Consider the following 41,795-nt stretch of genomic DNA (forward strand, 5'->3'; position numbering starts at 1 on the left):
CTTCGGGCTTCGGGCTTCGGGCTTCGGGCTTCGGGCTTCGGGCTTCGGGCTTCGGGCTTCGGGCTTCGGGCTTCGGGCTTCGGGCTTCGGCAGCATTTTAGCTCGCAGCTCGTAGCTCGCAGCTCGTAGCTCGTCGCCCGTTGCCCGAAGCTCGCGGCATGGCCGCGTCAGGCGACACTTTCACGCAGGGCGCTTTCCCAGCGTGTGTCACGTTGGCCGCAGACGAGGAAGAAGGGGTTCAAGACGCTCTCTTGCTGGTTGCAGCGCAGCGGTTGGAGCGTTTCGACATCGAGTACGTGCCCGCCGGCAGCGGTGACGACGGCTTGGGCGGCGGCGGTGTCCCATTCGCAGGTGGGCGCGAGGCGCGGGTAGAGATCGGCCTGGCCTTCGGCGACCAGGCATAGCTTCAACGAGCTGCCCATGGAGACACATTCATGCGTGGGCAGGCGCTGGCAGAAGGCGTCGAAGATGTCGGCGCCGTGGCGGCGGCTGCCGACGATTTTCCAGGGCTCGGCCTGGGGATCGGGCAAGGCGCGGGCGTGAATCGCTTGGTCTTCACCGCCGTTTTCGCGCTTGCAGGCGCCCTCCCCTTGCTGGCCCCACCAGGTCGCGGGACCGCTTTCCAGCGCCGGCGCGTGGACGATGCCGAACACCGGCACGCCGTCTTCCACCAGGGCGACGTTGAGCGTGAATTCGCCGTTGTGGCTGATGAATTCCTTGGTGCCGTCCAGCGGGTCGATCAGCCAGTAACGCTGCCACGTCTGACGGGTCTCGTAACGGATCTCGGCGGATTCTTCGGAGAGAATCGGCACCTTGGGGGTGAGCGCTTCCAGCAGCCCGACCAGGGCATGATGCGAGGCCATATCCGCCTCGGTGAGCGGACTGGCGTCACCCTTTTCTTCGATGGCGAAGTCGCGGCGGTAGATCGCCATGACTTCTTGCCCGGCGACGTGAACGCCCTCGATGAGGCGATTGCGCATGGAATCGGTAATAAAATCGGTCATGTTGATTCGGGTATCCGGAATATCGGGTTGAGACGGTTGCAGGTCGGCACGGTTACTGAGCAGCTCAGCTAGAAGCCCGCTTCTTTCTGTTGACGGATGGCCAACACCACTACAGTGTCAGCGTCGATACGGTACCGGGCGATATAGCCGCTATCACCGAAGTCAATCAGCCAATCCCGGTATACTTCTGACAGGTCGTCGATTGGGCGTCCGATATGGGGATGTTCTCCGAGTGCCTGGACGCCTTGGAGGATAGCCTGGGCAGCCCGCTCGGCCGCTGCGGGATTCTTCGGTTTCAAGAATCCACGCAGCCGCTCTAGGTCGTTAATCGCTGCCGAGGCGAAGATCACTCGTGGCATGTTGGAGCGGGCTCCTCATGATCCGTTCCCCAGCTATTCAGCCACTTCTCTACTTCGTCTGCAGTCGCGTGCAGACCCGTCGCCTGGTAGTCCTCCCAAGCCCGGAGCGCATCCTGCTTGAAGGCTTCCCGGTTTTCCTCACGCGCGACATACTGCTCGATGGCTTCACGCATGAGCCAGTGCGAGGAGCGTCGGCGCGCATCGGCCAAGTGCTGCACCCTTCCTTTCAGGTCATCGTCGAGCTTGATGGATGTCGGGGTCGCCATATCATCCTCCCTGGTTAAAGCTCGTAGTAAGAGGTATTACCTTTAAATACTATAGACCGCTTCGGCCTGGCTGTCGATGAAAGCAAAACGCCTAAAGGATGGATTGACAGTCTTCTTCGGGACTGGATAAATACTCGCTCCATTCTTAACCAAGAGTCTTCATGGTCCTCTTAGCGGCCTTTGCCCTGCTTTCCATCGGTTTTTCGTTTCTGTGTTCCATCCTCGAGGCGGCGTTGCTGTCACTGACGCCGAGCTATATCGCGCAGTTGAAGGATACTCGCCCGAAGCTGCATGCCTCGCTTTCCAAGCTGAAGGCCAACATCGACAGGCCACTGGCGGCGATCCTCACGCTCAATACCATCGCGCATACCGTGGGCGCGACGGGCGTGGGCGCGCAGGTGGCGGTGGTGTTCGGCGATGCGCACGTGGCGATTGCCTCGGCACTGATGACCCTGGCGATTCTGGTATTTTCCGAGATCATTCCCAAGACCATCGGCGCAAGCCATTGGCGAGCCCTCGCCCCGCTGCTGCCGCCGATTCTGCGGGTGATGATCGTGCTGCTGACACCGTTCATCTGGCTTTCCGAGCGGATCACCCATCGTATCGGCAGTACGCAGAACGATGTCGATATGCGCGGCGAGATCAAGGCGCTGGCGCGCATCGGTCTGGATGAGAAGGCGCTGGACAATGACGAAGCCCGCGCCATCGTCAATATCCTCAATCTGCATGAGATTCGGGTGAAGAGCGTGATGACACCGCGCACGGTGTGTGTGGCGGTGACGCCGGATCTCAGCGTGGCGGAATTCGATGCGCAGTACGGCAAGATGCAGTTCACGCGCTTTCCGGTGATGGACGGCGGCGAGCAGGCGATTGGCTACATCCACAAGGCGGATACTTATCACGCCGAGGATGAGCAGACCATGAAGGCGCTGATGCACCCCATCGAGGCGCTGCACGAGACGGATAACATTGAGCAGGTGTTCACCGCGATGCTCAAGGATCACGGGCATATGCGCGTGGTCTACGACGAGCACGGTACCTGGGTGGGCTTGATCACCATGGAAGACGTGATCGAGACGATTCTCGGCCAGGATATCGTCGACGAGACGGACAACGTCGAGAACCTGCGCAAATACGCCAAGCAGCGCTGGGTGAAGCGCCTCAAGCGTGATGGTGGCGGCGCCAACTGATCCGCGCCCCTTCGGCTACTCCGCCGTCAGTATGACTGCCGCCATGGCCTTCAGGGGCTGCGTCGTGCGGAAGTTGAAGCGTGCTGTATTCCTGTGACGAGATTCGGTGCTGTCTTCTTCGGGGATAGGTCTTCGGGGGAAGGTGCAGTCAATATACTGATCACCTTTGTGTCTTCTCACTTTCATCCAAACGTACGCCAAAATGGCGTACACATCGAGATAAGTTTCGTATTTTGCTAGGCTAAGTCGCCGATATCGCCAGAGAGGGCGTTATTGTTTACTAACCCATCACCCATAAGGAGAGCAAGGAATGCTCGAATGGCTTAACCATAATAGCGGCGCTCTGAGCGCGATCGCGAGTTTTTTCACCCTAATCGTGTGGCTATTCTACGCGCAGCTTCTTTACCTGAACTTTGCGCGACAACGGCGGCCACGCATCATCATCAACCGCGGGCGTAGCAAATCGCCGGACGGCATGTGCCTGATCAGCAATATGAGCTCAGAAGCGATCTTCGTCTCGAATGTCATGGGCGTACTGCATACGTCCAAAGGCGAATATACGTGCGATCTGACCGATTACACCCGATCGGAAAACAGAGAAGAAGAGAGTAACGAGGAGCACGCCACGCGCCAGGGGCCGCTGGATTCGGGCGATTATCATCAGGTTTGCTCATTCAGGGAGATCATCGATCACGCCGCCGAGGAGCATAAGCTCGATATCGATCGTAGTTCGCTCATACTCTCCGATGAAACGCTGAGAATGCTGGAAATCAGGCTGGTCGCGATCTACGGCAACGAGGACCGTCCCGTGGGTGCGTATCGGTGCTTCATGCTGGAAAGGAGCGATCTCGATCCCGACGAGAAGAATAACGATTGCTTGATCGTGCCCACTACGTTCGACACCCTCCGGATCTCACGTCGCTGGCACCAGAAGCGTATACGTCGGTGGCTGGATTCACTGCCGCGAGGCCGTTGATCGACCATTGCCCCAAACGCAACAAGGCCCGCCGAAGCGGGCCCTGTCATGCGAAGCCTATTGGCTTCAAATCATCAGGCGCGAAATCAATCGGCCTTGACGTTGGACGCCTGGAGGCCTTTCTTGCCCTGAGTGACGTCAAAAGAAACCTTTTGGCCGTCCTGCAGGGATTTGAAGCCTTCAGCCTGAATTTCGGAGAAGTGGACAAAGAGGTCATCGCCGCCGTCTTCAGGAGAGATGAAGCCGAAACCTTTAGCGTCGTTGAACCACTTAACTGTACCAGTTGCCATTTTCGATATCCTTTGCGCGTAGCGCTTTCTATTGCCGGGCATTTACCCGAGTTACAGTGGGTAAAACAAATTAGCGATACACCAGGCTCTCGAAGACATCGATTACTACTGACGGTATGCCACTTGCTAACCTACTTCTTGCAGCTTGGACCTTTGCGGGGACGCTGTCAATAGTTTCTCATCGTTCACTGCCACAGCGGCAGCCACGCCTCTCGAGCGAGGCTTTACCGCGACCCGCTTGATGAGTGACCTAGCTCGACGATGGTACGCATCAGCGTGGCGACGCTCTGGCTGGATTGGCTGTATTCCTGCATCAGCGCCTGGAGGCGCTCCTCGAACGGCGGCTCTTGGGGCGCGTCATCTTCATTGCTTGCCTCGCCACTATCGAGCTCCTGGAGAGCCGAGGCGAAGGCGTCATCGAGTTCACGAAACTTGCGGTGTTTTTCACGCTCATCCATGTGGCGTGACGAGGTTTGACGGTTATTTTTCATGGAAATATTGAAATCATGATGTAACGGTTCAAAAGTGTGATAATGCGGCTCCGGTAAGGTTCACGAAGACGCTCGACGTACGGCCACGAATCACGCTCAGGTAACGCAGAAAAACGGTCTTGGTTAATAGGGAGTCTGAATCAAGTAGCGTTGACTCGGCCCAACACTATAGATGATGCCAAATCTGCAAAGTTCAATCCCTGCGGCTGTATATGCGCCGCACTCACCGAATGGTCGTCCAAAGCCTAGCGCGTGTGCGCAGTGCGCGCTGGTGGCATTTCTTGGCGCTGTGACAACCGCCACAGGAAAGATTCGACGGGCCGGGGCCGCCCTAGTAGATAGCCCTGGCCAACAGGGCAACCCAGTCCCCCCAGGACATCCATCTGCTCCTGAGTTTCTATCCCTTCGGCGACGACAGTCAACCCTAATCCCCGCGCCAGGTCGATGATGCCTTTGACCAGCAATTGGCTGCGCTCGTCCTCGGCGATGGCATCGATATAGACCTTATCGAGTTTGACCTTGGTGAACGGCAACTCTTTGAGAAAACGCAGCGAGGTATAGCCGGCCCCGAAGTCGTCCAGTACCAGGCCGAAGCCGTGCAGACGCAAGATCCGCATGATTTGGCACACTTGAGAAAGGTCTTGCGTGGCGACGTGCTCGGTGACCTCGAGCTCGATACACTGCGGGGGAACGCCGTAATGCGTGCAGCGCTCCAGTAACCAGTCGGTGAATCGGTGGTCGTCGAAATGACGTATCGACAGATTGATCGCCCATACCAGGCTCTGCGTATTCGTCAGCTCGTGACGCGCCAACCAGGCGAGCATGGCGTCGAAGACTTTTTCGTCCAGCGGCACGATCTGGTGACTGGCTTCGGCGACGGGAATGAATTCACCGGGCGATATAGTGCCGAAGGTGTCGTGCTGCCAGCGAATCAAGGCTTCGGCGCCCATCAGTTGCCGAGTGGCGAGACGGTATTGGGGTTGCAGATAAAGCTCGAAGAACGGGGTTTCCTGCTCCATGGCATCGGCCAGCGTCTCCGCCAGGAAACGCCGCCGCTCAGCGGTCTTGAGCATATCAGGTTTGAATAGCTGCGGTTCCGTCCCGGCACTGGCCAGCACCTGGTCGGCGGCATCTTGCGCGGCTTGCAACAGCGCTACGGGTGTCTTGCCATGCTCAGGCGACACGGCAACCCCGATACGTGGCTCGACCCGATGTGGCACGCCATGAACCTCGATGGGCGCGTAAAGCATTTCCTGATAACGCGCGGCCATGGCGCTAGGATCGTGTGCACCGGAAGCCATGACCACGAAAACGTCGTCCGAGAGCCGCGCCGGATAACACACGCCGCCGCACGTATCGCGCAGACGCTCGGCAATGCTCTGTGCCGCTAGATCGGCGTATTGGACCCCAAACTGGGCGCGCAGGTGACGCAAGGCATCGAACGTCAAATAATAAAGCGAGACGGCGTAGGCATCGTCCATGAAACGTTGCAGATGCCGTTCAAGGGGCACGCGCCCCGGCAGATCGGTCACACGGTCGTTGCGCAGGGCCTGGCGCTTCAAACGTTGCTTGCGTTCGCGCCACCGCGCCAGCCAGATGGCGAGGCCCGCCATGACCAGTGCAGCCAACGCCAGGGCGAAGGCCCTCCAGGTCCATTGACGCTGGGAAACGACCGCGTCGGGCACTTCGAGCCAATTGATGCCCTCCCGCGCGGATTCTTCGAATTGGTCGCGAGCGCTGTACAATACGTCAGGAGTGGCAGAGATCAGACGTGCGCCACCCAGTGCCAGTCCATTTTCCAGTGCTCGTCCACCTTGCCCCCGCCCACCTTCGGGGGCGAGCAAGGCCTCGGTCAGCCTATCGGCCATATGCTCGGTCGCCGGGAAGACGCCGCCCAGACAGCCGTGATCGAGCCATTCGCGCTGGTAACACCAGAATTGCCAGCCCTGCTCTGCCAGCGCCTTGACGCGCACTAGATTCTCCTGCGTGACGGGCGCCGAGAGATAGGCTTGCAAGGGTTCTCCTTGTTGCTGGCGGCGCGCGCGAAAACGCGCCAGCACGTTCTCGTCGGGCGATTCCAACGCCAACCAGGCATCGCTGAGCCGGGGCGAACTCACCCGCCGCGCGCTGGCCACCAACGCATTCCGGCTCTCGCCCTGGGCGTACCACAGCGCCAGCGGGCCTTCCTCCGGGCGACGTGCTTCCAGAGCCCAGCGCAGGCCGCGCTCGGCATAGGTGTCGAGCCCGATATGCGCGATCTCTCGCGCTTGCAGCCACTCGCGAAGCTCGCCGTTATGCACGCCATAGGCCACCACCACGGTGTTTTCGGGCAAGGTGGGAGTGTGTTCGGGCGAGTTGGCAGTGTTCCTGGAAGCGTCCCTGAAAGAGTTAGAAAGGTGGCGATAGGCGCGCACGGCGGCGTCATGCATAAGCAACACGTAGCCAAGGTCGTCCTGGCGATGCGTCATGGTTTCACGCCAGCGACGCAGCATCGTCTGGCGGGGAAAACGATCGACACCCAGTACCTCCAGGCTAAGATTGCCCTCGCCCACGCGACGGGTGAGCGCATCGCATACATCGCTTAACAGGGCGTCGTCACTTTGCAGCGAAAGCTGGCTGGGCACCACGATCATGGCGCTGGACGCGGTCGCAGACGATACTGGAGCGTCATCCTCGGCCGCCCCCGCCCCATCCAGCGGCAGGATAGCCAACACAAGGAGATACCATAGCCAAAGCCCGGCCTTGTTGATGCCTTTCAGCATACGTGCGGCCTCCTGCCGTCGAGATGAAGCCCGTCATCCTTTATCCCGAGTTACCACTTAGCGTAGACGTCGGTGATGTCTCTGCTGCTCTTCAGTCGAGAAAAATGCTGGCAGTCGTTTTCAAGGGATCTGGCGTGCCCGGTATACTGATGCCAAATAGGTTCAAGATGGGCAAGGGGTAATCCGCGCCCAGGCAGACCACGAATTGAGCCTCATCTGTGCCAGGCGATGCCACATTGCAATTAGAGGGGTCAAGCTGACGTACATTGAAACGCTCTAACCACGAAGCATTGATCGTCGCGTTGATTCTTTCATCGATAAGGTCTTCGCGAGACTTATCCATTTCTTCAAATCGCATGGTATTAATTGCCACCACCTGCCGAGTCGACTCACTAGCAAGACTCTGCAATCCGCTTTGAATCAGAAACACGAAGGCGTAACCAATCAAGGCATAGAGCACCAGAAAGAACACCGGGAAGACGATGGCAAACTCGATGGCCGCGACGCCTTCTTGTTTTTTCTTTATCCACTTTTTTGAATGAATTTTCATCTCACCAGTTCCACCTTGGCCTGAGGAGCGTAAACTGACACCTGATACTCATTCACCCCTACCCCCAGAGAATCGAGCAACGGATCCAGAATGCCCTTAAGGAGTTCTCTTACTACAGGATCAACGACATTGCCTACCAAGGCTCTTACCGAATCGACTGTAAATTCAGTCACCCCTTCAAGCAAATCACCGACACCTTCAAGGACATCACATAAGAAAAAATCACACTGACTGTTACTCAATATATCTACATTAATATCCAAGTCAGCTAACAGCTCATCAACATCATCCAGCAAAACAGTCGTTCCCAAGTCAACTCTTTGAGTTTCCGGATACTCTCCTTTAAAAATCAAGCTCTCGACCTTAACCGGTTTATCGTCAACATCTTCGGCGGTTTCTAGTGTTATAGATGCCAACGAGGCATTGCCATCACCAATCAAGTCAAATGAAATAGGCTCCACCTCACCTGAGCCTTCACCTTCAATCGGATTTTTTAGACTGCCCAGCTTCAGCTTCAGAATCGATGGGCGCGAGCCAACTTGCACATCATATTGATTCAGCCCCCGGCGTTCGATTGACCTCAGCCATGCTTCAGCGCTACCCACTTCGGCCACCAGGCCAATATTGAAAGATGCCAAGGATGATACATTCAATCGGCTATTCAGCCATATCTGAATCTGAGCAGTGGTTACTTTTGTGCGTTCACCATCTTTACCAGGCGGCCCGAATGATATCTTGGCAGGGCTTTGAATTCGCACCCCAATGTCTACCAAATCAGGAATCAAGTCACTTTCCAAATCAAGATCAATCGCTCCTATACTAGCGTCCCTTTCAACCACTGGAGCGTCAACATTTGCTGCCGTTACCACTGCATTGAGTAGTGTTTCCAATGGAACAGTAAGATCAAGTAATGAATCCCGGCCACCCTGAAGCGCTGAAAGATCGAGAATATCCAGAACGTTGATAAGCTTTCCTTGAGATGCACTACCACTAACGACATCCCTGACGCCTGCCGCATCAGCTATTATCTGGATAAGTTCAGATTCAGAATACTCACCGTCCACAAAGCTATTTATATCGGACTCCTGCGATGCCTTAAAAAGCTCACCCAGTGTTATCGATGCGACCTGAGACGAGTCCAGTACCGATACAGCGGCATCATACCCCACCAATCTCGATACTAATGGAGCTAAGATAGGAGATTCGGATGAATCCAGAGACAACAAAGAATTGCCAACACTGAGACCGGCCGTCGGCAACCTACGCGCCACAGCCGAGGCGCTGAGCGTACTTTGCTCTTCGTAATCGGTCTCGGAATTAGAGAACAGCCGTTGGAGATTGACGATCAAGCTGGTCGGCAACGTCTCGCTAACCTCCACCCGAACGGCGTTTTTGACGACATTGCTCGGAGCTTCGTCACTAGCGTCACAGTCGGTAATCTTGGCTAAGGCATTGAACCCGTCTTCCACATCAAACGTACCGAGATGCAGCTTCAGGGAGTTCTCTTCAGCATCCGACCCACGTGTCAAATTGGCGCTAGCGGCCTGTTTGGCGGCTCGGCACGCTTGTTCATTGTCCTGAGTGCGCATCAGCGCCGACGCGGCTTCCATGGCGGCGGTGTCGGCCTGCTTCTGAAGCTTGGCCTGTTCGTAATAAAGCCGCCCCACATCCAGCGCCAGCACCAGGCACAGGATTACCAGCCCCAGCACGCCCATGGCGAGCAGGCCGATGGCGCCACGTTGGGCGCTCAAAGGCGCGGACGAGCCACCACGCAACATGTTCACTTATTCCCGAATTCCTGATTCTCGATATAGCGCTCGGGAATCTCGTGTTCGAAGCTTTCTACATAGCGCTGCCAGATGGCCGATTGCACCGGCCCCGCGAGCTCCTGGCGATGGGACGATGCGCCGCGTCCACTGCGCTGCCATTCGAGCAAGCGCTGCGTTGCCTGGCCAGGATGTCCCGAAAGATCGTTCTGCTTGCGCGTTGTCTCGACACCTTGAGTATCCTGCTGGGCCTGGGCGTGCTGGCCGTTCGCCATCATCACCAGTGCCAAGCTGCCGAGCGCGACCATGGCGAGACGCACGAGATGCTTATTGGCAGGGTCAGCGTGGCCGGTATCTTGATCGAGGCTTCGTGCGGCTGGGGTCATGAATGTTGTGTATGTCGTGGGCATGTGAGTCTCCTGCATGTAAGTCTGCTATCGATCGACGTGGCCGAGAAATGCGCTGTTATTGGCGGATGATCTCGAGCGCGCCGGGCTCGGTTGGCCTCTCGGTGGCGGTATGGGTAATCGACGCGCCCGAACCGCTCGGCGTCGAGGCCGAGGCATTGGAAACGGTGCTTGAAGCGGTAGCGGTCTGTTCGGCCTTGGCCAGTCGGGTCTGGCGCAACAACGCCACTTCTTCCTGATCGATCCCGTAACGTTGGGCGACGCCTTCCGCCTGCCGGTCATTATTCTGGGCATACAGCGCCATCACCAGGTTGCGCGCGGCACGCGCATAATCGGGACTGAGTTCCAGAGCGGTGAGGAATTCGTTTTCCGCTTGCCGGGGCTGGCCTTGCAGTAAGCGCAGGTAGCCCAGGTCATTGCGAATGGCGGCGTCGATGGGTCGCGCCTCGCGCGCACGCTGCATGGAGTCCAATGCGGTCTCGAGCTTTCCTCGCGCGGCCTGGTTGCGGGCGATGCCGCGCCAGGCATCGGCGGCCAGGCAGGTCTCGGTGAGCGTCTCGTAGACGGCGTCGGCCTTGTCACGCTGGCCCGTATCGCGCAGCGCTTCGCCGCGCAGCAAGCGCGGCTCGGCTAGTGCGTCTCGGTCCGTATCAAGCGACAGATCGTCAAGGTGCGCCAGGGCGGCTCGCGGCTTGTCGTCGTTGAGCATCTGACGGATCAGCGAGATCTGCATGCCGGCGGTGGCCGTCATTTCCGCGCCGCAGGCACCGCGCCGGGTATCGCCCTCTTCTTCTTCGGGCGCCGCCAGGCGACTGGATGCGCTCTGTGCACCTTGCGGCTGAGTCCAGGCGGTATCGGGCGTCGACGAACTGGCACATCCCGCCAGCGCGATCAGGCAGACGATGCCGGCGGCGGCATGCCAGGGCCGAGACGAAGTTGCATGCGACATCATTAACCTCCCAGGGTCGCCAGCGCACCGGCGAGATTGAGTACCGCGGGCCCAGCCAGAACGATCAGCAAGGCGGGAAACAGAAATATCATCATGACCAGCGACATTTTGCCCGAGAGCCGGGTGACGGCTTCTTGCAAGCGTGTACGACGCCGGTCGCGCAACAATTCACTCAGTGCACTCAACGAATCGCGCGCCCCGCCCCCATTGGAAGAGACTTGCGCCAGCAATTTGAGCAAGTCACTCAGCCCTTCACTGGCCTGCACGTCGGCGACTTCTTCGAGGGCGTCTTCGCGGACCTGGCCGGCTTCGATCTTGTGGGTCACGCTGCGCAGTTCGCGCACGCTTTCCGGGGCGGTACCTTTCAGGTTGTGGATCAGCCCTTGCAGCACGCTTTCCAGCGTCATGCCGGCCTCCCAGAGCATCCGCGTCACCTGCAGTACCAGGGCGATTTCCTCGTCCAGTGCGTGGGTTCGCCGGCGGCGGCGATTCTTGATCCACGCCCAGCACAGCACGCCGGTCAGCGCGCTCGCGGCGACGCCCAATAGCAGGCTACCCAGTACGCCTCGTCCCTGTTCCCATCCCCAAGCGGTGCCCACCAGCCAGGCGCAGGCCGCCAGCGTGCCAAGCACTCCCAACAAGTAAGCTTGGGCACGCGAGCCGATGAACCCCGCCTGGCGCAAGACGATGGCCAGCTCGGCGCTACGTGCATGTCGCCGCCGATGCACGCGCCATGCACTGCCGCTTCGCAGCAACAGCGACTCAGCCTGGCGCCAGGCGTCCGGGGACCTAGGAGGCTGGCGTTCCAGGCTACGCTGCGCCACTACCCAGCACGTCCCGGCAGCGATCATCAACACCACGCCACTGGCGAGTAACAACACCACTGCTAGCATGCGCCCTCCTCAAATCGCCCTGAGCATTCGCCACATCACGAAACAGCCGCTCAATTCCAGCGCCAACGCCAGCCATAGCGCCGCGCGACCATCCGCGCTGTGCCACATGGTGCTCAGGAAATCGGGATTGGTGATCAGGATGTAACCGCCGATCAATATCGGGATGACGGCCAGTACCATGGCGGTGAAACGCGTTTCGCCGGTGAGTGCCTTGAGCTCGCGGCGTCCGCGCTCTTGCTGGCGCAAGAGCGTGACAAAGCTGCTCAGGATGTCGCGCAGGCTGCCACCATGGCGTTGATTGACTTCAAACGCAGTGGCCAGCAGTGCCAATTCGTTGAGCTTGAGCAGCGTGCTTTCTCGCACCAGGCCTTCATGCAGCTCCATCCCCAATTCGCGACGTACCCAGACCCGTTCGAGCATGTTGCGAAGCGGCGGTGCGCTGCGTGCGATCTGGCGCCTGAAGGCATTTTCCGGGCTGGTGCCGACGGAAAGCTCGCGCATCAGTTGCTCGAGATAGCCCGGCAATTGTGCCCGCAGCCGCGAGCGCAGCCGCCGCGCGCGCCATTGCAACAGCAGGTTGCCACCTACCAGTACGCTCATCAGTAGATACAGGGTCCAGCGTTGATCGAGCAGTACCAGCATTACCGCAAGCACACCCAGCACCAGGGCGACGGCGATCACCAACCGACGCGGTGTGAGTTGGATACCGGCACGCAATAGATAGTCGAGCGACCAGTCGAGCAACGACTCGCTGGGCGCGATGCGCCGCCGTTGGCGGCGTGGCGCGCCCGCCTCGCGCGGCATCGACGCTGCCCGCGCACTGGTCCATACCAGCCCCGCCGCGGCCAGCAGCAAGACCATCGCGCCCCACCACCACGTCATGCTTGTACCCTCGCGCTAGCGAGCTGGGTCCAGGGCGCCTCTTGTCGGTGATAGAGCGTCTCGAGCTGGATGATGTCGCTATCGAATCCAACCACGCGTTGGACCTCGAGGACGTGGCGATGCCCCTCCACGTCACGGGTGACGTGCACCACCAGATCCAACGCCGTGGCGATGATGCGATTGATCAGGGTGTCCGAGCCCTGGAAGCCCGACAGGCGTACCATCATCTGCAGGCGCACCAGAGCATCCGCCGCCGCGTTGGCGTGCACCGTGCTCATCGAGCCCAGGTGACCGGTGTTCATGGCCTGCAGCACATCGAGGACTTCATCGCCGCGACTTTCGCCGAGAATCACGCGGTCGGGGCGCATGCGCAACGAGTTGCGCACCAGTTGCCGCGCGGTGATTTCACCTTCGCCCTCGCTGTTGGCCGGGCGTGTTTCGAGACGCACGACATGGCTGTTGCGCAATTGCAGTTCGGCGGCATCCTCGATGGTGACGACACGCTCGTGCGGCGGAATAGACTGACTCAGGGCGTTGAGCAAGGTGGTCTTGCCCGAGCCGGTGGCGCCACTGATGAGAATATTGCGACGCCGCTCCACGGCTTGCTCCAGCTCGCTGAGCAGCGCGGCGGGCAAGGCGTCGCGCTCGACCAGCGCCAGTGCGCTCATGGCGTCATGACGAAACTTGCGGATCGACACGCAAGGACCGTCCAGCGCCAGCGGGGGAATGATGGCATTGACGCGGGAGCCGTCCTCCAGTCGGGCATCCACCATGGGGCTGGCTTCATCGAGCCTCCGGCCCAGTGGGGCCAGCATGCGGCGCACCACGCGCAGCACATGGGCATCGTTGAGAAACTGCTGGGAGACGCGCTCGAGCTTGCCCTCACGTTCGGCGAAGACGTGGCGCGGCCCGTTGATGAGTATGTCGGTGATGCCATCATCACGCAGCAGCGGTTGCAGCGGGCCGTAGCCGGTCATTTCGTGATACAGCGATTGCAGTACCGCTTGCATGGCATCGTCGGGGATGAACTCGCCGCGTTCGGCCAGCCAATCGCGTACGCTATCCTCCAGCCGCGTGAACAACACGCTGGGTTCGGCGTCGAGTTCCATGCCTTCGTCTTCGAAGCGCTCGATGACGCTGCGGTGCAGTTCCGACTTGAAGGCCGGGTCGTCGGGGTCGGCGACGACGTTCAAGTGTCGTTGTCCAAAACGTGGCAGTGCCATGGTGTTCCTCCACTCAATCGCCGAAGCCGACGTTCCCCAGGCGCTCGAGACTTTCGGCGTCCTGCGGGTCGAACAGCAGTTCCAGATACGAGGGGTCGTAGCGGCGCAGCGCCTCGCCCGGCAATTGCGGACGCGGCGCATCCGCCGCCATCGGCGAGACGAGGTGCGGCGTGACGACCATCACCAGTTCCTTGTTCTGGGTCTCGAAACGCGTGGAGCGGAAAAACGCCCCGATGATCGGCAGGTCACCCAGGCCGGGAAACTTATCCACGGTCTGCATGGTACTGTTGCTGACCAGGCCGCTAATGATCAGGCTCTCGCCGTCGCCGAGCTGTACACTGGTGTCGGTGCGCCGCACGTTGAGCGCGGGCACGGCGACGCCGCTGGCTTGCACGCCTTGCGTGAAGTCGAGCTCGCTTACCTCGGGAGCGACTTTGAGCATGATGCTGTCGTTATCCAGCACCGTGGGCGTGAGTTGCAGTCTCACCCCGAATTGCTTGAAGTCGATGCGCACGTCGCCATCGTCGTTGCTGATCGGGAAGGGAAATTCGCCACCGGCGAGGAACGAGGCACTTTGCCCCGAGAGCGTGACCAGGCTGGGTTCCGCCAGGGTGTAGGCGAAGCCGTTGCTGCGCAGGGCGCTGATTACGCCAAGCATGCTGTCGTCGGCGTTACCGGCCACAATGTTGTAGCCACCGTCGCCGGTCTGAAAGCCGGATCCTGTGAGGAAGGAAAAGCCTTCGCTGAAGTTATCGCCGACGGCCTCGGCACCGCCCAGCGCACCGCTGGTGCCGACACCTGCCAGGGTGTTGCCGCCGTTGTTCTTGCCGAAGAAGAAGCCAGCGGATTGCAGTTTGCTACGGTTGACCTCGACCACGCGGATATCGGTCTGCACCTGAACCGGGCCGCTTTGGCGCGTGGCATCGACCGTGTTCTGATCGCCGAGCCGACTGCGCGCCTGGTCATGACGCGACAGGGACTCGCTCTCGCCCGAGAGGGTCGGCGTATCGGTACCGTCGGCCAGGGTGTATTCGGACTCCATACCCCGAGCGCCACGCGGGCGCACCGTCACGCGATAGTCTCGGGGTTCGTCATCGCCATTGCGCCATACGCTCAGCGAAGTCGTCCCCGCCGCCAACCCGGTAACCATGAGTTGGCGTGCATCCAGCACTTGGGCGCTGGCGATATCGCCATCCCCCAGGGCCGTGCGTTCCACGGGGCGGTCGAACGTCAGGCGCTTCTGACCACCGGTATCTAAACGCAGCGTGCGCCCTTCTTGCGCGTCATCCTGCTGGGCCATCGTCACGGCGGAGAAGGACAGCGCCAATAAGCACAACAGCCCATACACAGCGCGCTGCCCCACGGCGATGACGGTCGACGTCGGTAGGTCTTGCATCATTTTTTCCTTCTTCCCTGCATTGGCGCGACATCTGGCATCGGCATGAGGTATCGCGCTTGTCGTTATCGTGCCGACGGCTTTAAAGGCCGTTTTTTAACGCTGCGTGTCGGTCACCCGACGCTCGCCCCCGACGAATTGCACGACGCGATGGCCGCTGGTTTCGTTGTCTGCGCGATTCGGTGCAGCGGGCTGTTGGTTATCGTCGTCGGCTGCGGCGATATCGGCATAGGTAACGGTCGGCGCCAGTTCGTCGTCGTTCCGCGCGCTTTTCTCGCGTGACGTTTCACCACCGCTGGCGTCGGACAGGCCCAGCACCATATCGTCGCCCTGCCCGTCAGGCGCGGTGACGAGATTGGCCATCAAGGCATCGACGCGCTCACGACTACCCACCACGGCTAGCCGCAGGCGACCGGTACTCTCGGCCAGCAGCAATTTGGGGGCCTGCGATTCGTCGACGGCAACCACAGCGGTACGTGCCCCACGCCGGCCGTTGTTCTCGCCGTCGTTATCGGTACCGCCCTGCAGGTGTTGGCCATAACCGAGCACCAGCACATCGTCCAGCAAACGACGCGCCAGGGTCTGGCGACTATCACCGGATGCGGCGGCACGCGCCTGAAACAGCACATCGACGCGGTCACCGGGTTCAATGAAGCCACCCCCGCCGACGACATCGTCGACGCCGATGGCCAGGGCGCGGTAACCGGCGGGCACCTGGCTGGCCAACACACTGCCCAGGGCGAAATCCCCTTCGCGGATCACCTCACCGGCCTTGACCGGGCGCGTCAGCACGCGTCCTTCCACGGCTTCGCGCTTGGCGAAGCTGCTTGGCAAGGCATTGGGGAAATCCACCACCGCCAGCATCGGCGATCCCGTGGCGTCATCCACCGCATCGTCGACCGCCAGTTCCGTGCCTTCGCTGAGATCCCGCCTGGCTACCACTGCAGGATGCCGCATGGCCGGCGTCTCGGTGACCGACTCGACGGCAGACTCGGTCACCGATGGCGGCGCGGCCTGCTGGGTCAAACGCCAACCGGTGAAACCCAACCCCAGCGCCAAGGCCACCAGCAACACCGCCACGATCTTCAGGGTCTTGGGGGACATATTTACATTTCCACTATTTTTATTGATTTAGCTTAGCTTTTATATCAGTAAATATGTTGTCAAATATTTGCCCAAGGCCCGACGAATCGTCCGTACCAAAAACAGCAAAAATTATGATTGCAATAGTTCCAGCGATAATCGCGTACTCGATCGCCGTAGCACCTTGCTGACGCTTGAATCGTGCCTGATTGACGGCCTTGGTCGCATGACCCTGCGCCGCAATGCGTTGGGTCAGGGTTGTGAACTTATCGATCAGTGAAATACGCATGATGGTTTCCCCGCGTTATGTGATAAGTGTTGTCTTACTACTTACCTCTTCTTCCCTCTCCTTTCTTACTGCTTCCCTCTTCCTCGACGGCTTCAGCCGCCATCGAACTGCCAAGAGACGCGCGCGTTGATGCGCCCGTCGCGGTTATCGGTATCCAGGTCTTCCTCGGCGATGGGGCGGGCGTATTCAACGCCTAGCCGGTAGTAGCGGCTGTCGGTGAATTCGAGGCCGAAGGCCGCCGAGGCGAGGTTGTATTCGATATCGTTGTCGTGAAAACGCGTGCGTGCGCCGTCGACGACCAGGTAGGGCTCGACCTGGCTGACCCAGCCCCAGGGCACGGCTTGCAGAAAGCGCAATTCGACTTCGCCGGCATAGCCGTAATCCCCTTCGGCTTGGCCATCTGGATAACCGCGCCCGAAGCGTGTACCGCCGTAGTTGCCGCGTTCGGGCACGGGCAGGCTGTCCTCCGACCAGAAGCCATCCGCGCGGGTGGTGAGACGCCAACGCTCGCCCAGCGCTTCTACCCAGCGCCCCTGAAGCCCCAGGCGGGTGTAACGCAGCGGGTCATCATTGCTCTGGGAAATACCGGTCGTCTCGATGGTCAGCTCGTTCTTGCTGCCGCCAACCTCGAGCCCTTGGCGCACGTCGCCGCTGATTTCCCAGAGGCGAGCATCGCTGACCTGACGATAACGCGTATTGAGCTCGGCGGTGCCGTAGCGCAAGGCTTCATTGGCACGAATCTCGCCATTTTCGCTGGTGTAGCGATATTGGGTGTCTTCATCGAGATATTCGACGGCGCCACCGACTTCCCAGAGCGTCTCGCGGGATAATTCGATGGGGTATTCGAGCCCGGCACGATAACGATAGCGTTCCTTGTCTTCCCGCGCTTCGATGGTCACACCGCGCAACTGGGTGTCGGTAGCATCGTCGCCGTCAAAGTGCGTCGCCGAAAGCTTGAGTCGCAGGCCGTCGCTGCCCAGTGCCTGGCTGTATTCGGCGGCGAGATAGTCGTCGTCGTCTTCCACGGGCAGCAAGCCGGCCAGCGAGAGACGCTCGGCATGCCGCGTATTGCCCTGGGTGGCGATATTGGCCAACGCCTGGGTGTCGTCCTCGTCGTCGTAATCGAGGGAGAGGCCGGCATCGACGCGCTTTATATCGCGGGCCTCGACACGCACGGTGGTGGCGCCATTGATAGTGCGCGGCAGCGGCACGTTTACCGAGAGGCTGGCACCGGGGATACGTTCGATCAGGGCGGTGTAGCGCTCGAAACGCTCACGCCGGAGCGGGCGCTCCTTAGCCATGCGCTCGATCAGGCGCTGGACGCGAGCGGCCACGGCGTCGTTGTCGATATCCAGCTCGGCGCGGGCAATATAGCCTTCGACCACCACCACTTCGACATTGCCGTTGGCGAAGTTGTCCGCTGGCAGGTAGGCATAGGAGATCGGGTAGCCGGCTTTCTGATAGCGCGCGGTGATGCGCTTCACGGCTTGGTTGATTTGGCCGACGGTGACCGTCTTGCCCACCAAGGGTTCGAGTGGCGCGGCCAACTCATCGAGTTCGAACACCGAACCGCCCCGTATATTGATATGCCGGACGTTGACCCGCGCGTTCTCCGAGACACCCGGTGCCGAAGCGGGTTGCTGTACGTTGAGGTCCAGCGTGCGCTGGGTTTCCTGCTGCTCTTGTTGCTCGCGGGTCGCGGTCGGTGAGCGTTCATCGATAAAGGAAGGGACGACATCGTCAGCCATGAGCGGGCCACTGTGACCGACCAAGGCGATGGCCAGGCAACCCAGTAGCGATTCAGGCAGCGGGCGACGGCGTTCGTCACGACGAAGACGCAACAATGACGGCATATTGTAGCTTCCCTGTGGTGTCTCTTGTCGGAGCCGCTCGTTATGGTGTCGGTGGCGACTCTCGTCTCGGTGCAGTGCACCGTGAGTGCCCCTCATGGCAGGCCATGAGGGGCACCTTGCCTACGTTCGCTTCAGTGATGAGAGATAGTGCCGGGCATTAGCATTAGCGTGAGCCTCCTCCCAGCAGTCCACCAAGAAGGCCGCCGAGACCATTGCTCTCGCTGCCTTGATCAGTGCCGCTATTGTCCGAACCGGCACCGCCACTCAGGCCACCGGTCACGCCGGAAACAGAGTCGGTTACACCGCCAACCAAGCCACCGACGAGACCTCTGTTGCTGCTGTCGCCGCCGTCACTCGAGCTACCACCGGTCAAGCCGCCCGTGGTGTCGGTCAAACCGCCGACGAGACCACCGACAAGACCTTGGCTATTACCGTTTTCGCCACCGCCGGTCACGCCACCCAGCAGACCGCCATCGCCACCGGTCAAACCGCTGAGCAGGCCGCCACCTTCGCCACCGGCGTCGCCGCCCGTCACGCCACCAAGGAGGCCGCCATCGCCACCGGTCAGACCGCTGAGCAGGCCACCGCCTTCGCCACCGGCGTCGCCGCCCGTCACGCCACCAAGGAGGCCGCCTTCGCCGCCGGCAAGACCGCTGAGCAGACCGCCATTATTGTTTTCACCACTGGTGACAACGCCTCCCAGGCCGGCCACGGCATTACCTACGCCTTGCAGGGTTCCGCCAAGGCCGCCTAGCGCTTCGGAGCGCTCGCCGACACGGCCGCCGAGCTGTGTGACGACGCCACCCACCGATGTCAGCAAGCCGTCGACAGGTTGGCCGACGCCAAGCCCATCGCCCAGTGTCTGCGTGGTGCCTTCGAGATTGGTGACCAGCGGCCGTACGACCCTCGTGACTTCGGTGGTCAGCCCGCTGAGATGGCCGTCTTCGGCAGTCAAGGAAGATGTCAGCGATCCCGCCGTCGAGGTCAGAGCCACCCCAAGCTGGTTGACCGTGTCGCCGGCCCCTGAAACCAGGTTGGTACGTTCATCGACCTGGCCGACAACTGGCAGGGTGTTCAACCCCGTGATGATAGTGCTGGCGGAAGAAACCGCTTCACCGACTTCTCCCACCGTCGATGTCGCGCCGCCCAGCGTGGTACCTAGCGCATTGTCATTCTCGCTCAGATCCCCGAGCCCATTGCGTAAGCCATCACTGAGACTGTTGACGCCTTCCCCGACATCCACGACGGCATTCCCGGCGCCATCGGTGACAAGGCCTGCGCCACCGACATCGGATTGCGAGATGGCCTCACCCGCGCCGACAACGGTATCGCCGACCCCCGTAGTGCCATCGCCGGTATCGGAAACGACCTCTTCGACCGCTGTGGAATCATCTCCACCATCGCCATTATTGCCGTCGCCGCCATTATTGCCGTCGCCGCCACCACCGCTGTTATCACCCATGTCAGGGCCATCGCCCGCGCCACCATCCATGGGCTGAGATTCGGATGAACTGCCACTGCAACCGCTCAGGGCCAGTGCCAATACGACCGTTGTCAGTGCCGGTACCTTGAGTTCCCCAAGCATCTCGACCTCCATTAATTATCATTTGCTATCTACGGTTTTACGTGTAGCGGCCGGTAGAGCATTGCCCCTTATACTGCTCACTTCGACCGCCTCTCACCTTTCAAATGAATGAGATTTCACCCCATTCACGTCAGCTATATCCTAAATATAAGACATATCCACTTACATGTTTTTCTTCTTATTCGTCAGCCCACTGATCTAAAATAGTCTCTAGCACTCTGTTTTTTATACACATATTTAATGAAATAGCTATATACGTACCCCAACACCCCACCCTTTTTAAGATAAAGGAAGCCAATTTCGCTTTTTTAACAAGTAAGCAATATACATGCTTAACTATTAGTTACATAATAAAATATTCTAGATAAAGCACCTTTTTTGTTCGAATTTCGTACTATCCTTTACATGCTTTGCATATTAGGGTTCTCATCCTTTCAGGCTTTGCAATTCCGATCATCATCTCGGTCTTTACAGATTGAGTCAGAGATGACTTACAAATAAAGCCGCAAAAAAACCAAGGGGAAGCATGTATGGCAGCGTATGAGACATCGTTATCGACTAGCCTCAATGCCATGCGGGCTGCCGAGATATGGCTGCATGAGCGGTCAGGCGATAGCCCATCGATCCGTGAGCTGGCTAATTACCTGGGGTATTCAGAAGCGCAGATACGCCGTAACTTCAACCGCTTCTTCGGCATCTCGCCCGGCCGTTATCGCGACTCACTGCGGCTGGAACGCGCGGCCTTGCTGCTATGCCGAACGCCAATGCAGGTACTCGATATCGCCATCAGTTGTGGCTATCGCAGCCACGCTATTTTCACGCGTGCTTTTCATGGCTACTTCGGCGTATCGCCCAGCGACTATCGACGTCGCTTTCATGACCGCTTGCGCGACACGATTACACGGCGCGCCCCCGAGGCGTTGACGATCGAGGCGCGACCACAGATCCGTTGTTTCTTGACGCGGCATTACGGCGATGTACCGATGAGGGATCAGCCTTCCTTGTGGCGCCACTACGCACAACCATGGCGCCATCACTTGAAGGGGTGCGAGGTCACGCGAACCTGGATATATCACGATGATCCGAATATCACCCCCGCGGGCAGGATGCGGATCGACTTCGGTTTCAAGGTCGAAGGCGACTGTATGACACCTCCCGCAATGGCATTTAGGCAGGTCCGCATTCCTGCCAGACGGCAGGTCAAGATGCATGTGGCGGGTAGGGAGAACATCGCCGGCGCATTTGCTCACCTACTTTATGAGTGGCTACCCACGCATAATGAGTGGTTGAGTGGCGAACCGGTCATGGTGACGTGGCGGGAAACCTCATCACCACATGCGCAGCTCGAAAGGTTTGAACTGGGCGTGCCGCTCTTGACGATTCATTAATTCCCCGGTTCACCACAAGGCAAATAAAAAGGCTGATGCTCTAGAGCATCAGCCTTTTTCAGACAGTACGGCTTGGCGTACTTAATGCGCTTTCACTGATAAGCGCTTATCTCGAAGGACGCTTAGTCCTCGACGCGCACCAACCAAGACTCGACGGTCTCGTTGCCGTACTGATCTTTCCACGCCTTGAGCGTTTTTTGGTTACCACCCCGTGTTTCCACCACTTCACCGGTGTTGGGGTTCTTGTAGATCTTCAGCTTGCGCTTGCGGCGCCCGCCGGTGTTTGCCTGAGACGCTGACTCGGGACGAGAAGCCGGCTGCGGATCGAGCATTTCGATAACGGCGGCAGGCGTCTTGTCGTACTCTTTCATCAAGGCTTCGAGCTTTTCCTTGAACTCCAGCTCAGATGTCAGGCGCTGGTCCTTTTCCAACTGCTGCAACTCTTCGCTGAGTTGCTTTAGCAGCTGTTCCTTTTTCATGTACTCGCTCAACAGAGACATTTTTTACCTCTAGACAGTTGGGATGCCGCTATATTATCTCTATTTCTTTGCTTATTGCCAAGTCCTGTCTTTGTTTTTTAGTTATCCCAGCTCAAGCTTTGCCTTTTTCAGTCGCCTTTAATGCCTTCAAGCACGTTGGGCAACACTACTACGCCGCCCTTAAGCCGTTCCTTAAAATGGGCAAGCGCTCATTTAAAGCCACATTGCCGCTAGCCATCCAAAGACAATGAGCGGGATGTTGTAATGAATGAAGGTGGGAACGACCGAGTCCCAGATGTGGTCGTGCTGGCGGTCGACATTGAGCCCCGAGGTCGGCCCGAGCGTCGAATCGGACGCCGGCGAGCCGGCATCGCCCAACGCGGCGGCGGAGCCTACCAACGCCACCGTGGCCATGGGCGAGAAGCCGAACTGCACGGCTAGCGGAACGTAGATCGCGGCGATGATGGGAATCGTCGAAAACGACGAGCCGATCCCCAGCGTGATGAACAAACCAACTAACAACATGATCAATGCGGCGAGCCCTTGATGGTCACCGATAATGGCGAAGGCATTTTCAACCAGCGTGTCGATATCGCCCGTGGCTTGCATGACCGAGGCAAACCCCGCCGCCGTGATCATGATGAAGCCGATCAATGCCATCATGCGCATTCCGCTGGTGAAAAGATCATCGGCTTCACGCCATTTGAAGATGCCGCCCAGCGATAACAGGGCGAAACCGACGAGCCCACCCATAATCATCGAACCGCTATACAGTTGAATCGACAAGGCGGCGACGATAGCCACGACGGCCATCACCAATCCACGAGTGTGGAGACTGACCTCACCGGAATGATTCGGTGCGTTACTCGTCACGACATCGCGCACTTCATAATCTCGCGGCTTGCGATAGGAATAGAACACAGCCACCAAGAGCCCCAGCGCCATACCAGCGACCGGAATTCCCATCGCCAGCGGCACCATGCCACGCGTTACTTCAAGCCCCACGGCCTCACCCGCCGAATTGATGTTGGCCAACAGAATATCGTTGAGGAAAATCGCCCCGAACCCGACAGGTAACAGCATATAGGGCGCCGTCAGGCCAAAAGTCAGAACGCACGCCACCATGCGTCGATCCAGACGCAGGGGATTGATGATCTTGAGCAGCGGCGGGACCAGAATGGGAATGAAGGCAATATGCACGGGAATCAGGTTCTGCGAGCAAATCGCCACCAATAGCAAGGCTACGAGCAGGATGTATTTCACCGCCGATTGGCGTTTATATGACGCTTCGTGCCCGAGCAGACGAATCAAGCGTTGAGCCAACAAGTCGGGAAGCCCTGAGCGTGAAATCGCCACCGCGAACGCCCCCAGCGTTGCATAGGCCAGCGCCACCTTGGCGCCGCCTCCCACGCCATCGTTGAACGCCGCCAGCGTGTCCTCGAGCCCCAGACCGCCGACCAGGCCACCCACCAAGGCGCCCACTATAAGCGCAAACACTACCGATACTCGCGCCAATGCGAGCCCCACCATGACCAGAACGGCCAAAATAACCGCGTTCATTGCCGTGTTCCCGTTGAGTGTGTTGTATCAAAAGTGCGGAATATTAACAGAAGTGGCCATCAGAAGCGGTCATCAATAGCAGCTATCAAAGGTCGCCATCAGAAGTAGCTATCAGAGGTAACCATGAAAACGTCATATCCGTGACGCGACATTGCCCTTCATAAGCGCTCATACGGGGGTTTTCCTACCATTCCATAACACCTGTTTATGTAACGGCAGATTTTCGGTATGATGCGCTCCATAATTAAAAATGAAGAAAATTCAGGGAACGTTTGAACCGCATACCACTACATGGTTTGCCATCGCTCAATGCCCCCCACTCGCAGGGTGAATGCGCCTTCGTGCATCCCATGAACGAGGGGTCATGTGATACCCGGTTCGATGTTTCCTTGACGTCAGTTCGCAAGGGCGACCCAGCCCATTCGACGACTCACGACCCTAAGTAGGAAACGGAGAAAAAAGTGGCACAACTATCATTCAAGGCAGCCGGCCTCGCCATGGGCGTTACCGGCACACTGGCTTTTGCTGCACCGGCTTTGGCACAACAAGACACCGAGGCCATGCAGCGTCAGTTGGATGCCCTGCGCGCACAAGTCGAGCGCATGGAGCAGCAACTGGAAGCTCAGCAGTCGACCACCACTGCCGACAGCAGCCAGGCAAGTTCGCAGACGCGTGATCTGGCCGAGGAAAACCGCTCGCTGATCGACTCGATCCAGAATTCCCAGTTCAGCGGTACGCTCCAGTTGAAAGGCGTTTACAACGACTGGAATACAGCCGACAAGGACACCGCCGGCGACATGGACTTCGGCAAGTTCGTGCTCGGTGTCGACGGTCAGCATGGCAATTTCCTGTATTCGTTCGAGTATCGCTTCTACGACGGTTACCAGTTTCTCAAGAAGGGCTGGATGGGCTATCAGGCCAGCGATAACGACACCGTCAAGGTGGGTCTGGTCCAGACACCGTTCGGCAACATGGATTACGGCTATCTGGGCTGGTACGGCAACCTGCCTTATCTTGCCGGTTTCAACGACAACCAGAACGCGGGTATCAAGTGGGATCACACCCAAGGCGCCTGGAATACCTCACTGGCCTTCTTCAAGAGCGATCAGCTAGGTGATAGCAATGAGCACTACGGTGCCAACGCCATCGGCGGTACCACTGATGCCACTTATGAAGACAATGGCGATCTCGACACACGCGGCAACCAAGGCAATACCGAAGAAAATCAGGTAGCTGCGCGTGTCGCCTATACCTTCGGTCAGGGCACCGATTACACCACCGAGATCAACTTCTCGGCCAAGGGCGGTCAACTCTATAACAACCAGACCAACGACAGCGGCAGCAACTGGCAAGCCGCCGTGGGCTTGAACGGCAGCTACGGTTCCTGGCTGACGCAACTGCAGGCCACCGCCTACGAATACGATGCCGAGAATCCCGACATCGAAGAAAGCGGTATCTCCGATGATGTGATTCAGATTGGCGCATTTGGCTTCAACTATCTGATTCCCGCCGAAGGCCAGATGTACTCCGCCAGCGTGGGTTACAGCATGAACGTCGACTGGGGTGACATCGACAATGTCTACTTCTACAACGACTTCAGCTATGTTAGCCCGAACGGCGATTATTCGCCGAACAAGGGCGGCTTCGGCGAGAATGCTGACGACCCGATGCTCAACGACTTGGGTATGAAGGTCACCGCCGGCCCCTACTACGCCTGGTTCAGTGTTGTTTCCAACAAGAACGCGCTTGGTTACTTCGGTTCGCCGGACGATGATGGCTGGCACACCAGCCTGCAGACCAACTTCGGTCTCAACTTCTAAGAAGACCTCTCTTGACTAGCTGACGTTTTAGCGCCCCGCTCTCCATGAGCGGGGCTTTTTTATGTCCTGAATTCAACTATTACGTGCGCCACCTGCTCACAGGGAATGCAGCACGTCGCTTAGCACCGCACTGCACCGGACGCCCCCATTCGACTTTTCGAACAAAGCCTAGCTTTTATTAAATCGATACTTTAAAAGATAACCAACACTTCGATACCTGGTTGGCCTTACACCATTTTCAAACGACCGTCCCACCTGATGTGAGTCAACTCACAGGAAGCTAATTTTAGTTTACTTATAAGATACCTTACCCACCTCATGATGACGACTTATCTCACCGAACGTCACGATGAAGTCGGCGAGCTGGCACGCCAATTCCAGCAGTTGGTCGAGGACCTCAAGACACACAATGCTCAATTGCTGGAACAATCACTGGTCGATCCGCTCACGAAACTGGGCAATCGCCGCATGCTGGAAAACCGTATCGATGTCGCCCTACCACTGACGCGCCGCCTGGATTGTGCGGTGTCGGTGTTGATGATGGATGTCGACCATTTCAAACCTTATAACGACTACTACGGCCATCCAGCCGGCGATGAATGCCTAGTGCAGATCTCTGGCGTATTGCGCGATACCTTCCGCCGTGAAACGGATATCGTCGTTCGTTTGGGCGGCGAGGAGTTTCTCGTCTTGCTCATCGATACCCCCAGCCAAGAGGCCTGGCGCTTGGCCGATGCCACGCGTAGCATGATCCAGGCCATGGGAATACCTCATGAATACTCGCCCACCGCCGACGTAGTGACCGTCAGCGTGGGGGTCGTCACCAGCCCACCCGGCACCAGCGCGGACATCGACGACATGATCGCCTGCGCCGATGAAGCCCTGTATTCCTGCAAGGCCCAAGGCCGCAATACCACCCAGGCGCAGATGCTCTCATCCCCCGCCGAGGCACTTGAAACGCAAGCCTGATAGCATCCGACCGGGAATGCCAGGGCGACAGATACCATGATCACCATCCCGCTCTACTGACACGGTGGTACCTTGCAGGGTTCGTCTACCTCAATTACTGTATATAATTACAGCACACGCAGTATCGTGTCAGTCTAGAAAAAATCGTATAATTTTACGATTACCTAGACTTATATAATTATTCTACTATTATTGCCATATATCGTATTTAAAGGCGATAAAAGACATGAATGAAACCCCGCTCGGCGTACTGACCGGCGACATCGTCGGGTCACGCCGCATCAAGGATCACACACGGCTCGATCAAGCGCTCGAGAGCGCACTAGGACTCCTCGAATCGCAATACGGGGCATGCGTGGACCGCTACCGAGGCGATGGCTTTCAAGTCGCCTTGCGCTCACCCGCGCAGGTTATGACGGCCGCCGTACTGGCTCGTGCCGCGTTGATACGGCACTCCCCTTCTCGACGCGAGACCTGGGACGCCCGCATCGCAGTGGCGGTCGGTCCGGGGCATTTACCCGAGGCGGGACGTTTCGCCTCGGCCAATGGCGAGGTTTACGTGCGCTCCGGCCAGGCCCTGGATGCCTTGAGCGAGGGCGATACACGCTTTGCGCTGTCATTGCTCAAGCCCGATGACACCCTGGCCCTGTTGACCCGCTTCGCCGATGCCATCATTCAGGGCTGGACCCATAACGCCGCCGAAGTGACGTACTGGCAACTGCAGCAGGCCGAAACCCAGAAGGCTTTGGCCGAACGTCTCGAACGCGCGCAATCGACTATCCATCAACGCTTGCACGCCGCACGTTGGCCGCTGATCGAAGAGTATCTCACGCATGTCGGCCAGCGTATCGCCACCATCTTGGAGGCTCCGCGATGATCGGTTCGCCCTTGACCACGCTATTGCTGTTGCTGATCGCGCATCTGGCCGGTGACTTTCTGCTCCAGAGCGCTGCCTGGGTTCGCGACAAGAACGCTCGTCGCCAGCGTTCCCGAGCCCTTTACTTGCATGCCGGCGTGCATGGCGCGTTGGCCTGGCTGGTATTCATCAGTTCTCAATCCCTTGCCACCGCTATGCTGGGGGCGGTGTTCATCGCGGTCACGCATCTCGTCATCGATGCCTTCAAGACCCACGCCCCGGCCGAACGCATACGTTACTTCGTCGTCGATCAGGCCCTGCATGTCACCGTGCTCGTCATCGCCTGGGCATGGCTGGTCGATGACGGCGCTTGGCTAGGCCAGGCCGTCGCATGGCTACTGCATCCACGGACCCTGCTGGTGGCCTTGGCGTATTTGATCGTCATGCGGCCGTTCTCGATTCTCATCGCTCTGATCATGCGGCGTTGGAGCCATGGCGTGGACAACAGCGGCACGCTCGCCGATGCGGGCGCGCGGATCGGCATGCTCGAGCGGTTTCTGGTGCTGACGTTCGTGCTGGCTGGCCAGCTCGTGCCCATCGGATTCCTGCTGGCTGCCAAGTCGGTATTGCGTTTCGGCGATCTACGTGAGGATCGCGACCGCAAGCTCACCGAGTACGTCCTGCTGGGCACCATGCTGAGCTTCTCGTTGACACTCACACTGGGCATACTGATCGCTCACTGGTATGCCGCCCTGTAATACGTCAACGCCGGAGACGCCGCCATGCCGACGTCACGCCTTCATTTGCATCAATCGCCATGGCGACTCTCCGTGCCCTGCCTTCCGCTGGCCTGCATCGTTATCGCCTGCCTGCTCACGCTGACGGCGTGCAGCGGCACACCGACAACCGAATCACGTGACGGCTACCGAGTCGATCATCGTTATCAGTCCAGCGCGCAGAGCAGCCGCGTGCGCCACTTGGTGCTGCATTACACCGACAGCGATGCACGACGTGCGCTCCGCACCCTGACCGGGCCACACGTAAGCTCGCACTATCTGGTGACACGCACGCCGACGGTCTATCAACTAGTCGATGAATCGCGGCGCGCCTGGCATGCCGGGGCCAGCGCCTGGGGGTCGCGTTCGAACCTCAATGACACGTCCATCGGTATCGAAATCGTCAATCGTGGGCCGCGCGATACGTCCCATGGACGCACCTGGACGCCTTATCCCGCACGCCAGATCGATATGCTCATCGACCTGGCGCGGGACGTCATCGAGCGCCACGACATCGCCCCCATGGATGTCGTCGGCCATGCCGATATCGCCCCGCAACGCAAGATCGATCCTGGCCCTCGCTTTCCTTGGTACCGGCTTTATCGCGCGGGCATCGGTGCCTGGCCCGACGCCGACCGCGTCGCGGCTTATCAAGAATACTTCACGCAGCATCCACGGAGCGTGGGGCAGTTACAGCGTGCGTTGGCGGCTTACGGCTACCCGGTGCGTATCACGGGAACCTTCGATGCACTCACGCATGACACCTTGCGTGCCTTTCAGATGCATTTTCGGCCCGCGCGCTACGATGGATTCCCCGATACGCAGAGCGCGGCCATCCTCTGGGCATTGCTGGAGAAATATAGGCCCGAGGCCTTGCGTGCCCTCCGCTCTCCACCCGGCATCAATGGATAGCAGCGGCAAGATGCAAGCGAGGGTCATTCGTCAGGGACGACGAATGTAGCGCCCAGGGAAGGGTTTATAGCGCCCTCGCGGCAGCTTGCCGCTGATCATCGTGGCAACCCATCGCTCTTCGCCGTGACTAAACCTGCGGGTAATGAATCACGTCGTGAAAGCGGACCACCCGATCGCCAAGGTTACGATAGCCGTGCTCGCGGTCGGCGGCGAAACGGCGCGCCTCGCCGGTGCCGAGCGTGTTCCACGTCCCATCGAGGCCCAGATCCAGCGCACCTTCGAGCACCACGACATGCTCGACAACGCCAGGTTCGTGGGGCGATGACTCGCTACACGCGCCCGGCGCCAGTTCGATCAGGAACATCTCGAAGCGCAGGTCCGGGTCGAAGGCGAAGAGCGGTGTTACCGTCATGCCGGCGGCGGCATCTTCCAATACCGCAGTGGCAGCGTTGTCCGGCGGAGCGCCCTGTATCGAGGCCTGGTCGAAGAACAACGAGAACGATACGCGGAACCCACCCGAGATTTTCCATAACGTTGCCACGGTGGGGCTCGACTCGCCACGCTCGATCTGGCCCAGCATCGCCTTGCTGACGCCCGTCACGTGTGATGCCCGATCCAGGCTCCAGCCTTGCGCGGCGCGCAGCGTCTTGAGTGTCGCGGCGATATGCGGTGTCGGTTCCTGCATATACCTAGCCTCCGATAAACCGTCCTTGGAATGACTGCACCGTGGATCAATTGTACGTCATCGTCGGCGCTGCTATCGTGCGTTATAACGCACATCATGCCAAAATCCGCCGACCGCCTGGGCAAGGAGCCACCATGCGTCAGCCGTTTTTCCTACGCGATCTTTCCGTCTCGGCTATCGTGGCGGGGTTCGTGGCCGTGCTGGTGAGCTATGCCAGCTCAGCGGTGATCGTCTTTCAGGCGGCCGAGGCCGCCGGCGCCAGCCCCGCACAGATCGGCGGCTGGCTGAGCGTGCTGGGGCTGGGCATGGGCGTCACTTCGCTGGGGTTGTCACTTTACTATCGGGTGCCGGTGCTCACCGCGTGGTCGACCCCCGGCGCCGCGTTACTGGCGACGAGCCTCGGCGACTATACGCTCGCCGAGGCCATCGGCGTGTTCCTGTTCTCGGGTGCACTGATGGTGCTATGCGGGGTCACGGGAATCTTCGCGCGGCTCATGGAGCGCATTCCGCACGCTCTTGCCGCTGCCATGCTCGGTGGAGTATTGCTGCGCTTCGGGCTCGAGGCCTTCGCCTCGCTCGAGGATAACCTGCCCCTGGTGGGCGCCATGTGCATCGCGTATCTGCTGGGGCGGCGCTATTGCCCGCGCTACGCGGTGCTCGGAGTCCTTCTGGTGGGGTTGGCTGTCGCCGGATGGCAAGGCGGCATCGACACGACGCGCGTCACGCTGGCCATCGATATGCCCGAACCGATCACGCCACGCTTCACACTGTCCTCGCTGATCGGCGTGGGTATTCCGCTATTCGTGGTCAGCATGGCCTCCCAGAACGCGCCGGGGGTGGCCACGTTGCGCGCAGCGGGCTATACGCCCCCGTTGTCACCGTTGATCGCCTGCACGGGATTAGCGACGCTGATATTGGCACCACTGGGCGGTTTCTCGATCTGCCTGGCGGCGATCACCGCTGCCATCTGCATGGGACCCGAGGCGCATCCCGACCCCGGGCGGCGCTACATGGCCGCCGCTTGCGCAGGGGCGTTCTACTTGCTGGCGGGCGTCTTCGGCGGTTCCATCGGCACGCTGTTTGCCGCCCTGCCCGGCCCTTTAGTGCTGGCCATCGCGGGGCTGGCGCTATTGACCACCATCGGCGGTAGCCTGCATAACGCCCTGCATGACGCGTCCCAACGTGACGCGGCGCTGGTCACCTTTCTCATCACCGCCTCGGGCGTGACGCTACTGGGTGTCGGCGCGGCGTTCTGGGGCCTCGTCGGCGGCATGCTGACGCAAGGGATGCTGGCTCCCTCGCGCCGTACCTGACATTTCCCTCCATACAGGCCGACTAGCCGGTATTGCGAAGGCCTGCGGCGATCCCCGCCATGGTGACCATCAAGGCCCGCGACAGCTCGGGGCTGATCGCGCCATCGGCGTCGCGATTACGCTGCAGAAGCTCCGCCTGCAGGCCATGCAAGGGATCGATATAGGGGTTGCGCACCTCGATGGCCTGGCGAATCAGCGGCGTATGCTCGAGCAGCTCATCCTGGTCGAGAATATCCAGCAACGCCGTGTGCAGATGCGCCAGACGCTCGCGTAGCGACTTGCCCAGGGCTTGCAGCGCCGGTTCATCGACCAGACGGCGCTCGTAATAGGCAGCGATGTCCGGATCAGCCTTGGCCAGCAGCATCTCGAGCATGTCCAGATACGTGCCGAAAAACGGCCAGCGTTCACGCATGTCGCGCAGGCGCTCGCGACCGTCGGGTTCGGCAAGACGCGTGGCGAAGGCTTCGCCGCTGCCCAACCAGGCCGGTAGCATGAGACGCGTTTGGGTCCAGGCGAAGATCCAGGGAATCGCGCGCAGCGATTCCACGCCGCCCTCCTGGCGACGCTTCGCCGGGCGCGAGCCTAGCGGTAGACGGCCCAGCGCGCTTTCCGGCGTCACCGAGCGGAAATAAGGCACGAAGTCGGGGTCCTCGCGCACCACGCCGACATAGGCACGATGTGCGATATCGGACAGCCGGTCCATTTCCTCGCGCCATGCCGGTTCGGGGTCGGGAGGCGGCAGCAGTGTGGCTTCGAGCACCGCACAGGCGTAGATTTCCATGGAACGCAAGGCGATATCCGGCTGACCGAACTTGAAGCGGATCATCTCGCCCTGCTCGGTGACGCGCAAGCTGCCGTTCACCGAGCCCGGCGGCTGCGAGAGAATTGCCGCATGCGCCGGGCCGCCGCCGCGCCCCACGGTACCACCACGCCCATGGAACAGCGTCAACGCGACGCCGTGCTCGCGGCAGATGCCGACCAGTTGTTCCTGGGCGCGGTACTGAGCCCAGGCGGCAGCCAACTGACCGGCGTCCTTGGCCGAGTCCGAATAGCCGATCATGACTTCCTGGCCATCGCCGGCCATGCGTCGGTAGCCCGGCAATGACAGCAATCGGGAGATAACGTCGCCGGCGCGGTTGAGGTCATCGAGCGTCTCGAACAGCGGCGCGATGGGCAGGTGCATGTCGCCGCCGACTTCTTTCATCAAGAGCGCCACCGCCAGCACGTCGGACGGCTGCCCCGCCATGGAGATGACGTAGGTGCCCAGCGCCTCGCGGTGCTCGCGAGCGATGACGCGGAAGGTATCGATGACCTCGCGGGTTTCCGACGAGCAATCCCAGCGCCGAGGAATCAACGGACGCGGTGATTCCAGCTCTTCGAGCAGGAAAGCCTGACGCTGTTCTTCGTCCCACTCGCGGTAGTGACCCAGCCCCAGGCAATCGCTGAGCTCGTCGAAGACCTGAGCATGACGACTGGATTCCTGACGGATATCCAGCTTGGTGAGCGAGACGCCGAATACCGCCACGCGCCGCAGGGTATCCAGCAGGCTGCCGTTGGCGATGGTATCCAGACCCACGTCGCACAACGAGCGATAGCAGGACAACAGTGGCGCATAGAGCTGATCGCGGGTTTCGATGATCGGGATGTCGCTGTCGAAGGGACGTCCATCGAGACGCGCCTTGGCCCAGTCGCGCGTCGCCTCGACCCTTGCCAGCAAGCGCTTGAGCAAGGCCCGATACGGCTCCGGGACACTGCCGACCTCGGCACGCAACGCGCCGTTGGCCTTCCACATCGAGAGCTCCGACTTGAGACGCAACAGGTCGCGGGCATAGAGATCGGCGGCCATCCAGCGGCCCAGCAGCAGGACTTCCTCGGTGACCTTCCCGGTGACGTTGGGATTGCCGTCGCGATCGCCGCCCATCCACGAGGCAAAGCGCAACGGTGCGGCGTCCAGCGGCAAGCGCTCACCGGCGGAGGCCAGCAACAGGTCATCCAGCTCACGATGAAAATCGGGCACCGCTTGCCACAACGAGTTCTCGATCACCGCGAAGCCCCATTTGGCTTCATCTACCGGGGTCGGACGTTCATGGCGAATCTCGTCGGTATGCCAGGCCTGGCCGATCAATTCCTCGAGCCGCCCGCGGGCGCGGTTGGCGATTTCCTCCCGCTCGGTAGCGCCTTCCATGGTGCTCAGGCACTCGTCTATGGCGTCGTACTTGCGGATCAAAGTACGTCGGATGACCTCGGTGGGATGCGCCGTCAGCACCAGTTCCACGCGCATGGCGGCCAGCGTCTCGACCAGCTTGCGCGGCGCATGGCCCGCGCTTCGAATGCGCCCGAACAGTTCGCCGAGATCGGGCTGGGTGCCGGGTTTGTAGTCCTCGACACGACGAAAACGCGCCCGGTAATGCTGCTCGGCGATATTGGAGAAGTTGAGAAACTGATTGAAAGCACGCGTCACCGGCAGCAAATCCTGCTCGGGCAGCGCGCGCAGGTATTCGATCAATTCACGGCGGCCTTCGCTGTCTTCCTGACGCCCTTGCTTGGCCAGGCTGCGAATGGTCTCGATCTTGTCGACGAAGCCGTCGCCCAGGTCATCGGCAATGGTGCGCCCCAGGCTATCGCCGAGGATGCGGACGTTATCGCGCAGCGATTCATGCAAGTCGTGACTCATGATGCCCTCCGTGGTGGATGTGCCGGTCATCTCAGTAACCAACATGGCAAGTCGTTGTCTTGACTATTGTTGTCTTGACTACATTACCCGGGCACGCCGACACCCACAACGGATGTTCTCCCTCAGGACGCAGAGGTTTCGCGGCGCTTGGCGGTTTGCCAGTGACGCTCCAGCTCGTCGAGGGAGGAGGCCTCGAGGGAATCGCCCTGCTCCGCCAGCGCACTCTCCACATGACGAAAGCGGCGCTCGAACTTGCCATTGGCTTCGCGCAGCGCGCGCTCGGGATCGACGTCAAAGCGCCTCGCCAGGTTGGTCACGGCGAACAGCAGATCGCCGATTTCCTCGCGCGCGTGGTCGACGTCCTGCTGCTCTGTGGCCTCCTGGACTTCCGCCAGCTCTTCGCGAATCTTGTCGAAAACGCCCCGCTCATCCGGCCAGTCGAAGCCGCCCCGCGCGGCGCGCTTGGAGAGCTTGGCGCCACGCGACAGGGCCGGCAGCGTGCGCGGCACGTCATCGAGTACCGAGACCGCCTCGCGGGTCTCGCGCTCCTGCGCCTTGAGGGTTTCCCAGCGCGTCTTGACATCCGCCGTTTCGACCTCATCGGCCGAGACGCCAGCAGGACGCCGTGAGTCAAGCGTTCCCTCGGGGAAAACATGCGGATGGCGCGCCACCATCTTGGCGGTCAGCACATCGAGGACATCGTGAAAATCGAAGCGCCCTTCCTCGTGCGCGAACTGGCTGTAGTAGACGACCTGAAACAGCAAGTCGCCCAGCTCGCCGGGCAGCTCGTCGAAGGCGCGGCGCTCGATGGCATCGGCCACTTCGTAGGCCTCTTCCAGGGTGTGCGGGACGATGCTGTCCCAGTCCTGCTTGACGTCCCAGGGGCAACCTTGATCGGCGTCTCGCAACACCGCCATCAACGTCAAAAGATCGTCGAGACCGTAACGCATGGATGCGTTGTTCATGCCTTCTTGCCTCCTCCACTGCGCAGCCGCTTGACATCAATGACGTTGGGCAACTGCTGAATGCGCGAAAAGATGCGTTCCAGCGCTTCGAGACCGTCGACTTCCAGCGTGATCTTCATACGCGCCAGATTATCGTGCTTATCGGTCAGCGTATTGACCGACAGCACATTGAGGCGATCACTGGTCAGAATATGCGTGACATCGCGCAACAACCCCGAGCGATCCCAGGCTTCGATCTCGATATCCACCGGATACTGAGCGCTGGCATTGCCCCACTCGACATCGACGATACGTCGCGGCTCCTCGGCGCGTAGCTGCAGGATATTGGGACAGTCCTGACGGTGGATGGTCACGCCGCGCCCCTGAGTGATATAGCCGACGATCTGATCGCCGGGTACCGGATGGCAGCAATTGGCCATCGAGGTCTTGAGATTGCCGACCCCCAGCACGGTGATGTCGTCCACCGCCGCTTTGGACGAGCGACGCGGCTTGGCCAGCAGACGGTCTAGTTGTTCCTGATCGTCAGTATCGCCGAAGAGTTGCTGCGCCTGGTGCAGCACTTGCCCGATGCGCAGATCGCCGCCACCGATGGCGGCATACATGTCGTCGACCGTCTGGTAATTGACGGCCTGCGCCAGGGCATCGAAATCCACGCCCTCGATGTCCAGCCGCTTGAATGCCTTCTCGAACAGGCTGCGGCCTTCCTCGATGTTCTGGCTACGCGCCTGGTACTTGAACCACGACTGGATCTTGGCCCGCGCCCGCGAGGTCTTGACGAAGCCAAGGTTAGGATTGAGCCAGTCACGACTCGGCCCGCCCTTGGTCGCGGTGAGGATCTCGACCTGCTGCCCGGTTTCGAGTTGATAGGTCAATGGCACGATGCGGCCATCGACCTTGGCGCCCCGGCAAAGATGACCGATCTCGGTGTGCACGCGATAGGCGAAATCGATGGGCGTGGCAATCTTGGGCATGTCGATGACATGGCCGTCCGGTGTAAAGACGTAGATACGGTCCGGCGCCACATCGCTGGTGAGCCCCTCGCTCAAGTCGCCCAGCTCGCCGACTTCTTCCTGCCATTCGAGCACCTGGCGCAACCAGGCGATCTTCTCCTCGTAGCTGCGGCTTTTCGAGTCGACATCGTGGCCCTTGTAACGCCAGTGGGCACAGACACCGAGCTCGGCCTCCTCGTGCATGGCGAAGGTACGGATCTGAATCTCCAGTACCTTGTTTTCAGGGCCAATCACGGCGGTGTGCAGCGATTGGTAGCCATTGCGCTTGGGGTTGGCGATGTAATCGTCGAATTCATGCGGCACGTGATGCCAGTTCGAATGCACGATGCCCAATGCGGTGTAGCAGTCGGCGACTTCCGGCACCAGAACGCGCACCGCGCGCACGTCGTAGACCTGCGAGAAGTCAATGTGCTTGCGCTGCATCTTGCGCCAGATCGAATAGATATGCTTGGCACGGCCATCGACATCGTATTGCTGGATGCCTTGCTGATCGAGCAATCCCTTGATGTTTTCCACCACGTCATGGATGTAGCGATCACGGTCGAGGCGCTTCTCGGCCAGCTGCTTGGCGATGATCTTGTAATCGCTCTCTTGCAGATAGCGGAACGACAGGTCCTCGAGCTCCCACTTGAGCTGCCCGATACCCAGGCGGTGGGCCAGCGGCGCGTATATATCGAAGACCTCGCGCGCCACCCGCAGACGCTTGTCGCGCGGCGCATCGCGCACCATGCGCAGCGCACAGGTACGCTCGGCGATCTTGATCAAGGCGACGCGTACGTCGTCGACCATCGCCACCAGCATCTTGCGCAGGTTTTCCTGCTGATTGTGCTGCGATAACCCCTGACGCGGCGCTTGCAATTGGCTGATCGCTGCCATGTGCAGCACACCGTCGATCAGCGAGGCCACTTCCGAGCCAAAGCGTTTCTCGATGGCCTCCAGCGTGATCAGCCCTTCGCGCACCACGCGATACAGTACTGCCGCTTCGAGAATCGCCTGATCGAGCTTGAGCTCGCCGAGGATATCGGCCATTTCCAGACCGGTACGGAAGCTCGAAGCCGGCTCGGCCCAATTGTGGTGCGGTTTCTCGGCGTTACAGGCCAGATGTCGGGCAAGCTCGCAGGCCTCGTGCATCTCCGCGACATCGCGTAGTGCGATATCGTCCTGGAGGCGCTGCAACCACAATGCGATATCGACATCGCCGGTCTGCGTCAGCGGCTGGTCTTCACGGACCTTGACCATGATCTTCCCTTTCTACGGACATGGACCGACCGCGCGACGACTCGCGGGTCAGCAACAGCATGGACTCCAAGTGTGCGGTGTGCGGAAACATATCGACCACCGCGGCACGTTCGATGCGGTAACCACCTTGCACAAGATGTGCCATATCCCGCGCCAGCGCGGCGGGATCGCACGACACATACAGCACCTTTTCCACTGGCTGCTCGGCAAGCCCCCGACACAGCGCTTCGGCACCGCCACGTGGCGGGTCGAGCACGACCCAGTCGACATCGTCGACATCGGGCATGCGCGTGGTCAGATCGATCTGATGTGCCTCGACATGGTGCAAACCGGCACGGCGCGCGTTGTCGGCCAGGCGCTCGGCCATCGCCGGGCTGCCTTCGATGCCGCTGATCGCCGCCACATGCGGCGATAGCGCCAGCGTGAAGTTGCCCACGCCGGCGAACAGATCGAGCACCCGTTCGTGCCCTCGTGGTGCAAGCCAGCGTAGCGCCGTGCGTACCAACTGGGCATTGACCTCGGCGTTGATCTGCAGGAAATCGCCCGGCGCGCATCCCAATTGCAAGGTGGTATCGTCCAGCGTCAGCGTGACGTGCAGCGTCTCGCCAAACGGCGCATGCAGCCAGCGCCGCGTGGGTGAGTCACGCCCCACTTGCCAGATCAGAGTGATATCGCGTTCGGCGGCGAAACCTTGCCAACGGGCTTCGTCACCGGGCACATCGCGCAATTGACGTATCACCACACAGGCGCCTTCGGCGGTGGCGAGCAGTTCGATGTGGCCAACGCGGCGTGGCGCCTCCAGCGTGGTCAGGCATTCGCGCAGCGGCGCAATCAAGTCCGAGAGTGCGGGCTCGAGCACCATGCAGTCGTCGATATCGACCAAGTGTTCACTGCCCCGTGCTCGAAAGCCGAGATGCGGCGTTCCCTCGGCATCGCATTTGACGCCCAGGCGAGCGCGACGCCGATAGCCCAGGCCTTCGCCAGCCAAGCGCTGCACCTCGGGGAGGTCGAGCCCCTGACGCGTGAACAGTTCCTCGAGCGTGCGCTGTTTATGGGTGCGCTGCTCTGCGAGCGCCAGATGCTGCAAGTCACAACCGCCGCAACGCCCGTAGTATGCGCAAGGCGGTGTCACCCGCTGTGGAGAGGGTTCGAGACACTCGACGACATGCGCCTCATCGAAGCGCTTGCGCTGACGATGCACGGCGATGCGCATACACTCGCCGGGGAGCGCTTGATCGACGAACACCGTCTTGCCATGCGGGTCGCGTGCCACGCCACGACCATCATGCGCCAGGCGCTCGATGGTCAACGTATCTGCCGACTCGCCACTACGCGGCGCATTCGTCCCATTTTCTCTACGCACACGGTTTGTGGCGGCGCGCGGTGGGCGCCGTTTGCCCAGCATCGCCATCTCAGCGCTCCGGGGCAAACAAACCGGTGGATAGATAACGATCGCCCCGGTCGCAGACGATGAACACGATCACCGCGTTTTCCACCTGCTCGGCAATCCGCAGCGCGCCGGCGAGCGCACCACCGGAAGAGACCCCCGCCAGAATGCCTTCTTCGCGGGCGAGCAGACGCATATGCTCCTCGGCTTCCTGCTGGCCGATATCCAGGGTGACATCAACCCTTGAGGCATCGAAAATGCTCGGCAGGTACTCACGCGGCCAACGACGAATACCGGCGATGCTGGCGCCATCGGCGGGTTGCAGGCCGACGATCTGAACGTCGGAACGCTGCTCCTTGAGATACTGCGAAACGCCCATGATAGTGCCGGTGGTACCCATCGAACTGACGAAATGGGTGATTTGCCCGTCGGTCTGCTCCCAGAGCTCCGGCCCGGTGGTGCGATAATGCGACAATGAATTATCGGTATTGGCGAACTGATTGAGCGGCTTTCCGTCACCGCGCGCGATCATTTCGTCGGCCAGGTCACGCGCGCCTTCCATGCCTGCGTCCTTGCTGACCTCAATCAACTGCGCGCCATAAGCGGCCATCGCCTGCTTGCGCTCGCTGGAAGCGCTCTCGGGCATGATCAAGGACATGCGGTAGCCCTTGATCGCCGCCGCCATGGCCAGCGCGATGCCAGTGTTGCCCGAGGTCGCCTCGATCAGGGTATCGCCAGGACTGATCTCGCCACGCGCCTCGGCTTCTCCTAGCATCGATAGAGCCGGACGATCCTTGACCGAACCCGCCGGGTTGTTGCCTTCGAGCTTGGCCAGTAGCGTGTTGCCATGACCTGCCTTCAGCCGGTTCAAACGCACCAGCGGCGTGTGGCCGACCACATCCGCGAGAGTGGGAAATTGCATGGATTCATCCTTTGCTGACCGCGACCCCCATCGATACGCCGGGCGTGAGCGATGCGCGTCGCGTCAAAACGCATTCGTGGGTTATTCGATGCGTCCAATTATATCCGGGACGGCCCGTCGGCGACAGGCGAACCCGCTGAGTGTGGCATACTGCCGATGGGGAACACGAAGGGAGCGGTCGGAATGTCACTAAGGCTGCGCTTGCTGCTTTTATTGCTGGGTTTGCCACTGGGCGTGGGAATCGCCTATGGGACATACGATATCTATGCCGGGCGCCAGGAGGCGCGTCAGGCACTCGCCACACGCGTCGATGATGTCACCACGACGCTGGCGCCGGCCTTCACGCTGGCGCTCGAGGAAGGGCGTGACGAACACCTCCGCCAGTTGGCCCAACATCTGCTGGATATCGATGTGATCCACGCCGTCAGCGTTCGCGACGGCGATGGCGAGGCCGTGCTCAGCCTCGGCGAAACGCAGCCCGCCCCCGCGCGACCGCTACCAGCCCAGGGTACATTGCAGGGGCACGCGCAACGCTGGCACTGGCTACAACCCTTGGGTACGGTCAATATGGACTCGGAAACAGCGAACGCGCCCACGGCCTACTGGCTGGATGTCGATCTGGGCACCACCGCGCTGACGCTGGCCTTTTATCGCCAGCTGGCCGGCCACGGCATGGCCGGTTTGGTGCTGGGCCTGCTGCTGTTCTTGCTCGCTTACCCGCTGAGCCGCCGCCTGACCCGGCCGCTGCAACATCAGATCGACCTGCTCGAACGCCTTAACGGCGGCGATTACAGCGCCCGCCTGAAGCCTCGTGGTGCGCGTGAACTGGCCACGCTGGGGCACCAGCTCAACGCCCTGGGCGATCATATGATGCGGCTGCGCGAGGACACCCAGGCGCAAATCGATCAGACGACCTTCGATTTGCGCGAGTCGATGGAAACCATCGAGGTCAAGAACATAGAGCTCGACATGGCCCATCGCCGCGCGCTGGAAGCCAATCGCATCAAGTCCCAGTTCCTGGCCAATATCAGCCATGAAATTCGTACGCCACTCAATGGCATCATCGGTTTCTGCCAACTGCTCGGACGAAGTGCACTGGACAGCCGCCAGCGCGAATGGCTCGAACAAGTGCAAACCGCCTCGGACAATCTCCTCTCGCTGATCAGCGATGTGCTGGATTTCTCCAAGATCGAGGCCGGCAAGCTCGAACTGGAAACCGTACCGATAGACATGGTCGCCCTGATCGACGAGGTCCTCGGCCTTCAGGCCCCCAACGCCCAGCGCAAGAGCCTGCATCTGCTGGGACTGGTCTACGACGATGTGCCCGATCAATTGCTCGGCGACCCCCTGCGCATCAAACAGGTGCTCACCAACCTGGTCAATAATGCCGTCAAGTTCACCGAGCGCGGCGAGGTCGTGGTACGCGTCATGCTCGATGAGCTCAGCACCACCAACACCAAGCTGCACATCAGCGTCCGCGATACGGGAATCGGCCTCGATCTGGCAAGCCGCGAGCGACTTTTCCAGGCCTTCAGTCAGGGCGATGCCAGCCGCTCGCGCCAATACGGCGGTACCGGGCTGGGGCTGATGATCAGCAAGCGCCTGGTTGAGCAGATGGGCGGCGAGATCGATGTCGAAAGCGAAAGCGGCGAAGGCACGACCTTCACGTTTTCGCTGACGCTGATCGCGACGCAACAGCGCGAGCGTCTGCCCGAGTTGAATCTGGGCGGCTATCGCGTCGGCCTGTTCGAACCCCACGCCGCCACCCGGCGAGCCTTCACGCACCTGCTCGAGCGCTGGGATGCTCACGTCGTGCCACTGCCCTCGCGGGATGCCTGCACGAACCCACCACCGGAGATCGACCTATTGTTGCTGGGGCTGACCCAGGATGACTTGCGACCTCGCGAGATCACCGCCTGGCGCGAAGCGCTGAATCACTGCGCGTGCCCCGGGCTGCTGCTGATCAATGCCGATCCCTTCGAGCTGCCCGACCTGGCGCTCCCCCACGGCGGCGAGATCACCACCAAGCCCGTGTCGCGACGCGGCCTGGGCAATGCCATCAACGCCTTGCTGATGGTCGAGGGCGAGCCGGCGCACGCACCAGCGGAGACTCCATCGCCAGCGCCGAGCGGCAAAGTGCTGGTCGTCGATGACACGCCCTCCAACCGCCTGCTGGTCAAGGAGCTATTGCAGGACCGCGGCTTGTCACCGCTACTCGCCGGAAGCGGCGAGGAAGCGCTGGCGATGGCGCAAAGCGAGTCCATTGCGCTGGTATTGATGGACATCCAGATGCCCGGCATGAACGGCGTAGACGCCATGAAAGCGCTCCGCGCGCTAGGCGACGACTGGCAGCGGCGGCCCATCGTAGCGCTGACCGCGCATGCGCTCGAAGAAGAGCGTCAACAGCTCCTGCACGTCGGCATGAGCGACTGCTTGATCAAACCCATCCGCGAACCGGCACTGAATGCCATTCTCGAGCACCACCTGGGTACAATCGCTCATTCCGCGCCCGAGCCTCATTCCGCGCCCGAGCCTCATCCCACGGCGCTTCCCGCACCACCTGGCGAAGCACCGGCGCAAGAGCCGCAGGACGATACCGCCGGGGATGAGTTGCCCGTGGTCGATA

36 protein-coding genes are annotated in these 41,795 nt (G+C 60.3%); 10 read left to right on the forward strand and 26 right to left on the reverse strand.

What is annotated here, in order from left to right; translation table 11 throughout:
- Positions 1-167 precede the first annotated feature (167 nt).
- From cysQ to OP495_RS10380, 3 genes are all read right to left on the reverse strand, one after another.
- Positions 168-1,004, reverse strand: a complete 837-nt coding sequence (cysQ, locus tag OP495_RS10370; RefSeq protein ID WP_280569010.1) for a 3'(2'),5'-bisphosphate nucleotidase CysQ — start codon at positions 1,002-1,004, stop codon at positions 168-170.
- Positions 1,005-1,072: 68 nt separating this feature from the next.
- Entirely contained in the window at positions 1,073-1,363 is a 291-nt protein-coding gene (locus OP495_RS10375) for a type II toxin-antitoxin system RelE/ParE family toxin (RefSeq protein ID WP_280569012.1), read from the reverse strand.
- Positions 1,351-1,629: a CopG family ribbon-helix-helix protein gene (locus OP495_RS10380; protein ID WP_280565389.1), complete on the reverse strand. Its 279-nt coding sequence runs from the start codon at positions 1,627-1,629 to the stop codon at positions 1,351-1,353. Before OP495_RS10380 ends, OP495_RS10375 begins: the two co-directional genes overlap by 13 nt.
- A gap of 161 nt (positions 1,630-1,790) precedes the next feature.
- Here OP495_RS10380 and OP495_RS10385 point away from each other — a divergent pair, with 161 nt between their 5' ends.
- Together OP495_RS10385 and OP495_RS10390 are read left to right on the forward strand one after the other, a co-directional pair.
- The gene (locus OP495_RS10385; RefSeq protein ID WP_280569016.1) at positions 1,791-2,819 is read left to right on the forward strand and encodes a CNNM domain-containing protein; all 1,029 of its coding nucleotides are present in this window, start codon (positions 1,791-1,793) and stop codon (positions 2,817-2,819) included.
- Between the two features lie 310 nt (positions 2,820-3,129).
- The gene (locus tag OP495_RS10390) at positions 3,130-3,795 is read left to right on the forward strand and encodes a hypothetical protein (protein ID WP_280569018.1); all 666 of its coding nucleotides are present in this window, start codon (positions 3,130-3,132) and stop codon (positions 3,793-3,795) included.
- 86 nt (positions 3,796-3,881) lie between these two features.
- On the opposite strand, the gene OP495_RS10395 is transcribed toward OP495_RS10390, so the two are convergent.
- The 15 genes from OP495_RS10395 to OP495_RS10465 form a co-directional block, all read right to left on the reverse strand.
- The gene (locus OP495_RS10395) at positions 3,882-4,085 is read right to left on the reverse strand and encodes a cold-shock protein (RefSeq protein ID WP_280564578.1); all 204 of its coding nucleotides are present in this window, start codon (positions 4,083-4,085) and stop codon (positions 3,882-3,884) included.
- A 224-nt stretch (positions 4,086-4,309) separates the two neighbouring features.
- Positions 4,310-4,576, reverse strand: a complete 267-nt coding sequence (locus tag OP495_RS10400) for a hypothetical protein (protein WP_280564577.1) — start codon at positions 4,574-4,576, stop codon at positions 4,310-4,312.
- Between the two features lie 245 nt (positions 4,577-4,821).
- On the reverse strand, positions 4,822-7,338 hold the full coding sequence (locus OP495_RS10405; protein ID WP_280569021.1) for a bifunctional diguanylate cyclase/phosphodiesterase: 2,517 nt from the start codon (positions 7,336-7,338) through the stop codon (positions 4,822-4,824).
- A gap of 91 nt (positions 7,339-7,429) precedes the next feature.
- Positions 7,430-7,888 carry a TadE/TadG family type IV pilus assembly protein gene (locus tag OP495_RS10410; RefSeq protein ID WP_280569024.1) on the reverse strand — a complete coding sequence of 153 codons (459 nt, stop codon included), beginning with the start codon at positions 7,886-7,888 and terminating at the stop codon, positions 7,430-7,432.
- The gene (locus tag OP495_RS10415; protein WP_280569026.1) at positions 7,885-9,666 is read right to left on the reverse strand and encodes a pilus assembly protein TadG-related protein; all 1,782 of its coding nucleotides are present in this window, start codon (positions 9,664-9,666) and stop codon (positions 7,885-7,887) included. The genes OP495_RS10410 and OP495_RS10415 overlap by 4 nt, the downstream gene beginning before the upstream one ends.
- Positions 9,667-9,668: 2 nt before the next feature.
- Positions 9,669-10,064 (reverse strand): DUF3613 domain-containing protein, encoded by a 396-nt coding sequence (locus OP495_RS10420; protein WP_280569028.1) that lies wholly within the window; start codon positions 10,062-10,064, stop codon positions 9,669-9,671.
- Between the two features lie 55 nt (positions 10,065-10,119).
- The gene (locus OP495_RS10425) at positions 10,120-11,010 is read right to left on the reverse strand and encodes a tetratricopeptide repeat protein (protein WP_280569031.1); all 891 of its coding nucleotides are present in this window, start codon (positions 11,008-11,010) and stop codon (positions 10,120-10,122) included.
- Positions 11,011-11,012: 2 nt separating this feature from the next.
- On the reverse strand, positions 11,013-11,903 hold the full coding sequence (locus tag OP495_RS10430; RefSeq protein ID WP_280569034.1) for a type II secretion system F family protein: 891 nt from the start codon (positions 11,901-11,903) through the stop codon (positions 11,013-11,015).
- A gap of 9 nt (positions 11,904-11,912) precedes the next feature.
- A complete protein-coding gene (locus OP495_RS10435) occupies positions 11,913-12,785 on the reverse strand; it encodes a type II secretion system F family protein (RefSeq protein WP_280569037.1) in 873 nt (290 codons plus the stop codon).
- The gene (locus OP495_RS10440; RefSeq protein ID WP_280569040.1) at positions 12,782-14,008 is read right to left on the reverse strand and encodes a CpaF family protein; all 1,227 of its coding nucleotides are present in this window, start codon (positions 14,006-14,008) and stop codon (positions 12,782-12,784) included. Before OP495_RS10440 ends, OP495_RS10435 begins: the two co-directional genes overlap by 4 nt.
- A gap of 13 nt (positions 14,009-14,021) precedes the next feature.
- Positions 14,022-15,404 carry a type II and III secretion system protein family protein gene (locus OP495_RS10445; RefSeq protein ID WP_280569041.1) on the reverse strand — a complete coding sequence of 461 codons (1,383 nt, stop codon included), beginning with the start codon at positions 15,402-15,404 and terminating at the stop codon, positions 14,022-14,024.
- A gap of 96 nt (positions 15,405-15,500) precedes the next feature.
- Complete coding sequence (gene cpaB / locus OP495_RS10450) at positions 15,501-16,508, reverse strand: Flp pilus assembly protein CpaB (RefSeq protein WP_280569044.1); 1,008 nt, start codon at positions 16,506-16,508, stop codon at positions 15,501-15,503.
- A gap of 19 nt (positions 16,509-16,527) precedes the next feature.
- Positions 16,528-16,776, reverse strand: coding sequence for a Flp family type IVb pilin (locus OP495_RS10455; RefSeq protein WP_280569046.1), 249 nt, complete (start codon positions 16,774-16,776; stop codon positions 16,528-16,530).
- Positions 16,777-16,868: 92 nt separating this feature from the next.
- On the reverse strand, positions 16,869-18,629 hold the full coding sequence (locus OP495_RS10460) for a POTRA domain-containing protein (RefSeq protein ID WP_280569048.1): 1,761 nt from the start codon (positions 18,627-18,629) through the stop codon (positions 16,869-16,871).
- A 163-nt stretch (positions 18,630-18,792) separates the two neighbouring features.
- Positions 18,793-20,214 carry a collagen-like triple helix repeat-containing protein gene (locus OP495_RS10465; protein ID WP_280569050.1) on the reverse strand — a complete coding sequence of 474 codons (1,422 nt, stop codon included), beginning with the start codon at positions 20,212-20,214 and terminating at the stop codon, positions 18,793-18,795.
- A 530-nt stretch (positions 20,215-20,744) separates the two neighbouring features.
- Between OP495_RS10465 and OP495_RS10470 the strand changes: the two genes are divergently transcribed.
- A complete protein-coding gene (locus OP495_RS10470; protein ID WP_280569053.1) occupies positions 20,745-21,602 on the forward strand; it encodes an AraC family transcriptional regulator in 858 nt (285 codons plus the stop codon).
- A 122-nt stretch (positions 21,603-21,724) separates the two neighbouring features.
- On the opposite strand, the gene OP495_RS10475 is transcribed toward OP495_RS10470, so the two are convergent.
- Together OP495_RS10475 and OP495_RS10480 are read right to left on the reverse strand one after the other, a co-directional pair.
- Positions 21,725-22,102 carry a histone-like nucleoid-structuring protein, MvaT/MvaU family gene (locus OP495_RS10475; protein ID WP_280561253.1) on the reverse strand — a complete coding sequence of 126 codons (378 nt, stop codon included), beginning with the start codon at positions 22,100-22,102 and terminating at the stop codon, positions 21,725-21,727.
- Positions 22,103-22,294: 192 nt separating this feature from the next.
- On the reverse strand, positions 22,295-23,641 hold the full coding sequence (locus OP495_RS10480) for a Na+/H+ antiporter family protein (RefSeq protein WP_280561254.1): 1,347 nt from the start codon (positions 23,639-23,641) through the stop codon (positions 22,295-22,297).
- 461 nt (positions 23,642-24,102) lie between these two features.
- On the opposite strand from OP495_RS10480, the gene OP495_RS10485 reads away from it, so the two are divergent.
- The 5 genes from OP495_RS10485 to OP495_RS10505 all read left to right on the forward strand — a co-directional run bounded on the left by OP495_RS10485 (position 24,103) and on the right by OP495_RS10505 (position 28,974).
- Positions 24,103-25,461: a hypothetical protein gene (locus tag OP495_RS10485; protein WP_280569056.1), complete on the forward strand. Its 1,359-nt coding sequence runs from the start codon at positions 24,103-24,105 to the stop codon at positions 25,459-25,461.
- 318 nt (positions 25,462-25,779) lie between these two features.
- On the forward strand, positions 25,780-26,430 hold the full coding sequence (locus OP495_RS10490; protein WP_280569058.1) for a GGDEF domain-containing protein: 651 nt from the start codon (positions 25,780-25,782) through the stop codon (positions 26,428-26,430).
- Positions 26,431-26,656: 226 nt separating this feature from the next.
- Positions 26,657-27,307 carry a hypothetical protein gene (locus OP495_RS10495; RefSeq protein WP_280569060.1) on the forward strand — a complete coding sequence of 217 codons (651 nt, stop codon included), beginning with the start codon at positions 26,657-26,659 and terminating at the stop codon, positions 27,305-27,307.
- A complete protein-coding gene (locus OP495_RS10500; protein ID WP_280569062.1) occupies positions 27,304-28,044 on the forward strand; it encodes a DUF3307 domain-containing protein in 741 nt (246 codons plus the stop codon). Before OP495_RS10495 ends, OP495_RS10500 begins: the two co-directional genes overlap by 4 nt.
- Positions 28,045-28,068: 24 nt before the next feature.
- The gene (locus tag OP495_RS10505) at positions 28,069-28,974 is read left to right on the forward strand and encodes an N-acetylmuramoyl-L-alanine amidase (RefSeq protein WP_280569065.1); all 906 of its coding nucleotides are present in this window, start codon (positions 28,069-28,071) and stop codon (positions 28,972-28,974) included.
- A 127-nt stretch (positions 28,975-29,101) separates the two neighbouring features.
- Here the strand turns inward: OP495_RS10505 and OP495_RS10510 are convergent, their stop codons facing one another.
- Positions 29,102-29,659 carry a helix-turn-helix domain-containing protein gene (locus tag OP495_RS10510; RefSeq protein WP_280569068.1) on the reverse strand — a complete coding sequence of 186 codons (558 nt, stop codon included), beginning with the start codon at positions 29,657-29,659 and terminating at the stop codon, positions 29,102-29,104.
- 134 nt (positions 29,660-29,793) lie between these two features.
- On the opposite strand from OP495_RS10510, the gene OP495_RS10515 reads away from it, so the two are divergent.
- Positions 29,794-30,972 carry a benzoate/H(+) symporter BenE family transporter gene (locus tag OP495_RS10515; RefSeq protein ID WP_280569071.1) on the forward strand — a complete coding sequence of 393 codons (1,179 nt, stop codon included), beginning with the start codon at positions 29,794-29,796 and terminating at the stop codon, positions 30,970-30,972.
- A 22-nt stretch (positions 30,973-30,994) separates the two neighbouring features.
- Here OP495_RS10515 and ppc read toward each other — a convergent pair whose 3' ends face one another.
- The 5 genes from ppc to cysM form a co-directional block, all read right to left on the reverse strand.
- Complete coding sequence (gene ppc / locus OP495_RS10520; protein WP_280569073.1) at positions 30,995-33,646, reverse strand: phosphoenolpyruvate carboxylase; 2,652 nt, start codon at positions 33,644-33,646, stop codon at positions 30,995-30,997.
- 122 nt (positions 33,647-33,768) lie between these two features.
- Positions 33,769-34,611 (reverse strand): nucleoside triphosphate pyrophosphohydrolase, encoded by an 843-nt coding sequence (mazG, locus tag OP495_RS10525; protein WP_280569075.1) that lies wholly within the window; start codon positions 34,609-34,611, stop codon positions 33,769-33,771.
- Positions 34,608-36,860: a GTP diphosphokinase gene (relA, locus tag OP495_RS10530; protein WP_280569077.1), complete on the reverse strand. Its 2,253-nt coding sequence runs from the start codon at positions 36,858-36,860 to the stop codon at positions 34,608-34,610. Before relA ends, mazG begins: the two co-directional genes overlap by 4 nt.
- The gene (gene rlmD / locus OP495_RS10535; RefSeq protein WP_280569080.1) at positions 36,844-38,271 is read right to left on the reverse strand and encodes a 23S rRNA (uracil(1939)-C(5))-methyltransferase RlmD; all 1,428 of its coding nucleotides are present in this window, start codon (positions 38,269-38,271) and stop codon (positions 36,844-36,846) included. The genes relA and rlmD overlap by 17 nt, the downstream gene beginning before the upstream one ends.
- Before the next feature lies 1 nt (position 38,272).
- Entirely contained in the window at positions 38,273-39,169 is an 897-nt protein-coding gene (cysM, locus tag OP495_RS10540; protein ID WP_280569083.1) for a cysteine synthase CysM, read from the reverse strand.
- Positions 39,170-39,352: 183 nt separating this feature from the next.
- On the opposite strand from cysM, the gene OP495_RS10545 reads away from it, so the two are divergent.
- On the forward strand, positions 39,353-41,795 hold a 2,443-nt coding region (locus tag OP495_RS10545), incomplete at its 3' end, for an ATP-binding protein (protein ID WP_280569086.1).

The sequence above is a fragment of the Chromohalobacter sp. 296-RDG genome (assembly GCF_029889885.1).
Lineage (GTDB): Bacteria > Pseudomonadota > Gammaproteobacteria > Pseudomonadales > Halomonadaceae > Chromohalobacter.

What these genes read in the sequence shown, in the direction of transcription:
- OP495_RS10480 (WP_280561254.1), bottom strand. Translation starts at nt 23,641, where the DNA reads ATGAACGCGGTTATTTTGGCCGTTCTGGTCATGGTGGGGCTCGCATTG.
- OP495_RS10440 (WP_280569040.1), bottom strand. Translation starts at nt 14,008, where the DNA reads ATGGCACTGCCACGTTTTGGACAACGACACTTGAACGTCGTCGCCGAC.
- OP495_RS10455 (WP_280569046.1), bottom strand. Translation starts at nt 16,776, where the DNA reads ATGCGTATTTCACTGATCGATAAGTTCACAACCCTGACCCAACGCATT.
- OP495_RS10510 (WP_280569068.1), bottom strand. Translation starts at nt 29,659, where the DNA reads ATGCAGGAACCGACACCGCATATCGCCGCGACACTCAAGACGCTGCGC.
- OP495_RS10430 (WP_280569034.1), bottom strand. Translation starts at nt 11,903, where the DNA reads ATGCTAGCAGTGGTGTTGTTACTCGCCAGTGGCGTGGTGTTGATGATC.
- OP495_RS10380 (WP_280565389.1), bottom strand. Translation starts at nt 1,629, where the DNA reads ATGGCGACCCCGACATCCATCAAGCTCGACGATGACCTGAAAGGAAGG.
- OP495_RS10405 (WP_280569021.1), bottom strand. Translation starts at nt 7,338, where the DNA reads ATGCTGAAAGGCATCAACAAGGCCGGGCTTTGGCTATGGTATCTCCTT.
- OP495_RS10465 (WP_280569050.1), bottom strand. Translation starts at nt 20,214, where the DNA reads ATGCTTGGGGAACTCAAGGTACCGGCACTGACAACGGTCGTATTGGCA.
- mazG (WP_280569075.1), bottom strand. Translation starts at nt 34,611, where the DNA reads ATGAACAACGCATCCATGCGTTACGGTCTCGACGATCTTTTGACGTTG.
- OP495_RS10470 (WP_280569053.1), top strand. Translation starts at nt 20,745, where the DNA reads ATGGCAGCGTATGAGACATCGTTATCGACTAGCCTCAATGCCATGCGG.
- OP495_RS10460 (WP_280569048.1), bottom strand. Translation starts at nt 18,629, where the DNA reads ATGCCGTCATTGTTGCGTCTTCGTCGTGACGAACGCCGTCGCCCGCTG.
- cpaB (WP_280569044.1), bottom strand. Translation starts at nt 16,508, where the DNA reads ATGTCCCCCAAGACCCTGAAGATCGTGGCGGTGTTGCTGGTGGCCTTG.
- OP495_RS10425 (WP_280569031.1), bottom strand. Translation starts at nt 11,010, where the DNA reads ATGTCGCATGCAACTTCGTCTCGGCCCTGGCATGCCGCCGCCGGCATC.
- cysM (WP_280569083.1), bottom strand. Translation starts at nt 39,169, where the DNA reads ATGCAATTTCCCACTCTCGCGGATGTGGTCGGCCACACGCCGCTGGTG.
- OP495_RS10475 (WP_280561253.1), bottom strand. Translation starts at nt 22,102, where the DNA reads ATGTCTCTGTTGAGCGAGTACATGAAAAAGGAACAGCTGCTAAAGCAA.
- relA (WP_280569077.1), bottom strand. Translation starts at nt 36,860, where the DNA reads ATGGTCAAGGTCCGTGAAGACCAGCCGCTGACGCAGACCGGCGATGTC.
- OP495_RS10415 (WP_280569026.1), bottom strand. Translation starts at nt 9,666, where the DNA reads ATGTTGCGTGGTGGCTCGTCCGCGCCTTTGAGCGCCCAACGTGGCGCC.
- OP495_RS10385 (WP_280569016.1), top strand. Translation starts at nt 1,791, where the DNA reads ATGGTCCTCTTAGCGGCCTTTGCCCTGCTTTCCATCGGTTTTTCGTTT.
- OP495_RS10390 (WP_280569018.1), top strand. Translation starts at nt 3,130, where the DNA reads ATGCTCGAATGGCTTAACCATAATAGCGGCGCTCTGAGCGCGATCGCG.
- OP495_RS10435 (WP_280569037.1), bottom strand. Translation starts at nt 12,785, where the DNA reads ATGACGTGGTGGTGGGGCGCGATGGTCTTGCTGCTGGCCGCGGCGGGG.
- OP495_RS10420 (WP_280569028.1), bottom strand. Translation starts at nt 10,064, where the DNA reads ATGCCCACGACATACACAACATTCATGACCCCAGCCGCACGAAGCCTC.
- OP495_RS10375 (WP_280569012.1), bottom strand. Translation starts at nt 1,363, where the DNA reads ATGCCACGAGTGATCTTCGCCTCGGCAGCGATTAACGACCTAGAGCGG.
- rlmD (WP_280569080.1), bottom strand. Translation starts at nt 38,271, where the DNA reads ATGGCGATGCTGGGCAAACGGCGCCCACCGCGCGCCGCCACAAACCGT.
- OP495_RS10410 (WP_280569024.1), bottom strand. Translation starts at nt 7,888, where the DNA reads ATGAAAATTCATTCAAAAAAGTGGATAAAGAAAAAACAAGAAGGCGTC.
- OP495_RS10490 (WP_280569058.1), top strand. Translation starts at nt 25,780, where the DNA reads ATGATGACGACTTATCTCACCGAACGTCACGATGAAGTCGGCGAGCTG.
- OP495_RS10505 (WP_280569065.1), top strand. Translation starts at nt 28,069, where the DNA reads ATGCCGACGTCACGCCTTCATTTGCATCAATCGCCATGGCGACTCTCC.
- OP495_RS10400 (WP_280564577.1), bottom strand. Translation starts at nt 4,576, where the DNA reads ATGAAAAATAACCGTCAAACCTCGTCACGCCACATGGATGAGCGTGAA.
- OP495_RS10395 (WP_280564578.1), bottom strand. Translation starts at nt 4,085, where the DNA reads ATGGCAACTGGTACAGTTAAGTGGTTCAACGACGCTAAAGGTTTCGGC.
- OP495_RS10515 (WP_280569071.1), top strand. Translation starts at nt 29,794, where the DNA reads ATGCGTCAGCCGTTTTTCCTACGCGATCTTTCCGTCTCGGCTATCGTG.
- OP495_RS10445 (WP_280569041.1), bottom strand. Translation starts at nt 15,404, where the DNA reads ATGCAAGACCTACCGACGTCGACCGTCATCGCCGTGGGGCAGCGCGCT.
- OP495_RS10500 (WP_280569062.1), top strand. Translation starts at nt 27,304, where the DNA reads ATGATCGGTTCGCCCTTGACCACGCTATTGCTGTTGCTGATCGCGCAT.
- cysQ (WP_280569010.1), bottom strand. Translation starts at nt 1,004, where the DNA reads ATGACCGATTTTATTACCGATTCCATGCGCAATCGCCTCATCGAGGGC.
- OP495_RS10495 (WP_280569060.1), top strand. Translation starts at nt 26,657, where the DNA reads ATGAATGAAACCCCGCTCGGCGTACTGACCGGCGACATCGTCGGGTCA.
- ppc (WP_280569073.1), bottom strand. Translation starts at nt 33,646, where the DNA reads ATGAGTCACGACTTGCATGAATCGCTGCGCGATAACGTCCGCATCCTC.